General features: G+C 63.6%; 53 protein-coding genes. 33 read left to right on the top strand and 20 right to left on the bottom strand.

All coding sequences use genetic code 11. From position 1 onward, the window contains the following. On the bottom strand, positions 1–365 hold a 365-nt coding region (locus I8N66_RS01675; protein ID WP_291148918.1), incomplete at its 3' end, for an alpha/beta hydrolase. A gap of 153 nt (positions 366–518) precedes the next feature. Between I8N66_RS01675 and I8N66_RS01670 the strand changes: the two genes are divergently transcribed. The 8 genes from I8N66_RS01670 (at position 519) to I8N66_RS01635 (ending at position 7,750) form a co-directional block, all read left to right on the top strand. Further along, positions 519–644 carry a hypothetical protein gene (locus I8N66_RS01670; protein ID WP_291148916.1) on the top strand — a complete coding sequence of 42 codons (126 nt, stop codon included), beginning with the start codon at positions 519–521 and terminating at the stop codon, positions 642–644. Between the two features lie 48 nt (positions 645–692). Continuing rightward, positions 693–2,312, top strand: a complete 1,620-nt coding sequence (locus I8N66_RS01665; RefSeq protein ID WP_291148914.1) for a benzoate-CoA ligase family protein — start codon at positions 693–695, stop codon at positions 2,310–2,312. Between the two features lie 4 nt (positions 2,313–2,316). Continuing rightward, the gene (gene kynA, locus I8N66_RS01660) at positions 2,317–3,153 is read left to right on the top strand and encodes a tryptophan 2,3-dioxygenase (RefSeq protein ID WP_113538473.1); all 837 of its coding nucleotides are present in this window, start codon (positions 2,317–2,319) and stop codon (positions 3,151–3,153) included. 41 nt (positions 3,154–3,194) lie between these two features. Continuing rightward, complete coding sequence (locus I8N66_RS01655; RefSeq protein ID WP_291148911.1) at positions 3,195–4,334, top strand: ABC transporter substrate-binding protein; 1,140 nt, start codon at positions 3,195–3,197, stop codon at positions 4,332–4,334. Between the two features lie 91 nt (positions 4,335–4,425). Next, positions 4,426–5,346 carry a branched-chain amino acid ABC transporter permease gene (locus I8N66_RS01650; protein WP_113538471.1) on the top strand — a complete coding sequence of 307 codons (921 nt, stop codon included), beginning with the start codon at positions 4,426–4,428 and terminating at the stop codon, positions 5,344–5,346. A 7-nt stretch (positions 5,347–5,353) separates the two neighbouring features. Next, positions 5,354–6,325, top strand: coding sequence for a branched-chain amino acid ABC transporter permease (locus I8N66_RS01645; protein WP_291148908.1), 972 nt, complete (start codon positions 5,354–5,356; stop codon positions 6,323–6,325). Then, complete coding sequence (locus I8N66_RS01640) at positions 6,318–7,067, top strand: ABC transporter ATP-binding protein (protein WP_291148906.1); 750 nt, start codon at positions 6,318–6,320, stop codon at positions 7,065–7,067. Before I8N66_RS01645 ends, I8N66_RS01640 begins: the two co-directional genes overlap by 8 nt. Beyond that, on the top strand, positions 7,064–7,750 hold the full coding sequence (locus I8N66_RS01635) for an ABC transporter ATP-binding protein (protein ID WP_291148904.1): 687 nt from the start codon (positions 7,064–7,066) through the stop codon (positions 7,748–7,750). The genes I8N66_RS01640 and I8N66_RS01635 overlap by 4 nt, the downstream gene beginning before the upstream one ends. Before the next feature lie 8 nt (positions 7,751–7,758). Here the strand turns inward: I8N66_RS01635 and I8N66_RS01630 are convergent, their stop codons facing one another. The 5 genes from I8N66_RS01630 to I8N66_RS01610 form a co-directional block, all read right to left on the bottom strand. Then, a complete protein-coding gene (locus I8N66_RS01630) occupies positions 7,759–8,727 on the bottom strand; it encodes a pyridoxal-phosphate dependent enzyme (RefSeq protein WP_291148902.1) in 969 nt (322 codons plus the stop codon). A 141-nt stretch (positions 8,728–8,868) separates the two neighbouring features. After that, complete coding sequence (gene kynU / locus I8N66_RS01625) at positions 8,869–10,116, bottom strand: kynureninase (RefSeq protein WP_291148900.1); 1,248 nt, start codon at positions 10,114–10,116, stop codon at positions 8,869–8,871. A gap of 15 nt (positions 10,117–10,131) precedes the next feature. Then, entirely contained in the window at positions 10,132–11,055 is a 924-nt protein-coding gene (locus tag I8N66_RS01620) for an ABC transporter permease (RefSeq protein WP_291148898.1), read from the bottom strand. A 5-nt stretch (positions 11,056–11,060) separates the two neighbouring features. Then, positions 11,061–11,840: an ABC transporter ATP-binding protein gene (locus I8N66_RS01615; RefSeq protein ID WP_291148896.1), complete on the bottom strand. Its 780-nt coding sequence runs from the start codon at positions 11,838–11,840 to the stop codon at positions 11,061–11,063. A gap of 64 nt (positions 11,841–11,904) precedes the next feature. Continuing rightward, positions 11,905–12,894 (bottom strand): ABC transporter substrate-binding protein, encoded by a 990-nt coding sequence (locus I8N66_RS01610; protein ID WP_291148894.1) that lies wholly within the window; start codon positions 12,892–12,894, stop codon positions 11,905–11,907. 161 nt (positions 12,895–13,055) lie between these two features. On the opposite strand from I8N66_RS01610, the gene I8N66_RS01605 reads away from it, so the two are divergent. The 14 genes from I8N66_RS01605 (at position 13,056) to I8N66_RS01540 (ending at position 29,309) form a co-directional block, all read left to right on the top strand. Beyond that, complete coding sequence (locus I8N66_RS01605; protein WP_291148892.1) at positions 13,056–13,817, top strand: GntR family transcriptional regulator; 762 nt, start codon at positions 13,056–13,058, stop codon at positions 13,815–13,817. Positions 13,818–13,918: 101 nt separating this feature from the next. After that, complete coding sequence (locus I8N66_RS01600; RefSeq protein WP_291148889.1) at positions 13,919–14,443, top strand: MarR family transcriptional regulator; 525 nt, start codon at positions 13,919–13,921, stop codon at positions 14,441–14,443. A gap of 212 nt (positions 14,444–14,655) precedes the next feature. Continuing rightward, the gene (locus I8N66_RS01595; RefSeq protein WP_291148887.1) at positions 14,656–16,977 is read left to right on the top strand and encodes a bifunctional salicylyl-CoA 5-hydroxylase/oxidoreductase; all 2,322 of its coding nucleotides are present in this window, start codon (positions 14,656–14,658) and stop codon (positions 16,975–16,977) included. After that, positions 16,974–17,750, top strand: a complete 777-nt coding sequence (locus I8N66_RS01590; RefSeq protein WP_291148884.1) for an SDR family NAD(P)-dependent oxidoreductase — start codon at positions 16,974–16,976, stop codon at positions 17,748–17,750. The genes I8N66_RS01595 and I8N66_RS01590 overlap by 4 nt, the downstream gene beginning before the upstream one ends. 2 nt (positions 17,751–17,752) lie before the next feature. Next, positions 17,753–18,595 carry an enoyl-CoA hydratase family protein gene (locus I8N66_RS01585; RefSeq protein WP_113538461.1) on the top strand — a complete coding sequence of 281 codons (843 nt, stop codon included), beginning with the start codon at positions 17,753–17,755 and terminating at the stop codon, positions 18,593–18,595. Positions 18,596–18,597: 2 nt separating this feature from the next. Continuing rightward, on the top strand, positions 18,598–19,794 hold the full coding sequence (locus tag I8N66_RS01580) for an acyl-CoA dehydrogenase family protein (protein WP_291148879.1): 1,197 nt from the start codon (positions 18,598–18,600) through the stop codon (positions 19,792–19,794). A 14-nt stretch (positions 19,795–19,808) separates the two neighbouring features. Then, positions 19,809–20,996: an acyl-CoA dehydrogenase gene (locus I8N66_RS01575; RefSeq protein WP_291148876.1), complete on the top strand. Its 1,188-nt coding sequence runs from the start codon at positions 19,809–19,811 to the stop codon at positions 20,994–20,996. Positions 20,997–21,008: 12 nt separating this feature from the next. Continuing rightward, entirely contained in the window at positions 21,009–21,437 is a 429-nt protein-coding gene (locus tag I8N66_RS01570; protein WP_291148874.1) for a thioesterase family protein, read from the top strand. Beyond that, complete coding sequence (locus I8N66_RS01565; RefSeq protein ID WP_043612409.1) at positions 21,415–21,810, top strand: RidA family protein; 396 nt, start codon at positions 21,415–21,417, stop codon at positions 21,808–21,810. Before I8N66_RS01570 ends, I8N66_RS01565 begins: the two co-directional genes overlap by 23 nt. Before the next feature lie 11 nt (positions 21,811–21,821). Then, positions 21,822–23,792 (top strand): 3-hydroxyacyl-CoA dehydrogenase NAD-binding domain-containing protein, encoded by a 1,971-nt coding sequence (locus tag I8N66_RS01560; RefSeq protein ID WP_291148870.1) that lies wholly within the window; start codon positions 21,822–21,824, stop codon positions 23,790–23,792. Between the two features lie 5 nt (positions 23,793–23,797). Then, the gene (gene pcaF, locus I8N66_RS01555) at positions 23,798–25,000 is read left to right on the top strand and encodes a 3-oxoadipyl-CoA thiolase (protein ID WP_291148869.1); all 1,203 of its coding nucleotides are present in this window, start codon (positions 23,798–23,800) and stop codon (positions 24,998–25,000) included. Positions 25,001–25,229: 229 nt separating this feature from the next. Then, the gene (locus I8N66_RS01550; RefSeq protein WP_291148868.1) at positions 25,230–26,669 is read left to right on the top strand and encodes an NAD-dependent succinate-semialdehyde dehydrogenase; all 1,440 of its coding nucleotides are present in this window, start codon (positions 25,230–25,232) and stop codon (positions 26,667–26,669) included. Between the two features lie 141 nt (positions 26,670–26,810). Further along, positions 26,811–26,933 (top strand): hypothetical protein, encoded by a 123-nt coding sequence (locus I8N66_RS01545; RefSeq protein WP_291148867.1) that lies wholly within the window; start codon positions 26,811–26,813, stop codon positions 26,931–26,933. 306 nt (positions 26,934–27,239) lie between these two features. Next, positions 27,240–29,309: an ATP-dependent helicase gene (locus tag I8N66_RS01540; RefSeq protein WP_291148865.1), complete on the top strand. Its 2,070-nt coding sequence runs from the start codon at positions 27,240–27,242 to the stop codon at positions 29,307–29,309. Between the two features lie 41 nt (positions 29,310–29,350). Here I8N66_RS01540 and I8N66_RS01535 read toward each other — a convergent pair whose 3' ends face one another. The 6 genes from I8N66_RS01535 to I8N66_RS01510 form a co-directional block, all read right to left on the bottom strand. Next, positions 29,351–30,049 (bottom strand): FadR/GntR family transcriptional regulator, encoded by a 699-nt coding sequence (locus tag I8N66_RS01535; RefSeq protein WP_291148863.1) that lies wholly within the window; start codon positions 30,047–30,049, stop codon positions 29,351–29,353. 50 nt (positions 30,050–30,099) lie between these two features. Then, a complete protein-coding gene (locus I8N66_RS01530) occupies positions 30,100–31,002 on the bottom strand; it encodes a dihydrodipicolinate synthase family protein (protein WP_291148860.1) in 903 nt (300 codons plus the stop codon). Between the two features lie 10 nt (positions 31,003–31,012). Continuing rightward, complete coding sequence (gene araD / locus I8N66_RS01525) at positions 31,013–32,728, bottom strand: L-arabinonate dehydratase (RefSeq protein ID WP_291148858.1); 1,716 nt, start codon at positions 32,726–32,728, stop codon at positions 31,013–31,015. A gap of 163 nt (positions 32,729–32,891) precedes the next feature. Further along, on the bottom strand, positions 32,892–33,668 hold the full coding sequence (locus I8N66_RS01520; protein WP_291148857.1) for an SDR family oxidoreductase: 777 nt from the start codon (positions 33,666–33,668) through the stop codon (positions 32,892–32,894). Between the two features lie 11 nt (positions 33,669–33,679). Further along, on the bottom strand, positions 33,680–34,828 hold the full coding sequence (gene dgoD, locus I8N66_RS01515; protein ID WP_291148855.1) for a galactonate dehydratase: 1,149 nt from the start codon (positions 34,826–34,828) through the stop codon (positions 33,680–33,682). A gap of 53 nt (positions 34,829–34,881) precedes the next feature. Beyond that, positions 34,882–35,649 carry a FadR/GntR family transcriptional regulator gene (locus I8N66_RS01510; protein WP_291148852.1) on the bottom strand — a complete coding sequence of 256 codons (768 nt, stop codon included), beginning with the start codon at positions 35,647–35,649 and terminating at the stop codon, positions 34,882–34,884. A gap of 182 nt (positions 35,650–35,831) precedes the next feature. Between I8N66_RS01510 and I8N66_RS01505 the strand changes: the two genes are divergently transcribed. The 4 genes from I8N66_RS01505 (at position 35,832) to I8N66_RS01490 (ending at position 40,341) form a co-directional block, all read left to right on the top strand. After that, positions 35,832–36,815, top strand: a complete 984-nt coding sequence (locus I8N66_RS01505) for an arabinose ABC transporter substrate-binding protein (protein ID WP_291148849.1) — start codon at positions 35,832–35,834, stop codon at positions 36,813–36,815. A gap of 175 nt (positions 36,816–36,990) precedes the next feature. Continuing rightward, entirely contained in the window at positions 36,991–38,505 is a 1,515-nt protein-coding gene (araG, locus tag I8N66_RS01500) for an L-arabinose ABC transporter ATP-binding protein AraG (RefSeq protein WP_291148846.1), read from the top strand. Then, positions 38,502–39,452 carry an L-arabinose ABC transporter permease AraH gene (gene araH / locus I8N66_RS01495; protein ID WP_291148843.1) on the top strand — a complete coding sequence of 317 codons (951 nt, stop codon included), beginning with the start codon at positions 38,502–38,504 and terminating at the stop codon, positions 39,450–39,452. The genes araG and araH overlap by 4 nt, the downstream gene beginning before the upstream one ends. A 4-nt stretch (positions 39,453–39,456) precedes the next feature. Further along, complete coding sequence (locus tag I8N66_RS01490) at positions 39,457–40,341, top strand: aldose 1-epimerase (protein WP_291148840.1); 885 nt, start codon at positions 39,457–39,459, stop codon at positions 40,339–40,341. Between the two features lie 95 nt (positions 40,342–40,436). Here I8N66_RS01490 and I8N66_RS01485 read toward each other — a convergent pair whose 3' ends face one another. Both I8N66_RS01485 and I8N66_RS01480 read right to left on the bottom strand, forming a co-directional pair. Beyond that, positions 40,437–41,420, bottom strand: a complete 984-nt coding sequence (locus I8N66_RS01485; protein ID WP_291148837.1) for a TerC family protein — start codon at positions 41,418–41,420, stop codon at positions 40,437–40,439. 187 nt (positions 41,421–41,607) lie between these two features. After that, the gene (locus I8N66_RS01480; protein WP_291148834.1) at positions 41,608–42,804 is read right to left on the bottom strand and encodes an MFS transporter; all 1,197 of its coding nucleotides are present in this window, start codon (positions 42,802–42,804) and stop codon (positions 41,608–41,610) included. Positions 42,805–43,104: 300 nt separating this feature from the next. On the opposite strand from I8N66_RS01480, the gene I8N66_RS01475 reads away from it, so the two are divergent. Continuing rightward, a complete protein-coding gene (locus I8N66_RS01475; protein WP_291148832.1) occupies positions 43,105–43,821 on the top strand; it encodes a DUF6065 family protein in 717 nt (238 codons plus the stop codon). 21 nt (positions 43,822–43,842) lie between these two features. Here the strand turns inward: I8N66_RS01475 and I8N66_RS01470 are convergent, their stop codons facing one another. The 4 genes from I8N66_RS01470 to I8N66_RS01455 all read right to left on the bottom strand — a co-directional run bounded on the left by I8N66_RS01470 (position 43,843) and on the right by I8N66_RS01455 (position 47,002). Continuing rightward, positions 43,843–44,361 (bottom strand): hypothetical protein, encoded by a 519-nt coding sequence (locus tag I8N66_RS01470; protein WP_291148830.1) that lies wholly within the window; start codon positions 44,359–44,361, stop codon positions 43,843–43,845. 98 nt (positions 44,362–44,459) lie between these two features. Beyond that, on the bottom strand, positions 44,460–45,473 hold the full coding sequence (locus I8N66_RS01465) for a 2-dehydropantoate 2-reductase (RefSeq protein ID WP_291148828.1): 1,014 nt from the start codon (positions 45,471–45,473) through the stop codon (positions 44,460–44,462). A 63-nt stretch (positions 45,474–45,536) separates the two neighbouring features. Next, the gene (locus tag I8N66_RS01460) at positions 45,537–46,391 is read right to left on the bottom strand and encodes an EamA family transporter (RefSeq protein WP_291148825.1); all 855 of its coding nucleotides are present in this window, start codon (positions 46,389–46,391) and stop codon (positions 45,537–45,539) included. After that, positions 46,388–47,002 carry a nitroreductase family protein gene (locus I8N66_RS01455; RefSeq protein ID WP_291148822.1) on the bottom strand — a complete coding sequence of 205 codons (615 nt, stop codon included), beginning with the start codon at positions 47,000–47,002 and terminating at the stop codon, positions 46,388–46,390. Before I8N66_RS01455 ends, I8N66_RS01460 begins: the two co-directional genes overlap by 4 nt. Positions 47,003–47,106: 104 nt before the next feature. Here I8N66_RS01455 and I8N66_RS01450 point away from each other — a divergent pair, with 104 nt between their 5' ends. From I8N66_RS01450 to I8N66_RS01440, 3 genes are all read left to right on the top strand, one after another. Continuing rightward, positions 47,107–47,997 carry a LysR family transcriptional regulator gene (locus I8N66_RS01450; RefSeq protein WP_291148819.1) on the top strand — a complete coding sequence of 297 codons (891 nt, stop codon included), beginning with the start codon at positions 47,107–47,109 and terminating at the stop codon, positions 47,995–47,997. 153 nt (positions 47,998–48,150) lie between these two features. Next, the gene (locus I8N66_RS01445) at positions 48,151–49,335 is read left to right on the top strand and encodes a cellulase family glycosylhydrolase (RefSeq protein WP_291148816.1); all 1,185 of its coding nucleotides are present in this window, start codon (positions 48,151–48,153) and stop codon (positions 49,333–49,335) included. A 223-nt stretch (positions 49,336–49,558) separates the two neighbouring features. Then, complete coding sequence (locus tag I8N66_RS01440; RefSeq protein ID WP_291148813.1) at positions 49,559–51,391, top strand: adenylate/guanylate cyclase domain-containing protein; 1,833 nt, start codon at positions 49,559–49,561, stop codon at positions 51,389–51,391. A 43-nt stretch (positions 51,392–51,434) separates the two neighbouring features. Here I8N66_RS01440 and I8N66_RS01435 read toward each other — a convergent pair whose 3' ends face one another. Further along, positions 51,435–52,184 carry a sulfite exporter TauE/SafE family protein gene (locus I8N66_RS01435; RefSeq protein ID WP_291148810.1) on the bottom strand — a complete coding sequence of 250 codons (750 nt, stop codon included), beginning with the start codon at positions 52,182–52,184 and terminating at the stop codon, positions 51,435–51,437. 97 nt (positions 52,185–52,281) lie between these two features. Here I8N66_RS01435 and I8N66_RS01430 point away from each other — a divergent pair, with 97 nt between their 5' ends. The 3 genes from I8N66_RS01430 (at position 52,282) to I8N66_RS01420 (ending at position 55,145) form a co-directional block, all read left to right on the top strand. Next, positions 52,282–53,172 carry a LysR family transcriptional regulator gene (locus I8N66_RS01430; RefSeq protein ID WP_291148807.1) on the top strand — a complete coding sequence of 297 codons (891 nt, stop codon included), beginning with the start codon at positions 52,282–52,284 and terminating at the stop codon, positions 53,170–53,172. 266 nt (positions 53,173–53,438) lie between these two features. Continuing rightward, a complete protein-coding gene (locus I8N66_RS01425; RefSeq protein WP_291148804.1) occupies positions 53,439–54,758 on the top strand; it encodes a tlde1 domain-containing protein in 1,320 nt (439 codons plus the stop codon). Positions 54,759–54,878: 120 nt separating this feature from the next. After that, entirely contained in the window at positions 54,879–55,145 is a 267-nt protein-coding gene (locus I8N66_RS01420; RefSeq protein ID WP_113538434.1) for a DUF2277 domain-containing protein, read from the top strand. A 59-nt stretch (positions 55,146–55,204) separates the two neighbouring features. On the opposite strand, the gene I8N66_RS01415 is transcribed toward I8N66_RS01420, so the two are convergent. Then, positions 55,205–56,788, bottom strand: coding sequence for a Na+/H+ antiporter (locus I8N66_RS01415; protein ID WP_291148798.1), 1,584 nt, complete (start codon positions 56,786–56,788; stop codon positions 55,205–55,207). Between the last annotated feature and the right edge of the window lie 399 nt (positions 56,789–57,187).

The raw sequence follows: 57,187 nt of genomic DNA, 5'->3' as shown, positions 1-57,187 counted from the left end.
TCCTCGACGATCCCGCCGATCCGGATGTTCGGGCAGAGTGTGTAGGACGGCATGGCAACGGCATAGCCATTGGCGACGGCGCCCGCGGCAAGATGCGACCAGAAGCTCTTGTCGAGTTGCAGCCAGAAGCCGCCATGCACGAAGACGACGAGGCCTTCGGCCGGGCCATCGGGGAAGAAGAGGTCCATACGGTTCCTGGACCGCTCGCCATAGGCCACGTCGAGTTTCGCCAGCCCTGACGCGGAAAGCGCATTGCGGAATGCTTCCGATGGCCCAGTCCATGCCTCCGGCCAGCGATCGCCGCGCGCAATGTTCACGCCGTTGGCATAGGCGTCGTTCCAATCGGAAACACGGTGTTCCAGCATCGATGCAATCCTCCCTTGGATGTCTCCCCAAGCATAGAAATCGCCTGCCACACCAAGAAACGCAATGCATCATTCGAAAAAACTTTAGGCTTGAAATAATTTTGGACTGGTGCGATGCTGCCCCATGTTCAGCCGAGAAGTGGAGGTCTCGCTGTGCCTGTCTCGATCCTTGGAACCGTCGCCGCGACGGCACGCCGCATCGGCAGCGATGCGGCGATGGCCGCGACCTGCACGCACGCCAGGGTTTCGCATCACCGCAAGACTTTTATCCGGCTTTGAAAGATGCCTGGGCAACAGGCAGGAACTGAACAAGGGAACAGCCGCCACATGCTTGGACCGACTTCGCACGTCGATACGTTCACACGCGACCACCTGCCGCCACCGGAAGAATGGCCGGAATTCCTTCTCGAAGGCTTCGACTATCCGGACCATCTCAACGCCGCAGTCGAATTGACAGACGCCATGGTCGCCAAGGGTTTTGGCGACCACACCGCGCTGATCGGCAACGGACGCCGGCGAACCTACAAGGAACTGTCCGACTGGACGAACCGGCTCGCCCATGCGCTGGTCGAGAACTACGGCGTGAAGCCCGGGCACCGCGTGCTGATCCGCTCGGCGAACAATCCGGCCATGGTCGCCTGCTGGCTGGCCGCCACCAAGGCCGGCGCCGTCGTCGTCAACACCATGCCGATGCTCCGCGCCGGGGAACTCGCCAAGATCGTCGACAAGGCCGAAGTCAGCCTGGCGCTTTGCGACACGCGGCTGATGGAAGAGATGATCGCCTGTGCCAAGGACAGCCGCTTCCTGAAACAGGTCGTAAGCTTCGACGGGACCGCGAACCACGACGCCGAACTCGACCGCATCGCGCTCGACAAATCAGTGGTGTTCGAGGCGGTGCATACCGGTCGCGACGACGTGGCATTGCTCGGCTTCACTTCGGGCACGACGGGAATCCCGAAGGCAACCATGCACTTCCATCGCGATCTCCTGGCGATCGCCGACGGTTATGCCCGCGAAGTGCTCGGCGTCACGCCTGACGACATCTTCGTCGGCTCGCCGCCGCTCGCCTTCACCTTCGGCCTTGGCGGCCTTGCGATCTTCCCCTTGCGCTTCGGCGCGGCGGCAACGCTGCTCGAGCACGCGACACCCGCGAACATGGTGGAGATCATCGAGAAATACAGGGCGACGATCTCCTTTACCGCGCCGACCGCGTACCGGGCGATGATGAAGGCGATGGACAACGGCGCCGATCTTTCATCACTGCGCGTTGCGATCTCGGCCGGCGAGACCCTGCCCGGCCCGGTCTTCGAGGAATGGACCGCCAAGACCGGCAAGCCGATCCTCGACGGGATCGGCGCGACCGAGATGCTGCACATCTTCATTTCCAACCGTTTCGAGGACCGCAAGGCCGCCTCGACCGGAAAGCCGGTCGGCGGCTACGAGGCGCGGATCGTCAATGACGACATGCAGGAGGTGCCCCGCGGCACGATCGGCAGGCTTGCGGTGCGCGGCCCGACCGGCTGCCGCTACATGGCCGACAGCCGCCAGCGCGACTATGTCCGCGACGGCTGGAACCTGACCGGCGATGCCTTCTACCAGGACGAGGACGGCTTCTTCCATTTCGCCGCCCGCTCCGACGACATGATCATCACCGCCGGCTACAACATCGCCGGCCCCGAGGTCGAGGCGGCGCTGATCGCGCATCCGGAAGTCGCCGAATGCGCCGTCGTCGGTGCGCCCGATGCGGAGCGCGGCCAGATTGTCGAAGCCTATGTCGTTCTGATATCTGGCGTGTCGGCGGACGACGCAACGATCAAGCGCCTGCAGGATCATGTGAAGGCGACGATCGCACCGTACAAATATCCGCGATCGGTAAAGTTCCTGGACAACCTGCCGAAAACAGCCACGGGCAAGATCCAGCGGTTCCGATTGCGGTCGGAGAACTGAAAACATGAGCAAATCATACGACCCTTCAAAAGAAGGCGCCCAGATGTCGTTCAAGGGACGCATGTCCTATAGCGACTACCTGATGCTTGAAAAGGTGCTGGACGCGCAGGAGCCGCTTTCCAAAGCCCATGACGAGATGCTGTTCATCATCCAGCATCAGACGTCCGAGCTCTGGATGAAGCTCGCGCTGCACGAGATCAACGCGGCAGTCCGCTCGATCCGCGACGACCGGCTGGAACCCGCATTCAAGATGCTGACGCGCGTCGCCCGCATTTTCGAGCAGCTGAACAGCGCCTGGGACGTGCTGCGCACGATGACCCCCAGCGAATACACCACGTTCCGCGAATCGCTCGGCCAATCCTCCGGCTTCCAGTCGTGGCAGTACCGGGCGATCGAGTTCCTCGCCGGCAACCGCAATGTCGCGATGCTCGGGCCGCATGCGCACCGCCCCGACATCATGGAAAAGCTGGAAGCGATCCTTGCCGCGCCGTCGCTCTACGACGAGGCGATCCGGCTTCTTTCGCGCAACGGCTTCGATGTCGGCGCCGAAGCAGACAAGACCGATTGGCGCGAGACGCGCACCGAAAGCGACAAGGTCTTTGCTGCCTGGCAGACCGTCTACCGCGATCCGGAGCGCTACTGGATGCTCTATGAGCTCGCCGAGAAGCTGGTCGATTTCGAGGACTATTTCCGCCGCTGGCGCTTCAACCACGTTACGACGGTCGAGCGCATCATCGGCATGAAACGCGGAACCGGGGGAACATCCGGCGCGTCCTATCTGAAAAAGATGCTCGAAGTGGAACTTTTCCCGGAGCTCTGGCACGTGCGCACGGGTCTCTGATAGAACACAACCCAAAAGGGAACCAACACGAGGAGAACAGCATGAACCGCATTCTGGCCGCGAGCCTACTTGGACTTTCGCTTGCGACATCGAGCCTTGCCCATGCCGAACCGGTGAAGATCGGCGTCATCACCACGCTTTCAGGCGGCGGCGCCGGCCTGGGCATCGATATGCGCGACGCGTTCACGCTGGCGATCAAGCAGTCGGGCAACAAGGACGTGGAACTGGTGATCGAGGACGATGCCCAGAAGCCGGAACTTGCGGTACAGATCGCCGAGAAGATGATCCAGGGCGACAAGGTCGACCTGATGACGGGCATCATCTGGTCGAACCTCGCAATGGCCGTCGTGCCGAACACGGTCGCGCAGGATGTGATCTATCTCTCGCCGAACGCGGGTCCGTCAGCGCTTGCCGGTGCGAACTGCAATCCGAACTATTTCAACGTCGCCTACCAGAACGACAATTTCCATGAGGCGATGGGGCAATACGCCAACAAGGACTACAAGAACGCCTTCATCCTGGCGCCCAACTATCCGGCCGGCAAGGACGCGCTGACCGGCTTCAAGCGCTACTACAAGGGTGCGCTTGCCGGCGAGATCTACACGCAGGTCGGCCAGACGGACTATGCCGCCGAGATCGCCCAGATCCGCGCCTCGGGCGCCGACAGCGTCTACTTCTTCCTGCCCGGCGGCATGGGCATCGCCTTCATGAAGCAATATGCCCAGTCGGGCGTGAACATCCCGGTCATGGGCCCCGGCTTCTCCTTCAGCCAGGATGTTCTGCCGGCGATCGGCGATGCAGCGCTTGGCGTCAAGAACTCGGCGACCTGGTCGAAGGACCTCGACAACGAGGCCAACAAGAAGTTCGTCGAAGCCTTCAAGGCCGAGTACAAGCGCCTGCCTTCGATCTACGCGGCACAGAGCTGGGATACGGCCAACCTGATCCTCGCCGCGCTTTCCAAGGCAAGCGTCAAGGACAAGGACGCCTTCCGCGCAGCACTCAAGGCGGCCGACTTCCAGTCGGTGCGCGGCAAGTTCGTCTTCAACAACAACAACCACCCGATCCAGAACATCTACGTTCGCGAGGTGGTGAAGGAAGCCGACGGCGTGCTCACCAACAAGATCATCGCCACCGCCTTCGAAGACCACAAGGACGCCTACGCCGACAAGTGCAGCATGTAGTGCTTGACACCCGTCACCCGGATGCCCGGCTCCGATGCCGGCATCCGGTCGATGATCCATGTCCTCCTGACATCAAGCTTGGACCGGTCTCTTGTTCACCGCACTTCTGATCGAACAACTGCTCAACGGGCTCCAGCTCGGTGTTATGCTGTTTCTGATGGCCGCCGGCCTGACGCTGATCTTCGGCGTCATGGGCCTCATCAACCTGGCGCACGGCTCGCTCTACATGATCGGCGCGTTCGCCTGCGCGACGGTCGCAACCGCCACCGGCTCCTTCTGGATCGGGCTGATCGCGAGCCTTGCGGCCGCCGCCGGCGTCGGCGCGATCATCGAGGTCGCCGTCATCCGCAGGCTCTATGATCGCGATCATCTCGATCAGGTGCTCGCCACCTTCGCGCTGATCCTGATCCTGTCTGAAGGTGCGCGCTGGCTGTTCGGCTCGTTCCCGCTCTATCTCGACATTCCGCCCATGCTGCAGGGCGCGGTGCCGCTTCCGGGCGGCGGCCAGTACCAGCTCTACCGCTTGGCGATCATCGGCGTTGGTATCGCCGTCGCCATCGGCCTCTATCTCCTGATCTCGCGCACCCGGCTCGGCATGCGCATCCGGGCGGGCGAGTCCGATCGCGAGATGATCGGGGCTCTCGGCGTCGACATCGGCACGCTCTATACGGTCGTCTTCGCACTCGGTGCGGCGCTTGCCGGACTTGCCGGCGCACTGGTGGGCGCGTTGCAATCGGTGCAGGTCGGCATGGGCGAACCGGTGCTCATCCTCGCCTTCGTCGTCATCGTCATAGGCGGTATCGGTTCGATCAAAGGAGCGCTGGTCGGCGCCATCATCGTTGGCGTCGTCGACACGATGGGCCGTTTCCTGCTTCCCTCCCTGCTGGCACTCACCATGCCCGCCTCACAGGCAACCACGATCGGTGCTGCTCTCGCCTCGATGCTGATCTATGTCGTCATGGCCCTCATCCTCGCCTTCAGGCCGAGCGGCTTGTTTGCAGCGCAGTCGTGAGGCCAAGATGACCCGCGAAACCACCATCAACCTGCTGCTTGCCCTTCTGCTTCTCGGCACGCCGATCCTCGCCGTAAGTTTGGGCGAACCCTTCTACGTGACGCTCGCAACCCGCATCGCGGTGCTGGCCCTTGCCGCCGTCGGCCTCAATCTGGCGCTCGGGCTCGGTGGGCTGCTCTCCTTCGGCCACGCAGCTTTCTTCGGCCTCGGTGGCTACGTCGCCGGCATACTTGCGACCCACGCTTTCAATGCAGAGCCGCTCTTTGCCGGCATCTCGGCGACGACATCGATGCCGATCATCTGGATTACGGCGATCGCGGTCGCCGGTCTCATCGCGTTGCCCATCGGCGCGATCAGCTTGCGCACGTCGGGCGTCTATTTCATCATGATCACCCTCGCCTTCGCGCAGATGATCTACTATTTCGCGATCTCCTGGCCGGCCTATGGCGGCGAGGACGGCCTGTCGCTGTCGATGCGCAACACCTTTCCCGGCGTCAACACCGCCAAGCCCCTGCCCTATTTCCTGATCTGCTACGCGGCCCTGATGGCGGCGCTGCTTCTGTTTCGCGTGGTCGAGGGTTCACGCTTCGGCAGCGCCCTGCAGGCGGCGAGACAGAACGGCACACGCCTTGCCGCAGTCGGCATCGCACCTTTCAACATCCGGCTCGTCGCCTTTGCCGTCTCGGCGATGATCACCGGCTTTGCCGGCGCGCTCTATGCCGACCTCAACCGCTTTGTCGGCCCCTCGATGCTCTCCTGGCACATGTCGGGCGAACTGATCGTGCTGATCATCCTCGGCGGCAAGGGCCGGCTGTTCGGACCTGTCGCCGGCGCAATGATCTTCGTCTTCTTCGAATATGTGCTCGGCGGCATCACCGAGCGCTGGCAGTTCTTCCTCGGCCTCATCCTGCTCGGCATCGTGCTCTTTGCCCGCGGCGGGCTGCTGGGGCTCCTCTCCGGAAAGCCGCGCCATGTCTGAGCCCGTTCTCGAAATCCGCGACCTCAGAAAATCCTTCGGCGCGCTGAAAGCGACCGACGGCGTCAGCCTTGAGCTTCGCCCCGGCCAGATCCATGCGCTGATCGGCCCGAACGGCGCCGGCAAAAGCACGCTGATCCACCAGATCGCCGGCTCGCTCAAGGCCGACAGCGGCACCATCCGCTTTCTCGGCCAGGATATCGGCGGGCTCGACATGGCCGCCCGCGCAAGGCTCGGCCTTGCCCGCAGCTTCCAGATCTCGTCGCTGGCGCAGGAATTCTCGGCCCTTCGCAACGTCATGCTGGCAGTGCAGGCGCGACAGGGCAGCAGCTTCCACTTCTTCCGCCAGGTCAACAGCGACAAGAACCTGATCGAACCGGCGATGGCGATGCTGGAGCGTGTCGATCTTGCCGCGCGTGCCCATGTGCCGGCCGCAGAACTCTCGCACGGCGAACGCCGGCAACTTGAAATCGCCATCGCGCTGGCGTTGTCGCCGAAGGCCTTTCTGTTCGACGAGCCGATGGCCGGCATGGGACCGGAGGGTTCAAAACGGCTGACTTCGTTCCTCGACGGCCTGCGTTACGAAGCGCCGATGCTCCTGGTGGAGCACGACATGGACGCGGTCTTTGCGCTGGCGGACCGCATCTCGGTGCTGGTCTACGGCCGCATTATCGCGTCAGGCACAGTCGATGAAATCCGCAGCGATCCGGATGTGCGCCGGGCCTATCTGGGAGAAGCCGCGTGAGCCTGCTCGAACTCAAAGGTCTCGAAACCTTCTACGGCGCTTCCCAGGCGCTCTTCGGCGTCAACCTCGATGTACGCGAGGGGGAGGTCGTCGCGCTCATGGGCCGCAACGGCATGGGCAAGACGACGACGATCAATTCGATCCTCGGCCTCGTGCGGCCGCGCTCAGGCGCCATCTCCTTCGCCGGCAAGGCGATCTCCGGCCTGCGGCCGCACCGGATTGCAAGGCTCGGCCTCGGTCTCGTGCCTGAAGGGCGGCGCTGCTTTCCCAATCTGACCGTCATGGAGAACCTCGTTGCCACCGCCCGCGGCAACGAATGGACCTTCGAGAAAGTGACCACACTCTTCCCCCGCCTCGGCGAACGACGTGATCAGTATGCCAACACGCTTTCGGGCGGCGAGCAGCAGATGCTGGCGATCGGCCGGGCCTTGATGACCAATCCCAGCCTGCTCATTCTCGATGAGGCAACGGAAGGGCTGGCGCCGGTCATTCGCCAGGACATTTGGTCGGCGATCCGCACGCTGAAGGCAGCGGGGCAATCGATCCTCGTCGTCGACAAGACGCTTTCGGAACTGCTGCCCGTTGCCGACCGCTGCTTCGTCCTGGAAAAGGGCGCGACCGTCTTTGAGGGCGCTCCAGCCACGCTGACGCCAGAACTTCAGGACCGCTATCTCGGCGTTTGATCTGTCGCTCAAGCCGAGGGAATGCCGCCACCGAGCACGGTGGAATAGGCCGCGGCATCGATGTTGCCGCCCGAGATAACGCAGACGATGTTTCCCTTGAGATCCGGCCGGGCGATTGCGGCAGCGAGCGAGGCAGCCCCGGCTCCCTCAGCGACGACCTTTGCCTTCTTGAAGAGCAGCCGCATCGCGTCGCACACCTCTCCCGGGCTGACGGCAATCGCCCCGTCGATCAGCTCCCGCGCCACCGGCCAAAGCTGCGGCACCAGCGACGGCGCGCCGATGCTCTTGATAAAGGACGGGCGGGTTTCGATCGTTACGATTTGGCCAGCGGCAAGGGCCGCCGAAACCGGGGCTGCGCTGTCATCTTCGACCGCAAAGACACGGCAGCGGTCGGAAGCGGCCTTAAGAGCGCTGGCCACCCCGGTGGTCATGCTGCCGCCGCCATAAGGATTAAGCACGACATCGACGTCAGGCAGATCCTCGATGATCTCCATGCCGATGGAGCCGTTGCCGGCCAGCACCGCCTGATCGATCACCGGATTGATCAACAGCTCCGGCGCATCCGGATGATCGACGTCCGTGATGTAGTCCCACCAAGTCTCGGCACTGACGAAACGTACTTCGCCGCCGAGCGCGCGCACACCGTCGATCTTGGTCTGGGGTGCGCCGCGATACATGTAGGCAACCATGGGCACCCCGACGAGGCGTGCCGCCCAGGCCATGCCGTAGGCCATATTGCCGGAACTGGTGACTGCGACGCCCTTTGCGAGCTCGGCGGGATTACGCGACAGCATGGCGTTCAAGGCGGGGCGAAGCTTGAAGGCGCCAATTGGAGAAAGCGTCTCCAGCTTCAGGAAGATCTGGCGATCCGGAAACCCAAGATCGAGCCTGACCAACGGCGTGCGCGCGAAATGCGGCGCGATGCGTTTACGAGCATCGGCGATTTCGTCCGGGGTCGGGCGGTGTGGCGCGGTCATTGCTTAAATCCCCCGTTAGCCGTCCTCTCGCCACAGGGCACAATGGCTCTGAACAAGCCCGCTGCGGGACGGCGACCTCGGCATGCGTCTGGAGAGGAAGCAGCGGACGAAAGGCCGCCCGCTGCACTTTGGTGCCATCAATCAGGTCACGGCCGCACGGACCGCGAAGCGCGCATCCTGCCATGCACCGGTCTTGAGGATGTCTTCCAGGATTTCGACCGCCTGCCAGACGTCGGCATAGCTGACATAGAGCGGCGTAAAGCCGAAACGCATCGTCGTCGGTGCACGGAAATCGCCGATGACGCCGCGGGCAATGAGCGCCTGCATGATTTCGTAGGCGTTCGGGTGCTTGAACGACACCTGGCTTCCACGCTTCGTCCCATCGCGTGGGCTTTCGAGTTCCAGCCCAAATGCACCGCATTTCGCCTCGACCAGCGCGATGAAGAGATCCGTGAGGCCGATGCTCTTTTCGCGCAGCGCCTTCATGTCGACCTCGTCCCAGACGTCGAGCGCGCCCTTCAGCGCCCGCAGCGACAGGATCGGCTGCGTTCCACAGAGGAAACGTCGAATACCCTCGCCGGCTGCATAGTGCTTCTCGAAGGCGAAGGGACGAGCGTGGCCCCACCAGCCGGTGAGCGGCTGGCGGATATCGCCGTGGTGGCGGGTGGCAGCATAGATGAAGGCGGGGGCGCCGGGGCCACCGTTCAGGTACTTGTAGGTGCAGCCGACGGCGAAATCGACATTTGCGCCATCGAGATCAACCGGCAGTGCGCCGGCCGTATGGCAGAGATCCCAGATGACCAGCGCTCCGTGTTCGTGCGCCTTGCGGGTCAGCGCCGCCATGTCGCGCAGCTCGCCGGACTTGTAGTTGACGTGGTTGACCAGAACCACGGCGACGCTGCCATCGATCAGGTCCTCGATCTCGGGCGCATCGACCCCTTCGAGCCGAAGCGAGGCGCCGGGACGCGTCGAGACCACGCCTTCGGCCATGTAGAGGTCGGTCGGGAAACTGCCGCCTTCGCTGACAATCACCGACCGATCGGGCCGCAAGGCCATCGCCGCATGGAGGGCCTTGTAGATGTTGATCGACGTCGTGTCGCAGACGACGGTCTGGCCGGCGGCCGCCCCGATCAACCGCCCGACCCGGTCGCCGAGGGTCAGCGGCATCTCGAACCAGCCGGCCGTATTCCAGCTGCGGATGAGGTCCTGCCCCCATTCCTCGGTCGCGGCCTTGCGAAGCTCGTCGAAGGCGGCGGTCGAGGCGACGCCGAGCGAGTTGCCGTCGAGATAGATGAGACCCGGCGGCAGGATGAAACGCTCACGCATGGAGCTCAGCACATCGGCCGCATCCATGGCCTTTATCGCGGCAAGACCAGGAACTGCATTCATGAAGTTGGTCCTCATTTATTCGCGAACGGTTTCGCGGGCGGGCGCGGGGCCGCGGCTTCGCTTGAGGCTCGGAAGAGCCAGCATGGCCAGAACGAACAGGCCGGTCGCAAGTTTCAGGTCCGGCGGCGGCATGCCGGCGGCCAAGCAGAAGGAGACGAGCTGGTAGTAGACGATCGCACCAACGAACGGCGCGGCGAGCTGACGCGCCACGCTCTGCTTGCCGACGATCGCCTCGCCGATCATCAGCGCCGCAAGGCCGTTGATCAGGATGCCGAGGCCCATGTTGACGTCGGCAAAGCCCTGCGACTGCACCATCAAAGCACCGCCGGCGGCCGAAAACGCGCCCGCAAGCCCGACGCCGCCAATCGTCGCCATCCAGACATTGATGCCTTGGGCTTCGGCCATATCGGGATTGGCGCCGACGGCGCGAACGGCCGTGCCCTTCTCCGTTCGGAAGAAGTGATAGAGCAGGAAGAAGACGATGAGCGCGATCAGCCCGGCGACGACGATCTTGCTTGCCGGGAAGCCCGGCTGCAGCCCCGGCGCCCAGTCGAACACCGTCGGCGCACCGAAAACGGAGAGGTTCGAGCGGCCCATGATCCTGAGGTTGATCGAATAGAGCATCGTCATCATCAGGATACCGGCAAGCAGCGTGTGGATCCGGAACCGCAGATGGATGAAGGCCGTACAGCAGCCGGCAACGAAGCCAGCGAGAAGCGCGATGGCAATCGCCGCAAGCGGCGACATACCGGCCGCCATCAGCACGCCGCAGACGCAGCCGCCGAGCGGGAACGCGCCTTCGCTGGTCAGGTCCGGAAAGCTCAGCATGCGGAACGGGATCATGATCCCGAGCACGACGAAGGCGAGGATCAGGCTCTGCGCGAGCGTGACGGGAACGAGCGAGATGAAGCTCGCGACGGTGTTTTGAAGAATATCCATGATCGTCAGCTCGCCAGGAACATGCGGTCGGTTTTGACGGAGAAGTGGCCGATCAGATCCGGCACGGTCGTCTGCGCCTTTTCCTTGCCGTCGATTTCGAGGCGGACGCGCCCGGCATCGAGCATGATGACCTTGTGACCGAAGTCGACGGCATGCTGCATGTTGTGCGTCACCATCAGCGTTGTCAGCTTCAGGGCTTCGACCGCACGGATTGTCGCCTGCATGACGATATCGGCTGTACGCGGATCAAGTGCTGCGGTGTGTTCGTCGAGCAGCAGCAGTTCCGGCTCACCGCCGACCGCCATGATCAGGGACAGCGATTGCCGCTGGCCGCCGGAAAGCAGCTCCACGCGCGTGTCGAGGCGGTTCTCGAGGCCTAGCCCCAGGAGCGACAGGCGTTCCCTGTAGGTGGCGAGCCGCGTCGCATTCAGCCCGCGCCGCAGCGTGCGTTTGTTGCTGCGCAGTTCGGCAAGCAACATATTTTCCGCCACCGTCATGCTGGCGGCGGTGCCGCGCATCGGGTCTTGGAAGACGCGAGCAAGCCGCATCGCGCGCTTGTGCACGGGCGTCGCCGTCACGTCGTCGCCATTGATGACGATCTGGCCACTATCGAGCACCAATGCACCAGAGATGGCGTTGAGCATGCTGCTCTTGCCGGCGCCATTCGAGCCGATGACGACGCCGAATTCGCCCGTAGCAAGGCCGAGATTGAGGCCGTCGAGCGCGACCTTTTCGTCCGCCTGCCCCTTGTAGAAGACTTTGCGGGCCGATCTGATTTCCAGCATTGGCTCCCCCTAACCATGGAGTGACGGCGCCCTTGGCGCCGCCACTGTTGAGACCAACTGGAAATCAGTCGACGACGCAGTTGCACTCGCTGGCGAGTGCTGCCGGCACTTCGATGCCGAAGGCGGCCGCAGCCTTCTTCGAGATCAGCGGTGCGTGATCTTCATAGGCCGGGCGCGACGGCGCGATGGTCTTCGGGTCTGCACCCTTCAGGATCTGCGCGGCGATCTTGCCGGCATTGACGCCGACCTGCTCGTAGTTGACGGCAAAGCTTGCCGGCACGACGCCGTCACGCACGGCACCGTCGTCGGAGTTGACGATCGGGATCTGTGCTTGGCGCGCGGCTGCCGAAACGGCGCCGATCGCCGGCTGCAGCAGGTTGGATGCCGGCGTATAAATCACGTCGGCCTTGCCGGCGAAGGAGGCGATGCGCTGCTGGATGTCGTTGACGTTGTCGACGCCGACCTCCACGACCTCGAAGCCTGCAGCAGGGGCTGCTTCCTTGATCTTGTCGAGCAGTGCCTGGTCGTTCGCCTCACCCGGATTATAGGGCACGCCGAAACGCTTGGCGTTCGGCAGCAGCTTGTGCGTGAAGGCCATGACGGCGGTCACGTCCTGAAGGTCGGTCGCACCGGTCATGCCGTCGTCGCCCGCCTCCCAGGACGGAACGAGCTTGGCGGCCACCGGATCGGTGACGGCGGAGAAAACCACCGGAATGCCGGAGCCGGCGAGCGCCTTCTTGGCGATCTGCGAGACGGGCGTGGTGATCGTGTAGACCAGCTTCGGCTGTTCGGCCTGCAGCTTGGCGATCATCTGCGGAACCAGCGAGGCATCGAAATTGGTGTGGCTCTCGGTGTAGACGACATCCTTGCCTTCGACGAAGCCGTTTTCGGCCAGCGCCTTCTTGAAGCCGGCGATCGACGCATTCAATTGCGGATGTTCGCCGAAATTGGCAATGCCGATGCGGATCGGATCGGCGGCAGCCACGCCCAGTCCCCATGCCATTGCGCCGGCGACGACCAATCCCGAAAGCCAAGTGCTCTTAAGCATGCTCATACATCCCTCCCAGAATTTGACGAGCGTTACCGCCCTCCTCGGCGGCGTGCGGGGATGATGGCGAGGGTCGGAGTTCTTGTCAAACAAATATATATATTTTCATCTTCAGCGCGGAACTATATATATTTGTATCGATCCGACGCGGGCGTTAAGGGAACTTGATGCAAGACCACGAACAGTCGACCAAAACCGAATCGGCCTACCGGCTGCTCCGTCGCGACATCCTTGCGACGCGGCTCCAACCTGGTGCGCCGATGAAGCTGAGCGCGCTGCGTGAAAGTTATGGCATCGGCTGGACGCCGCTCCGCGAGGCGCTGTCGCGGCTGGAGGCAGAGGGGCTGGTCACGGCGATCAGTAACCGCGGCTTTGCGGTCGCGCCGGTTTCACGCGACGCGCTCGACGATCTCACCAAGGCGCGACAGGTCGTCGAAATTCCGCTGCTGATCGAGTCGATCGAAAATGGCGACAGCGCCTGGGAGTCCGCCGTCGTCACCGCCCACTATCGTTTGTCCCGCTGCAAGATCGCCGTCGAAAACGTCACCGAAAGCGAGATCGACGAGTGGGACGAGAAACACGCCGCCTTTCACACAGCCCTGATCGGCGCTGCAAGATCGAGCTGGCTTTCCCGCTTCCAGGCGACGATCTCCGACCAGCTCCGCCGCCACCATCGTTTCCTCAGTCTCGCGCCCACGTTGCGTGCTGCCGCCGGGATGAGCGAGGGCTACGAGGAAGCAGTCGCGGCCCTTGAGGACGCAATGGCGATCGAGCACCATACGGAACTGATGGAGGCCGCACTCGACCGCGATGTCGAGCGCGCCCGCAAGCTGATGACCGACCACATCGGCTTTACCGTCAATGTCTACGACCAGTCCGAAGATGGCGGCCGTACCGCACCGCCGTTGCCGCGGCATGCGGCCAAATGACGACGCGTGACAGCCTGTCCAAGAGCCGGAAACCTCTCTAAAAGCAAAGAGACAAGGAAGTGCCTGCCTTCTTGGCGCAGGATAGGAAGCGGACGTTTGCAATGATGGGTGAAGACAAGTTCGATACTTCGCCGGATTGGGTGGATGGCGAGACCAAGGCGCTCGAAGCGCCGGGCGATCACCGCGCCGAGCTCAGGCTATGGCTGCGCCTGCTGACCTGCTCGACCCTGGTCGAGAGCGAGATCCGCCGCCGACTGCGGGAAGAATACGATTCGACCCTGCCGCGCTTCGACCTGATGGCTCAGCTCGAGCGCGCTCCTGACGGCATGGTGCTTGGCGAAGTCTCGAAGCGCATGATGGTTTCGCCAGGCAACATCACGGTTCTGGTGGAACGCCTGACCGAAAGCGGCCACATCAGCCGCACGACGCTTCCGACGGATCGGCGCGTGCAGGTCATCGCGCTAACGCCCTTTGGCCGCGCCGAATTCGAGAAGATGGCGGCAACGCATGCCGACTGGATCTCCGACCTCTTTGCCGGCGTTTCGCCGCAGGACGGTGGCGTGCTGATGGATGAACTGGCCAAACTCAAGCGCTCGATCATCGCCGCACTGGCGCGCAATTCCTGAAGCCCACCCCTTCCCCCTTTTGCCAGGATCTGAAACGGCGCGACGGCCGCGCGCCGTCCTCTGACCGCGCATACACACGTCGCATCCGGTCAAAACAATTTTAAGCTTGAAATTTCTCTGGAACGAGTCCACCTTGTTTCCAGCAGTCCGGGATGACGGCCAACGGCATCTCGACGGCGACACGCGCAGCCGGAGCTCGGGAGGAGAACCATATGCGGATCGTCTGTATCGGTGGCGGGCCCGCGGGCCTCTATTTTGCGCTGCTGATGAAGCGCCAGCACCCGGAGCACCACGTTACCGTGGTCGAGCGGAACCGCGCCTTCGACACTTTCGGCTGGGGCGTCGTCTTCTCCGACGCGACCATGCAATCGATGCGCCAGTGGGATCCGGAGACTGCCGAGGCGATCGAGGTTTCCTTCAACCATTGGGACGATATCGAGCTGGTCTTCAAGGGCCGCAAGATCAGGACGACCGGCCACGGCTTCGTCGGCATCGGCCGCAAGAAGATGCTCAACATCCTCCAGGAGCGCTGCCTAGAGCTCGGCGTCGAACTGCTGTTCGAGCAGGACGTCGAGAGCGACGAGCAGTTCGGCGACGCCGATCTGATCATCGCCTCCGACGGCGTCAACTCAAGGATCCGCAACAAATACGCCGACGTCTTCAAGCCGGACATGGTGATCCGGCCGAACCGCTATGTCTGGCTCGGCACGGACAAGAAGTTCGACGCCTTCACCTTCGATTTCCAGCGCACCGAACATGGCTGGTTCCAGGCGCATATCTACCGCTTCGACGAGAACACCTCGACCTTCATCGTCGAAACGACCGACGACGTCTTCAAGGCCCATGGCCTCGACCAGATGGACCAGGACCAGTCGATCGCGTTCTGCGAGAAGCTGTTCGCCGGGACACTTGACGGCCACAAGCTGATGACCAATGCGCGGCACTTGCGCGGTTCCGCCTGGCTGAACTTCGGCCGGCTGATCTGCGAGAAGTGGAGCCATTTCAATGGCCGCAGCCATGTCGTGCTGATGGGCGACAGCGCCCACACGGCCCATTTCGCCATCGGCTCAGGCACCAAGCTTGCGATCGACGACGCGATCGAACTGACCCGCCAGTTCGACATTCTCGGCCACGACAAGGCGAACATTCCCGCGGTGCTCTCGGCTTATGAGGAGGTGCGCCGCGTCGACGTCGCCCGCATCCAGAACGCGGCCCGCAACGCCATGGAATGGTTCGAAGTGGTCGGCACGCGCTATGCCGACACCCTGGAGCCCGAGCAGTTCATGTATTCGATGCTGACCCGCTCCCAGCGCATCAGCCACGAGAACCTTCGCCTGCGCGACAAGGACTGGCTCGAAGGTTTCGAACGCTGGTTTGCCGAACGCGCTGGTGTCGAGCCGGCGGCGAACGGGGCGGTTCCGCCGCCGATGTTCACGCCGTTCAAGCTTCGCGGCCTGACACTGAAGAACCGCATCGTGGTTTCGCCGATGGCGATGTATTCGGCGACCGACGGCGTGCCGAACGATTTTCATCTCGTCCATCTCGGCGCGCGCGCCATGGGCGGCGCGGCCCTCGTCTTCCCGGAAATGACCTGCGTGTCGGCCGACGCCCGTATTACGCCCGGATGCCTGGGGCTCTGGAACGACGAGCAGGCCCAGGCCTTCAAGCGCATCGTCGACTTCGTGCACCAGCAGACGCCCGCCAAGATCGGCATCCAGCTCGGCCATGCCGGGCGCAAGGGTGCGACGAGGGTCGCCTGGGAGGGGATCGACCAGCCCTTGGCTGAAGGCGGCTGGCCGCTCATCTCCGCATCCGCCCTGCCCTACCTCAAGCATTCGGATACACCGCGTGAAATGACGCGGCAGGATATGGACCGGGTCATCGCCGATTTCGTGCACGCCACCGAACGGGCCCGCGACCTCGGCTTCGATATTCTCGAACTGCACGTGGCGCACGGCTACCTGCTGTCGAGCTTCCTGTCGCCGCTCACCAATCTGCGCACCGACGACTATGGCGGCGATCACGCCGCCCGCGCCCGCTTCCCGCTCGAAGTGTTCAACGCCGTCCGTAAGGTCTGGCCCGAGGACAGACCGATGTCGGTGCGCCTGTCGACCCATGACTGGCACGAGGGCGGCAACACGCCCGAGGACGCGGCAATTTTCGCCCGCCTGTTCAAGGAAGCCGGCGCCGACATGATCGACTGCTCCTCCGGCCAGGTGGTGAAGGAGGAAAAGCCGGTTTATGGCCGGCTGTTCCAGACGCCGTTTTCCGACAAGATCCGCAACGAGATCCAGGTTCCGACCATTGCCGTCGGGGCGATTTCCGAGGCCGACCACGCCAATTCGATCATTGCCGCCGGTCGCGCCGATCTCTGCGCGATTGCCCGTCCGCATCTGGCCGACCCGTCCTTCGTCATGCATGAGGCGGCGAAGATCGGCTACGAGGAGCAGCCCTGGCCGAAACAGTACCATTCGGCACGGGCACAGTACGTGAACAACCTGGCGCGCGCCGCAACGACGGCGGGCAAGCCATGACCAAGAGACACGCCCTCATCACCGGTGCGGGAAGCGGTATCGGCAAGGCGATCGCGCTGGCGCTTGCCGCCGACGGCCATCTCGTCAGCCTCGCCGGCCGGCGCGCAGCACCGCTTGAAGCCGTGCAGAGCGAAATCTTTGCTTCCGGCGGAGAGGCGCTTGTCCGTAACGGCTTCGATGTGACCGACCCCGAGGCGGTCGAGCGTGGTATTTCGGCCGCGATCGCGGAAGCCGGAGACATCGCCGTTCTCGTCAATTGCGCGGGGGAAGCACCCTCGGCACCGTTCGAAAAGACCGACTTCGCGCTATGGCAGCGGGTGCTTTCCATCAACCTCACCGGCGTCTATCTGGTGACGCAGGCAGCGCTTGCTTCCTTGCGGCGGGCCGGCAACGGCCGGATCGTCAACGTCGCGAGCACCGCGGGCCTCACCGGGTATGCCTATGTGTCGGCCTATTGCGCATCGAAGCACGGCGTCGTCGGCCTGACGCGCGCACTGGCGCTTGAGCTTGCCCGCAGCGACGTCACTGTGAACGCCGTCTGCCCCGGCTTCACCGACACGCCGTTGATCGACGGCGCGCTCGACACGATCAGCGAAAAGACCGGCCGCTCGCGCGAGGAAGCCCGCGCCAGCCTTGCCCGTTCCAACCCACAGGGGCGCCTGGTGACGCCGGACGAAGTCGCCCACACGGTCTCCTGGCTGGTGTCGGAAAAGGCGACCGCAATCACCGGCCAGGCGATCGCTGTCGCCGGCGGCGAAGTTCTCGGAGGATAGAGATGACAAACCCGATGCAGGCCAAGAAGCGCGCCTTCAAGGACCACAAGGCCAGGCACTTCCTGTTCGAAACGGATGCCGACGGGCGCGTCGCCACGATCACCCTCAACCGTCCGGAAAAAAAGAACCCGCTGACCTTCGAAAGCTACGAGGAGCTCTGCGATCTTTTCCGCTCGCTTGCCCGCGCCAGCGACGTGCGCGCCGTGGTGCTGGCCGGCGCCGGTGACAACTTTTCTTCCGGCGGCGACGTCTTCGAGATCATCGAGCCGCTGACGCGCATGCCGATGCCCGATCTTCTGGATTTCACCCGCATGACCGGCGAACTGGTGCGTCAGATCCGCGCCTGCCCGCAGCCGGTGATAGCAGCGGTCGACGGCATCTGCGCCGGCGCTGGCGCCATTCTGGCCATGGCCTCGGACTTCCGTGTGGCAACTCCGGAGGCGAAGACAGCCTTTCTCTTTACCCGCGTCGGGCTGGCCGGCGCCGACATGGGCGCGTGCGGCATTCTTCCCCGCATCATCGGCCAAGGCCGCGCTGCCGAGCTGCTCTTCACCGGCCGCGTCATGACCGCAACGGAAGGCAATGCCTGGGGCTTCTACAATGCCCTGCACGAGCGTCCGTCGCTGCTTACCGAAGCCCAGAAATTCGCACGCAATATCGCCGACGGTCCCTGGTTTGCCCATGCGATGACCAAGAAGATGCTCGACCAGGAATGGGCGATGGGCATCGACCAATTGATCGAATCGGAAGCGCAGGCGCAGGCGATCTGCATGGCGACCGGCGACTTCCGCCGCGCCTTCGAGGCCTTTGCCGCCAAGGCGAAGCCGGAATTCAAGGGGAACTGAGCATGGGCTCCCCTGATACCGCCATAGGCGCACCGACCCGCGACCATCTCGACTGGCCGTTCTACGATGACAGCCACCGTGCGCTCGCTACGCAGCTCGATGCCTTCGTGGCCCGTGGCCGCCTCGGGGAAGTCGATCACACCGATGTCGATGCGGCCTGCAGGAAGCTGGTCGCAGCGCTCGGCGCTGCAGGCGTGCTTCGCCACTGCGTGCCAAAGACGTTCGGCGGCGTCAGCGAGGAGATCGACAGCCGGTCGCTGTGCCTCATCCGGGAAACGCTCGCCTACACGGACGGCCTTGCCGACTTCGCCTTTGCCATGCAGGGGCTCGGGACCGGCGCAATCAGCCTGTCCGGCTCCGAGGCGCTGAAGCAGGCCGTCCTGCCTAAGGTCGCCCGTGGCGATTGGATCGCTGCCTTTGCACTGTCTGAGCCTGAGGCCGGCTCGGATGTCGCGGCGATGGCGTGCGGCGCGCGGCGCGACGGCGATCACTTCGTGATCGACGGCGAAAAGACCTGGATTTCGAACGGCGGTATCGCCGACGTCTATACCGTCTTTGCGCGCACTGGCGAAGCACCCGGCACGCGCGGCATTTCGGCCTTCGTGGTCTTTGCCGATACGCCGGGCTTCACGATCGCCGAGCGCATCGAGACGATCGCGCCGCATCCGCTTGCCCGGCTCCGTTTTGACAATTGCCGCATCCCAGCCTCGCAACTTTTGGGCGCGCCTGGCGAAGGCTTCAAGATCGCCATGCGCACACTCGATATTTTCCGCCCTTCGGTGGCTGCCGCCGCGATCGGCTTCGCCCGCCGCGCGCTCGACGAAGCGGTGTCTCACGCGAAGAACCGCAAGATGTTCGGTGCGACCCTTGGCGATCTGCCGACCGCGCAAAGCACGCTCGGCGAGATGGCGACCGCTATTGACGCAGCAGCACTCCTAACCTGCCGCACCGCCTGGCAGCGCGACGTGCAGAAACGACCAACCACGCGGGAAGCAGCCATGGCGAAGATGACGGCGACAGAGAACGCGCAATGGGTGATCGACCAGGCGCTGCAGCTCTTTGGCGGCCGCGGCGTGCGCGTCGGCGAGATCACCGAGCGGCTTTATCGCGAGATCCGCGCGCTCAGGATCTACGAGGGCGCGACCGAGGTTCAAAAGCTGATCATCGGCCGCGAGCTGATGAAGAGCACGGGACGATAAGAGGGATGTCGAACATGCATGGTTCGAAAGCGTCATTCGACTGGCAGGATCCGTTCAACCTGGATGCGCAGTTGACCGAAGAAGAACGCATGGTACGGCACACGGCCCAAGGCTACGCCGAAGACCGGCTGGCCCCGCGCGTCCAGGAGGCCTTCCGCCACGAGAAGACCGACCCGTCGATCTTCGCCGAAATGGGTGAGCTTGGCCTGCTGGGTCCGATGGTGTCGGAGGAATACGGTGGCGCCGGCCTCAACTACGTTTCTTACGGCCTGATCGCCCGCGAGGTCGAGCGCATCGACAGCGGCTACCGCTCGATGATGAGCGTGCAGTCTTCGCTCGTCATCGTGCCGATCTATACCTTCGGCAGCGAAGCGCAGAAGCGCAAATACCTGCCGGGACTGATCGCCGGCAGCAAGATCGGCTGCTTCGGCCTGACCGAGCCCGACCACGGATCCGACCCGGGTTCGATGATCACGAAGGCCGCCAAGGTCGATGGCGGCTATCTGCTGTCGGGTTCCAAGACCTGGATCTCCAATGCGCCGATCGCCGATATCTTCGTCGTCTGGGCGAAGACGTCGGATGGTCTGATCCGCGGCTTCATCCTCGAAAAGGGATGGAAGGGCCTGAGCGCACCGGCGATCCACGGCAAGGTGGGACTTCGCGCCTCGATCACCGGCCAGATCGTCATGGACGAGGTCTTCGTGCCGGACGAAAACATGCTGCCTGAGGTGACCGGCCTCAAGGGCCCCTTCACCTGCCTCAACTCCGCGCGCTTCGGCATCGCCTGGGGCGCGCTCGGTGCAGCGGAATCCTGCTACGAGACGGCGCGGCAATACGTGATCGACCGCAAGCAGTTCGGCCGGCCGCTCGCCGCCAACCAGCTGATCCAGAAGAAGCTCGCGGACATGGTAACCGAGATCGCCCTTGGCCTGCAGGGCTGCCTGCGCCTCGGACGCATGAAGGATGAAGGCAATCCGCCGGTCGAGCTGACCTCGATCCTCAAGCGCAATTCCTGTGGCAAGGCACTGGAGATCGCCCGAACGGCGCGCGACATGCTCGGCGGCAACGGCATTTCCGACGAATTTCCGGTCGCCCGTCATCTCGTCAACCTCGAAGTGGTCAACACCTATGAGGGCACGCACGACATCCATGCGCTGATCCTTGGCCGTGCCATTACCGGCATCGCCGCCTTTGCCAACTGAGGTCCGGCATCGATGTTCAGGACCAAAAGACCGCTGCGCTTTGGAGACTGCGACCCCTCGGGGATCGCCTATTTCCCGTCCTACCTCAACATTCTCGTCGGGGTGACGGAGGACTTCTTTGCGTCTCTCGGTTTTCCCTGGAAGGCCATGAACGACGAGCGTCGGATCGGCGTGCCGACGGTACGGCTCGATCTCACTTTCTCTCGTCCGGGCTTTCAGGGCGACGAACTGGATTTCGCGCTGGCGGTGCGCGGCATTGGCCGATCGTCGCTCGACATGGAGCACACGGTCTCCGCGAGAGGCACCGTGCTCTGGACCGCGAAACAGCGGGTCGTTGCCACCTCGCTCGACACTCACGCTTCTTTTGCCTGGCCGGACGATATCCGCGCCGCGCTGACACAACATCTGGAGACCACCGATGCACACCATCCTGCAACCTGAAGGCTGGGCAAAGCCCATCGGCTATTCCAACGGCGTTTCGGCCAAGGGCCGCACCGTCTTCGTCGGGGGCCAGATCGGCTGGAATGCGCAGTCCGAGTTCGAAACCGACGATTTCGTCGAGCAGGTGCGCCAGACCCTGAAGAACGTCGTTGCCGTGCTTGCAGCCGGCGGCGCCGAACCGCAGCACATCACCACCATGACCTGGTACTTCACCGACAAGCAGGAATATGTCGGCAATCTGCGCGGAATCGGCCAGGCCTATCGCGAGACCATCGGCCGGCATTTCCCGGCGATGGCGGCGATGCAGGTGGTGTCGCTCGTCGAGGACCGCGCCAAGATCGAGATCCAGGCCACCGCCGTCGTCCCCGATTGAGGTTTGGCAGCATGGCCGAGATCCGATTTTCCGAGAGCGTGTCCGCCCGACTTCAGGATGGCGTTCTCGTCGCTACCATCGACAACCCGCCCGTCAACGCGCTCTCCGCGCATGTCCGGTCCGGCCTGACGGCGGCGCTCGATCATGTTGCCGAGCACCCGGCGATTGCGGGTCTCGTCATCACCGGTGCCGGCAACACCTTCATCGGCGGCGCGGATATCAGGGAGTTCGGCAAGCCGCCGATCGAACCGATCCTTCCCGAGGTGATCGAGCGCATCGAGACCTTCGGCAAGCCTGTCATCGCCGCCGCCAACGGCGCCGCCCTTGGCGGTGGCTGCGAGGTAGCGCTTGCTTGCCACGGCCGCATCGCCGGCGAGAAGGCATCGTTCGGCCTGCCCGAAGTCAAGCTCGGCCTGGTTCCGGGTGCCGGCGGCACGCAGCGTCTACCGCGCCTGATCGGCATGATCTCAGCGATCGATCTCATCGGAACCGGACGTGCCGTCAAGGCCGCCGAAGCCGTGACGCTTGGACTTGTCGACAGCCTTGCCGCCGATCCCGTCGCTGCTGCGCTGGCTTTCGTTCAAGAGCACGCTGGCAAGCCGCTCCGTCGGACCGGCATGACCGCAGTTCCGCCAGGGGGCGCCGAAGCCGTCGGCGCGGCGGAAGCGAAGGTTCTGGCGAAGGCCCGCGGCCAGGCGGCCCCCGCCGAGGCAATCCGTCTCGTCAAGGTAGCCGGCGAATTCGACCTCAAACAGGGACTGGCTGAGGAACGCGCGACCTTCTTGAGGCTTCGCGATTCCATGGAGTCCGCTGCCCTCAGGCATGTGTTCTTTGCCGAGCGCGCCGCCGGCAAGGTCAAGGGGCTCGATAAAGTTTCGCCTCGGCCGGTCGTCACCGTCGGCGTGGTCGGCACCGGGTTGATGGGGTCCGGCATCGCCGTCTCCGCCTTGACCTCCGGCTACCGCGTGGTCGCCTTGGAGCAGACGGAGGAAGCCGCAGCCGGTGGACGGGCGCGCATCACCGAGACGCTGGAGAAGACCGTGCGGGCCGGACGGCTGACCGCTAATGGGCGCGAAGAATGCCTGGCGCGGCTTCAGACGACGGCTGACGCCGCGGAGCTGGCGAAGGCTGAACTCGTCATCGAAGCGGTGTTCGACGACCTCACGGTCAAGACGGAGCTGTTTCAGAAGCTCGACGGCATTGTCGCCCCCGGCGCCATCCTCGCGACCAATACCAGTTATCTCGATCCCGATGCGATCGCGGCGGCTACCGGCGATCCCTCGCGCGTCGTGGGCCTGCATTTCTTTTCGCCCGCCAACGTGATGCGGCTCGTCGAAGTCGTGGATTGTGCCGAGACGGCGCCTGACGTGTTGGCAACGGCACTTACCTTCGTCAAACGCCTCGGCAAGCTGCCGGTCGTAACCGGCGTCACCGAAGGCTTCATCGGCAACCGCATCTTCTCAGCCTATCGCCGCGAAGCGGAGTTCATGCTGGAGGATGGAGCACTCCCGCACGAGATCGACGCCGCGCTCGAGGCCTATGGTTTTCCGATGGGAATCTTCGCCGTCAACGACATGGCCGGGCTCGATATCGCCTGGGCACGGCGCAAGCGACAGGCCGCGACCCGCGATCCTGCCGCACGCTATGTCGAAATTGCCGACAGGCTCTGCGAGGCCGGCCGTCTCGGCCGCAAGAGTGGCCGCGGCTGGTACGCCTATCCCGAGGGAGAGCGGACCGTCGACCCTGATGTCACGGCGGTGATCGAGGCGGCGCGCGCAGCCAAGGGCATCACGCCGCGCGCCTTCGCGGCAGGAGAGATCGTGCGCCGCCTGCTGAGCGCCATGGACGATGAAGGCAGGGCACTCCTGGCAGAAGGCATCGCGGCACGCCCCGGCGACATCGATCTGGTGATGATCAACGGCTACGGATTTCCCGCGCACAAGGGCGGGCCAATGTTCGCCGCCGGGCAAAGCAAAGGATAGATCTCATGGCTGAAGCCTACATTGTCGGCGGCGTGCGCACGCCCATCGGCCGCTACGGCGGCGCGCTGTCGAGCGCCCGTCCGGACGATCTGGCGGCCCATGTGATCCGCGCGGCGCTGGCGCGTGTCGCGTCCGTTCCGGCCGAGGCGATCAACGAGGTCGTGCTTGGCTGTGCCAACCAGGCGGGCGAGGACAATCGCAACGTCGCCCGCATGGCGGCATTGCTCGCTGGATTGCCGGAGGCCGTTGCCGGAACGACGATCAACCGCCTCTGTGGTTCCGGTCTGGACGCGGTCGGCTATGCCGCCCGGGCGATCCGGCTGGGCGAAGCCGAGATCATGGTCGCCGGTGGCGTCGAAAGCATGTCGCGCGCACCCTTCGTCATGCCGAAGGCGGAAGGCCCGTTCCAGCGCAGCACCGAGATCCACGACACAACGATCGGCTGGCGCTTCGTCAACCCGGTCATGAAACAACAATACGGCATCGACTCGATGCCGGAGACCGCCGAAAACGTCGCCGCCGAATTTTCCATCTCCCGCGAGGACCAGGACGGCTTTGCGCTGCGCAGCCAGGCGCGCGCAGCGGCAGCGCAAAAGGGCGGGCGTTTCGCCCGCGAGATCGCCCCCTATGCGATCAAGGGACGCAAGGGTGAAACGAGCCTCGTCGAACACGACGAACATCCGCGCGAGACGACGATCGAAAAGCTTGCGAGCCTACCGACGCCGTTCCGCGCCAATGGCACGGTGACCGCCGGCAATGCTTCCGGCGTCAACGATGGCGCCGCCGCACTCGTTCTCGCTTCGGCTGGTGCAGTCGAGCGTTACGGGCTTCAGCCCCTGGCCCGTGTCGACGGCATGGCAACGGTGGGTGTCGCGCCGCGCATCATGGGCATCGGCCCCGTCTTTTCCACGCGAAAGCTGCTGGAACGTTTTGGCCTTGGCATCGGCGACATCGATGTCGTCGAACTCAACGAAGCCTTCGCCGCACAGGCGCTCGCCTGCATGCGGCAGCTCGGCCTTGCCGACGATGCGCCTCATGTCAATCCGAACGGCGGCGCCATCGCGCTTGGTCATCCGCTCGGCATGTCCGGTGCACGCCTTGCGTTGACCGCCGCATTGGAGCTCGAAGCGCAGGGCGCGAGGCGTGCGATCGCCACCATGTGCATCGGCGTCGGACAGGGCATCTCCATGCTGCTGTCGCGGCCGTGACGCCGACCTCCCGAGAGCCTCCATTTCCAACGTCCGCCGGAGATGATCTTCGATGAGATCGAACGCCTGACAGCATCGGGCGGCGGATCCGATGGGTGTGCCCCTGACAAATCGCGTCTTGATATTGTCGGCGGAAGCGCCCAACTGATCCGCATCGCGCGCCTTTCGACTTTCTCCAGCGGCGCGTCCTCATTCGAAGCGATAGACGTCAATCTCCAAAGGTTCCCCCATGACCCAGTATCCGGATATCCTCCTTCACATCGACGGCACTTGGCGGCCGGCACGCGCGGGCAAGACCATTCCCGTCATCGACCCTGCCACCGAGGAGGCCATCGGCCATGTGGCGTGGGCGGAAATCGCGGATCTGGACGAAGCGCTGAGTGCTGCCCAGAAAGGCTTCCAGGTCTGGCGGTCGACCTCGGCATTCGACCGGGCAAAAGTCATGCGGACGGCAGCCGGTCTGCTTCGCGAGCGCGCCGGCGACATCGCCTGGCTGATGACGCGGGAACAGGGCAAGCCGCTTTCCCAGTCCAAGGGCGAAATCCTCAGCGCCGCCGAGATCATCGAATGGTTCGCCGAGGAAGGAAAGCGCGCCTATGGCCAGATCATCCCGCCGCGTGCGCCTGATGTCACCCAGATGACGGTCAAGCTGCCGGTCGGCCCGGTCGCTGCCTTCACACCCTGGAATTTCCCGATCAATCAGGTGGTGCGCAAGCTGTCCGCCGCGCTGACGACCGGCTGCTCGATCATCGTCAAGGCGCCCGAGGAAACGCCGGCCTCGCCGGCCGAACTGATCCGCTGCTTCGTCGATGCCGGCATTCCCGCTGGCGTCGTCAACCTGGTCTACGGCGTGCCGGCAGTGATCTCGGAGTATCTGATCTCCCATCCGGTGATCCGCAAGATGTCCTTCACCGGCTCGACACCGGTCGGCAAGATACTGGCATCCCTCGCCGGCCAGCACATGAAGCGCGCGACGATGGAACTCGGCGGCCATGCCCCGGTCATCGTCACCGAAGACGCCGACATTGAGCAGGCGGTCGCGATCATGTCCGGCAGCAAGTATCGCAATGCCGGGCAGGTGTGCGTGTCGCCGACCCGCTTCCTGGTGCAGGAACGGGTGGCGGACCAGTTCCTCGAAGGCTTCGTTGCCGCATCGAAAAAGATCAAGGTCGGCAATGGCCTGGAAGCCGGCATCGACATGGGACCGCTTGCCAATGAGCGGCGCATCCCGGCGATCGAAAGCCTGGTCGCCGATGCCGTCGAGCATGGCGGCCGGCTGGCAACCGGTGGCCATCGCATCGGCAATCGCGGCTATTTCTTCGAGCCGACGGTTCTTGCCGACGTGCCGCTCAGCGCCCGCATCATGAACGACGAACCCTTCGGCCCCGTTTCCATCATCAACCGCTTCGGCACTTTGGACGACGCGATCAACGAGGCCAACCGCCTGCCGTTCGGACTTGCGGCCTATGCCTTCACCGGTTCGGAAAGAAGCGCCCATCGCCTCGCCACCGAGGTCGAGAGCGGAATGATCTCGATCAACCATCTTGGCCTGGCGCTGCCAGAAGTCCCCTTCGGCGGCATCAAGGATTCCGGCTACGGCACCGAAGGCGGCTCCGAGGCGATCGAAGCCTATCTGGAAACCCGCTTCGTCACGCGCAAGAGCCTGTAATCGTTGCTTCTATGCCTCCCGTTCGCGCCTGATTGCACGGGCGGGAGGCAAGGCCCGCATAAGTAGCAACCGCAAGTTTACGTCCTCGTTACCAAATATGGCCACCATCCCCGCCAGGCATGATGCCGAGGGAGAGCAATGATGGGCTATGATTGGGATGGCGCGCGTGGCCGCCGCATGAAAATCGCGCGATTTGGCACGGCCGTTGCCCTGGCCGCCCTGCTGGTATCGGTCGCGGCACAGGTCGTGGCCCGGGCGATCTGAACGCGCCCTATCGATCTCTCCGCGTCGTCTCCGGAGGGATGTCTGCACATCGGTATGAAGCGGCGACCGGCGAAGGTCCGAAACCCGTTCCTGAGATTGCATTCTTGCGTTGCCCATCGGCCAGCGACCTGGTGATAGCCGGTGTGCCGGGTTTCCAGCGGCGATCGAAGCTGATACGTTCCATTTTTGTTCCGAGTCATCTGCCGAAAGCGATGGATCAGATCTCCGTGAACCGGAATCCGTGAAGTCTTTCAAAGACATGGACGGGAACAATTCGGAAATCTTGCTGAGAACGCCTGGACACGAATGAGCGCCGCCTATCTCGAAAAACTGAATGACCGCCAGCGCGAGGCGGTGGTGCATGGTGTGGGATTGCCGCATGGCGAGGCCGGTGGCCCTCTGCTGATCATCGCCGGCGCCGGGTCTGGCAAGACGAACACGCTTGCGCATCGGGTCGCGCATCTGATCGTCAACGGCGCGGACCCACGCCGCATTCTGCTGATGACCTTTTCGCGCCGCGCCGCCGCGGAGATGACGCGCCGGGTCGGGCGTATCTGTCGCCAAGTGCTCGGCGACAATGCCGCGGTCATGACCGACGCGCTTTCCTGGGCCGGCACATTCCACGGGATCGGCTCGCGGATCCTGAGGATCTATGCCGAGCAGATCGGCCTTGGCGCGGATTTTACCATCCATGATCGCGAAGACAGCGCCGATCTCATGAACCTTGTCCGCCATGAACTCGGCTTCTCCAAGATGGAAAGCCGCTTTCCGACCAAAGGCACATGCCTTGCGATCTACTCGCGCGTCGTGAATTCCGAGAGCGCGATCATCGATGTCCTGAAGACCGCGTATCCCTGGGCCGTGAGCTGGGAACAGCAACTGAAGGAACTGTTTGCCGGCTATGTGGAGGCCAAGCAGACGCAGAACGTGCTCGATTACGATGATCTCCTTCTCTACTGGGCGCAGATGGTGTCCGACGCAGAACTGGCACAGGATATCAGCGGCCGTTTCGATCACATCCTGGTCGACGAATATCAGGATACGAACCGCCTTCAGTCTTCGATCCTGCTGTCGCTCAAGCCCGAAGGCCATGGCCTGACGGTGGTTGGAGACGACGCCCAGTCGATCTACTCCTTTCGGGCAGCCACGGTTCGCAACATCCTCGATTTTCCGAACGCGTTTTCGCCTGAGCCTGCCGACGTCATCACGCTCGATCAAAACTACCGCTCGACCCAGCCGATCCTCGCCGCCGCCAACGGCGTGATCGGGCTGGCACGGGAGCGGTTCACCAAGAACCTCTGGACGGACAGGCAGTCCGAACAGCGCCCGCAGCTTGTCACCGTCAAGGACGAGACGGAACAGGCGGCCTATATCGTCGAGCAGGTTCTCGCCAACCGAGAAGTCGGCATGACCCTGAAGCAGCAGGCGGTGCTGTTTCGCTCCGCCAACCACAGCGGCACGCTCGAAGTCGAGCTCACCCGCCGCAACATTCCCTTCGTGAAGTTCGGTGGCCTCAAATTCCTCGATAGCGCCCACGTCAAGGATCTGTTGGCAACCTTGCGTTTTGCACAGAACCCGCGTGACCGCGTCGCCGGCTTCCGCCTGCTCCAGATGCTGCCGGGGATCGGTCCGCAGACGGCCGGCAAGATCCTCGACGCCATCGCCGCCGATCCGGAACCTTTGGCGGCACTCGCGGAAATCCCTGCACCGCCGAAGAGCGGGGCGGATTGGACGAGTTTCGTCGAGCTTGTTTCCGCTCTGCGGAAGGCCGAAACAGGTTGGCCGGGAGAAATCGCGACGGCGCGCGCCTGGTACGAACCCCACCTCGACCGCGTCCACGAGGACGCCGAGACGCGCAAGGCCGATCTCGTGCAGCTCGAGCAGATTGCCGGCGGCTACCAGAACCGCGAGCGTTTTCTGACCGAGCTGACGCTCGATCCGCCGGATGCTACCAGCGATCAGGCAGGCGTGCCCCTGCTCGACGAGGACTATCTGATCCTTTCGACCATCCATTCGGCCAAAGGGCAGGAATGGCGCTCGGTCTTCATGCTCAATGTCGTCGACGGCTGCATCCCGTCCGACCTCGGCGTCGGCACGACCGCCGAACTCGAAGAGGAGCGGCGGCTGCTCTATGTCGGCATGACGCGGGCGCGCGATCATCTCCAGCTGGTGCTGCCGCAGAGGTTCTTTACCTACGGTCAGAACAGCCAGGGCGACCGGCACGTCTACGCCTCGCGGACCCGCTTCATTCCGGCGACGCTGCTGCAGTTTTTCGAGACGACGAGCTGGCCGAAGGTATCGGCGGCCGCCGGCGAGCGCAGTGCCAAACAGATCCGCATAGACGTCGGTGCCCGGATGCGATCCATGTGGAAATGAGGGTGGCGGGAGCAGTGCTCCAGCCCTGAACCGCCGGGTGCCTAGCCGAAATTGCGCTTGTACGTCGCCGCAATCAGCGTCTCGGTCGCGGACGCTGCCGCCTCGCCGTCGCGAGCTTCGATCGCTGACAGGATCGCCTCATGCTGCGCCAGAGACTGGCCGAACCCGCCCGAAGCCGCCATGGTCTTCGGGATGCTAATCGACAGCGCTGCCCGAATGACGGATGCGACGGGCAGCAGAAAGCGGTTGTGCGCCGCCTGGAAGATCTGCAGGTGGAAGGCGATATCGGCCTCGATCGCCTCTTCGACACGCACGCCCCCCTCTGCCATGCGCAGAAAGGCGGCGCGTATGTCGGCGTGTTCGGCAGCGGAGCCGCGCTTTGCCGCAAGCCGCGCCGCAAGCGGCTCGATCGAAAGGCGGATTTCGAACAACTCCTCGGCGAGCGCCTCCTGGTCCTCGGCGTCGCCCTGCCAGGAAAGCACGACGGGATCAAGCGTGTTCCAGTGTTCCGCGGGCCGCACCCGCGTTCCGAGGCGAGGCTTCGCCTCGATGAAGCCCTTGGTCGAGAGGATCTTCAGCGCTTCGCGCAGCGTCGTGCGGCTGACGCCGAGCGTCGCCAGCATGTCGGCTTCCTTCGGCAGGGTGTCACCGACCTTCAGCTCGCCGAGCGTGATGCGCCGGCCGATGTCGCCTGCGATGCGGGCCGGCAGGCCGCGATCCTCCCGAGCGATTGCCTTCATGCCCACACTCTCCCTTGCATCTCCGCCCCGTTCATAGCCGGTCGCCCCGATCAGGAAAAGCCACCCATCGCGGCCGCATAGCGGCGGGTCATCTCGATGCCAATCACGGTCGGCCGCATGGCCGGCGCACGGTCGTGGATCGTTATGCCCGCCCGCTCGCCGAAGAGGCGCTTGCCGTAACAAAGCAGCGTCTCAATGCCCTGCATGGTGAAGACCACACCGGGCAGCATCTGCCGATAGGCCTCCTCGGCGTGCTCGTCCCAGCCGTCTGAAAAGAACTCATAGGCGCGCACGGCGTAATCGATCGAGTCAGGCGCAAGGATCAGGCCGTGGCAACCGATGCGCAGGTTCTCGAGCAGCTCGAGGCCCGCACGGCCGTTGAACACCGGCAACCGGCCCTCCGTAACCTCGATGAGATGGGCGATATCGACGACAGGCCCCTCGCCCTTCACCAGCCGGATATTTGGATGCTGGCGTACGAGCTCGCGGATATCGGCGGCCGTCAGCCCGCGGCCCATCAAGGCCGGGGCATTCTGGATGGCAAGCGGCAGATCGGTCTGATCGGCGACGCGGCCGAAGAAGCGAATATATTCGGCGGCCGAGAACTGGCCGACCATCGGCGGCTGCAGGATCAGCCAGTCGGCGCCGGCCCGTGCCGCATGCCGCGCCTGGCGCACCTGCTCCTCGACCGACGCGCCAAAGATCGTCAGGGCGATCGGTACACGGCCGCCCGTGTCCTCGACCAGCCACTCCATGATCGCCATGCGCTCGGCCTCGTCGAGCTTTGAGGCTTCGGTCGCCAAGCCAAGCCCGGCCATGCCGTGCACGCCGCTTTCCAGGCAGATCTCCGTCTGAAGTCGCATGGCGGCGCGGTCGAGCTTTTCGTCTGCGTCGAACAACGCGTAGAGGATCGCGTGGATGCCGTGAAGGTTTTCGATGCGGAAGTCGTCCACCGTTGCCTCCTCAGTGGCTTTCGCGCGGAACCGCATGGCCGCGGCCGCCGACGAGGAAATCGAGATCAGCACCGGTGTCGGCCTGCATCACGCGCTCGACATAGAGGCCTTGGTAACCACCGGCCATTTCCGGGATCGGTGCGGTCCAGACGGCCTTTCGGCGCGCCAGTTCCTCTTCGCTCACGTCGAGATAGAGGCGGCGGCCGGCAACGTCGAGTTCGATCCAGTCGCCGTCTTGCACCAGTGCCAGCGTGCCACCGACAGCGGCTTCCGGCGCCGTATGGAGAACGACAGTGCCAAAGGCGGTGCCCGACATACGCGCATCCGAAATCCTGACCATGTCGCGCACGCCCTTTTTCAGGAGCTTCTGCGGGAGAGCCATGTTGCCGACCTCGGCCATGCCCGGATACCCCTTCGGGCCGCAGTTCTTCAGCACCATGATCGAGGTTTCGTCGATATCGAGATCCGGGTCATCGATCCGCGCCTTGTAGTGGTCGATGGTTTCGAACACGACGGCACGGCCGCGGTGCTGCATCAGCGTCGGCGTCGCTGCGGAAGGCTTGATGATCGCGCCATCAGGCGCAAGGTTGCCACGCAGGACGGCAATCCCGCCGCTTGCGGTGAGAGCCCGATCGAGCGGCAGGATGACATCATCGTTGTGGTTCTCGACGCCTTCGATGTTGGCGCCGACGCTCTGTCCCGTCACCGTCAACGCGCCGAGATCCAGGAGGTCGGCGATCTCCTTCATGACGGCAGGCAGCCCGCCGGCATAGTGGAAATCCTCCATCAGGTAGCGACCCGAAGGCATGAGGTTGAGGATGGTCGGGACATCGCGGCCGAGCCGATCCCAGTCGTCGAGCGAGAGTTTCGTGCCGATCCGCCCGGCGATTGCCAGGAGATGCACGACGGCATTGGTGGAACCGCCGATCGCGCCGTTGATGCGGATGGCGTTGGCGAAGGCGTCACGGGTCAGGATCTTCGACAGGCGCAAATCCTCTGCCACCATTTCGACGATCCGCCGCCCGGTCAGCCGCGCCAGCCGGGCACGGCCGGCGTCAACGGCCGGAAAGGTGGCATTGCCGGGCAGCGCCAGCCCGAGCGCTTCAACCATGGACGCCATGGTCGAGGCTGTGCCCATCGTCATGCAATGCCCCGGCGAGCGCGACATGGCGTTTTCGGCGGCCATGAAATCCTGTTGCGACATGACACCGGCGCGCACGTCTTCTGAAAACTTCCAGACATCCGTCCCCGAGCCGATCGTCCGGCCCTTGAAGCGGCCGTTCAGCATCGGTCCGCCGGAGATGACAATCGAGGGCAGGTCGCAGGACGCGGCCCCCATCACCAGCGACGGCGTGGTCTTGTCGCATCCCGCCATCAGCACGACGCCGTCGATGGGATTGCCGCGGATCGCCTCCTCGACGTCCATCGAGGCGAGATTGCGGAAGAGCATGGCGGTTGGCCGCAGATTGGACTCGCCGCAGGAAAACACCGGAAACTCCAGCGGCAGCCCACCTGCCTCGAGCACGCCCGCCTTGATGTGCTCCACCAGTCCGCGGAAATGCGCGTTGCAAGGCGTCAGCTCGGAGAAGGTGTTGCAGATGCCGATCACCGGCCGACCGTCGAAGACATCGTCAGGCAAACCGTTGTTCTTCATCCAGCTGCGGTGAATGAAGGCGTCCTTGTCCAGTCCGCCAAACCAATTCTGTGATCTCAATTTTCTGGACATGTGCCCTCCCCGACGACGTTGAGCGCCTCCGCTCATTTATTTCTCATATAATCGGAGTTATTTTCCGTCAAGCGCCGAACCCGCGACCGTAAGGCAAAGAAAAACCTCCGGCGGGAGACACCGGAGGCCGCAAAAAGTCGAGGGAAGCTGTCGAAGTGGTCGTTCAGGGATGATGCAGCACACTCATGCCACCATCCACGGTCAGGCAAGTGGCGTTCATGAAAGGGCACTCGTCCGAAATCATGAAGAGTGCGGCCTTGGCGATCTCCTCCGGGCTGGCAATACGGCCGCCGGGATGAAGCTTCATCGTGTCCGCCTCGGCGGCGACCGGATCGGGAAACGAATTCCAGTATTCCACGGCCTTTTGCGTGCGGACATAGCCCGGCGCCAGCGCATTCACACGCACGCCCTGCCCGGCATATTCGAGGCCGAGCGCCTTGGTCATGCCGAGAAGCGCATGTTTGGCGACGGGATAGGGGAAGGTGTGCGGGATGATGGTGAAGGCGTGGGTCGAGGCGATATTGAGGATGACGCCGCCGCCCGCCGCAATCATGCCCGGCAGCACGGCCTTGCTGCAATTCCACGCACCCTTGAGATTGATGTCGAAGCAACGCTGCCAATCGGCATCCGAGAGTTTCAACGGCTCGAAGAAGACGTTGACACCGGCATTGTTGACGAGCGCATTCGGCTGGCCGATCTCACGGGCGGCGGCAGAAACGGCCTGCTCGATGGCATCGGCATCGGTAATATCGGCCGTGGTATTGCCGACCTTCCCGCCCGCAGCACGCAGCCGCCCGGCTTCGCTCGCCAACAGGTCGCCATCACGGTCGATGAGGAAGACGCGCGCCCCCTCGCCAAGGAAGCTTTCAGCGATCGCAAGGCCGATCCCCTGTGCGGCGCCGGTGACGACGACGCGTTTTCCGTCAAGGCGACCCACCATATCCGCGCTCCTTACCACTCGGCGACGCTGCCGTCGGCGTGGCGCCAGATCGGGTTGCGCCAGCGATGGCCTTCCTTCGCCCGTTCGATCACATATTGCTCATCCACCTCGATGCCGAGGCCCGGTCCTTGCGGGATCGACACGAAGCCATCCGCGTAGTGGAAGACTTCCTTGTTGGAGATGTAGTCGAGAATGTCGTTACCCGTATTGTAGTGGATTCCGAGGCTCTGCTCCTGGATGAAGGCGTTGTAGCTGACGGCATCGACCTGGAGGCAGGCGGCAAGCGCGATCGGTCCCAGCGGGCAATGCGGCGCCAGCGCCACGTCATAGGCTTCCGCCATAGCAGCAATCTTGCGGCATTCGGTGATGCCGCCGGCATGTGACAGGTCCGGCTGCAGGATATCGACATAGCCGTCGGACAGCACCGACTTGAAGTCCCAGCGCGAATAGAGCCGCTCCCCGAGCGCGATCGGCGTCGAGCAATGGTTGGCGATCTCCTTCAGCGCTTCGCGGTTTTCCGAAAGCACCGGCTCTTCGATGAACATAAGGTTGAAGGGCTGAAGCTCCTTCGCCAGGACCTTCGCCATCGGCCGGTGCACGCGGCCGTGGAAATCGACGCCAATGCCGATATGCGGGCCGATCGCCTCGCGGATCGTCGCGATGGTTTCGACCGCTTTCTCCACCTTTTCCCAGGTGTCGACGATCTGCATTTCCTCGCAACCATTAAGCTTGATCGCCTTGAAGCCGCGGGCGACCACGTCGCGCGCATTGTTGGCGACGTCGGACGGACGGTCGCCGCCGATCCAGGAATAGACCTTGATACGGTCACGCACCTGGCCGCCAAGCAGCGCATGCACCGGCTGGCCGTATGCCTTGCCCTTGATGTCCCAGAGCGCCTGGTCGATGCCGGCAATCGCCGACATGTGGACCGCACCGCCGCGGTAGAAGCCGCCGCGATACATGACCTGCCAATGATCCTCGATCAGCAGCGGATCCTTGCCGATCAGATAGTCCGAGAGCTCGTTGACGGCAGCCTCGACCGTCAGGGCACGCCCTTCGACAACCGGCTCACCCCAGCCGACGATGCCCTCGTCGGTTTCGATCTTCAGAAACAGCCAGCGCGGCGGAACGATGTAGGTGGTGAGCTTGGTGATCTTCATGGTGCGATATCCGCTGGTGAAACAAGGCGGCGAAGGCCGCCCGGGAAAGGGTTTCAGCGCGCCGAAGGGGCGGGCCGGTGACGTTCGACGGCAAGCTTGAGGTCGCGTGCTGCCAGATCCAGCATGCGGGTGGAACAGTCACGCGCCCGAGCCTTGTCGCGCAGGCGCAGCGCCTCGACCAGTTCACCATGAATGTCGATTGCCTCGTCACGGCGCTCGGCGACTTCGTTGGAGGCGTGCAGCGAGAACTTCAGCGCCGCCTGGATGATGCCGACGAGCTGCAGGAAGACCTGGTTGTGGCTGGCTTTGAGCAGGCACGTATGAAAGGCGACGTCGGCATCGGTGAAGCCGACGACATCGCGCTCGCCGTCACGCATCGCCTGCCAGGCGCGCTCGAGATCGGCGATTTCCTGGACGGTGGCGCGCTCTGCCGCAAATTCCGCTGCTGCCGGCTCGATCGCCCGGCGCGCCTCCAGAACGCAGTTCAAGAGGTCGAACTCGAAGATGCGCTCGCCGATCCATTCGAGCACCTGGGAATCCAGAATGTTCCACTCGTCCTTGTTGCAGACGATCGTGCCCACCCGGGATCGGCCGCGGACCATGCCCTTCGATTCCAGCACCTTCAAGGTTTCGCGGATGACGGTGCGGCTGACGCCGTAGCGTTCGCACAGGTCGTTTTCGCGCGGCAGGAAGGAGCCGACCGGAAAGACGTCGGCGCAGATATCCGAGGCGATGGCGCGCGTCACATTCTTCTGAACGCGAGGGCGACGCAGGCCGCGCTCCTCCACGCCGTTGCTGTAATCCTGCTCTTCCACCGCCATTTTCCTCCCGCTTCCGTCTCCCTGTCGCTCCATAGCGCAGACGCTTGAAGGCGACAACGCAGCGAAGCACATTATCGTTATACATCACTATCGCATTCATCATACAAAGGCAATTGACGAATATGATGATTCATCATACACAAATGCTCACTGCAGGAGGCAGTTCACCAGGGAGAGACATCATGCGCTTTATCAAGGCAGCCATTCTGGCTGGTACCGTCGCCGTGTTCGCGGCAACCTCGGCGTTTGCTGCCGACGTCAAGATTGGCTTTATCGTCAAGCAGCCGGAAGAGCCGTGGTTCCAGGACGAATGGAAGTTCGCCGACGTCGCCGCCAAGGAAAAGGGCTTCACGCTCGTCAAGATCGGCGCCGAAGACGGCGAGAAGGTTCAGTCGGCAATCGACAATCTCGGCGCCCAGGGTGCGCAGGGCTTCATCGTCTGCACCCCTGACGTCAAGCTCGGCCCCGGCATCGTCGCCAAGGCGGCCGCCAACGACCTCAAGCTGATGACGGTCGACGACCGTTTGGTCAACGCAGACGGCAGCCCGATCGAAGACGTGCCCCATATGGGCATTTCGGCGACGAAAATCGGCGAAGCCGTCGGTCAGGCCCTGGTCGACGAAATCAAGAAGCGCGGCTGGGACATGAAGGACGTCGGCGCGATCCGCGTTTCCTACGACCAGCTGCCGACCGCGGTCGACCGCGTCGAGGGCGCGCTTTCGGTGCTGAAGGCCAACGGCTTCCCGGATGCCAACATCTTCGATGCACCGCAGGCCAAGACCGACACGGAAGCAGCACTCAACGCCTCGACGATCGTGCTCAACAAAAACGCCGGCATCAAGAAGTGGGTCGCGATCGGCCTCAACGACGAAGCCGTGCTCGGCGCCGTGCGCGCGACCGAAACGGTCGGCATTCCCGCCGACAGCATGATCGGCGTCGGCATCGGCGGCGCGGATTCGGCGATCAACGAGTTCAAGAAGCCTGCAGCCACCGGTTTCTTCGGCACCGTCATCATCTCGCCGAAGCGCCACGGCTACGAGACAGCACTCAACATGTATGAGTGGATCGCCAACGGCAAGGAACCGGAAAAGCTGACCCTGACGGCCGGCCAGCTTGCGCTTCGCGACAACTACGAAGCCGTGCGCAAGGATCTCGGCATCGAGTAATCGCTGCTTGCGACACGAGATCACGAGTGTTTGGGTCTGACCGACCCAGGCAATTATCGTGATCGATTCTGGTAGTTTAGAGCGGGATGCGGGCGGAAAACCGCGCACACTTTTCCCCATCCCGCTCTATCGGCTTGGCGGCTCGGACGCCGGGCATTCCGCTTCGGAGCCGCACATGCAAGATTTTCTCGAATTCCGATCCATCTCCAAGGGGTACCCCGGCGTCCAGGCGCTCTCGGGTGTCTCGTTTTCCGTGCGCAAGGGTGCCGTCCATGGCCTCATGGGCGAGAACGGCGCCGGCAAGTCGACACTCATCCGCCTGCTCTCGGGCGACCAGTCCGCTGACGAGGGAGATATCCGCATCGACGGCGAGACGCAGAGCTATCGCTCCGTGCGCGATGCCTTCCGCGCCGGCGTCATCGTCATCCATCAGGAACTGCAGCTCGTTCCGGAACTGACGGTCGCCGAAAACCTCTGGCTTGGCCACTTCCCCGGCAAGGGCGGCGTCATCGATCGCCGCCAGTTGCTTCGCGTCGTCGGCGAGAAGCTTGCGGAAATCGGCATCGACGTCGATCCGTCCGCCAAGATCGCCTCGCTCTCAATCGGTGAGCGCCAAATGGTCGAGATCGCCAAAGCGGTGATGCTCGATGCGCGCGTCATTGCGCTCGACGAGCCGACCTCGTCGCTGTCGTCCCGCGAGAGCGAAATCCTCTTTGCCCTGATCGATCGCCTGCGTTCGAACGGCACTGTGATCCTCTACGTGTCCCACCGGCTCGATGAGATCTTCCGGCTTTGTGACAGCCTGACCGTGCTTCGCGACGGCAAGCTTGCCGCCCATCATCCCGACATTTCCAAGGTCACGCGCGATCAGATCATCGCCGAGATGGTCGGACGCGAGATCTCCAATATCTGGGGCTGGCGCGACCGCGATCTCGGTGCTGAACGTCTGCGCGTCGAAGCGATCTGCGGGCCGAAACTGAAGACACCCTTGAGCTTCTCGGTCCGGCGCGGCGAGATCCTTGGCTTTTTCGGCCTGATCGGCGCTGGCCGTAGCGAGATGACCCGGCTGGTCTATGGCGCAGACAGACGCCACCAGGGAACCGTGACGATCGACGGCGCGATCGTTACGGCAGATAGCCCGCCGCAATCGATCCGCGCCGGCATGGTGCTGTGCCCGGAGGACCGCAAGTTCGACGGCATCGTGCAGGGACGCAGCATCGAGGAGAATATGGCGATTTCGTCGCGCCGGCACTTCTCGCCCTTCGGCATCCTCGATCTCAAGAAGGAAGCGGAGCTTGCCGAGCGTTTCATCGCCAAGCTTCGGGTGCGCACGCCCTCGCGCAAGCAGGACATCATCAATCTCTCCGGTGGCAACCAGCAGAAGGTCATCCTCGGCCGTTGGCTTTCCGAACAAGGCGTGAAAGTCCTCGTCATCGACGAGCCGACGCGCGGCATCGATGTCGGCGCCAAATCGGAGATCTACGAAATCCTCTACGAACTGGCCGGTCAGGGCATGGCGATCGTCGTCATCTCCAGCGAGTTGCCCGAGGTGATGGGCATCACCGACCGCATCCTCGTCATGTGCCAGGGCCGCATCGCGGCCGATATCGCGCGCGCCGATTTCGACGAACGCCGCATCCTCGCCGCCGCCCTTCCCGATGTTCCAACCGAGCAGGTTCAGCCGTCATGACTTCTCTAAAAAAACTTCTTCTCGGCGAACAGGGTCTGGTCGTCATCTTCGCCGTCGCCTTCGCCATCGTGGCGCTGACGGTTCCGAACTTCCTGACCGAGCGCAACATGCTCGGCCTGCTGCAGTCGGTCGTGACCATCGGCATCGTCGCCTGCACGATGATGTTCTGCCTCGCCTCGCGCGACTTCGACCTCTCGGTCGGCTCGACCGTCGCCTTCTCGGGCATGGCCGCCGTCATGGCCTCCAACGCCTCCGGCTCGATCCTCGTCGGCTTGATTGCGGCACTCCTGTGCGGCAGCTTCGTCGGGCTCGTCAACGGCGTGGTGATTGCGCATTTCCGCATCAACGCGCTGATCACGACGCTTGCCACCATGCAGATCGTGCGCGGCTTCGCACTGATTGCCTCCGACGGCCGCGCCGTCGGCATCAACGACCCGAGCTTCTACCAGCTGGCGCTGTCGAAGTTCCTGGGCATCCCGACGCCGATCTGGGTGATGGGCTTCTTCTTCCTCGTCTTCGGCTTCGTCTTGAACCGCACCGTCTTCGGCAAAAACACGCTCGCGATCGGCGGCAACCCGGAGGCTTCGCGCCTTGCCGGCGTCAACGTCTCAAACATGCGCATCTGGATCTTCGCCCTGCAGGGCCTCGTTTGCGCCGTTGCCGGTGTGCTGCTCGCCTCGCGTATCACCTCGGGCCAGCCGAATGCCGCGACCGGCCTCGAGCTCTCGGTCATCTCGGCCTGCGTGCTCGGCGGCGTCTCGCTAGCCGGCGGCCGTGCGGCCATGACCGGCGTAATCGTCGGCGTTCTCATCATGGGCATTGCCGAAAACGTCATGAACCTCCTCAACATCCAGGCCTTCTACCAGTACGTGGTACGTGGTCTGATCCTTCTGCTCGCGGTGCTGCTCGACAATCTGCGCTCAGCTGCCGCCGGTCGTCGCAGCTAGGGGCATGACGGACGACACCGTCCTCCTCGAAAACGAAGAAGGGCTCACCGTCGAGGTGAGCCCGCTTGGCGGCGCGATCCTCACAGCCCGCTGGCGCGGGGCGCCGGTGCTCGTGCCGACGCCGACACCGGGCCTCGCCTCGCAGGTGCTCGGCGCCGAAGCCTGCTTTCCGCTCGTACCCTTCGGCAACCGCATCGAAGGCAACGGCTTCCGCTACGAAGGACGAGACTACACGCTGGCGCCCAACACGGCCGATCCGCTCGTTCTGCATGGTGAGGGCTGGCTTCGGCGTTGGTCGATCTTGCGCCAGGACCGTCATTCGGTTGCGCTGCACGACCGGCAGGCGGCAAGCGCCGCCACGCCCTTCGCCTATGAGACGGTGCAGACGATCACGATCGACGGCGCGAGCTTGACGCTTTCGCTCACCGTCGCCAACCACTCAGCAGACGCGCTCCCCTACGGCCTGGGCCTCCATCCCTATTTTCCGCGCACGCCGGACACACGCCTTTTTGCCCATGCCAGCCGCCACTGGACCGAGCGGGAGGGTCACCTGCCGGGTGCGGCACAGCCTGTACCGCGCGATAGGGACTTCACCTCCGGCGCCCCGCTGCCGCCGGGCTGGCTGAACAATGCCTTCGATGGCTGGGATGGAAAGATGCGCGTCGAGTGGCCCGAAACCGGCCTCGCACTTTCGCTGGATGCGGACGAGAGCTTTGGTGTCTTCGTGCTTTACTCTCCCTCCACCGAAGCCGAATTCTTCTGCTTCGAGCCGATGAGCCACCGGCCGAACGCCCATCGCCGGCCCGAGGGCGGCGGTCTCGTCAGGCTGGCACAGGGCGAAACTCTGGAAGGCACCGTCACGCTGCGGATCCATGCGCTCGGGCCGTGAACGACACTGACGCACCTCTCTCCGCCAATCCCAAAGAAGAAGGCGGCGCCCCTTTCGGAGTGCCGCCTTTTTTCCTTGTATCTGCCGAAGCAGCGTTATGCGGGCTGCTGATCTTCGCGCGTCTTCACGAGGCTCCAGACCACGCCCATGGCGATGATCGCGAAGGTGACGCCGAGCGACAGCGCGGCCGGGAACTTCTCGAGCCCCAGGAGATCGGCGACGAAGATCTTCGAACCGATAAAGATCAGGACGACGGCCAGCGCCGGCTTCAGGTAGCGGAAGCGATGGATCATCGCAGCAAGAGCAAAGTATAGCGCGCGCAGGCCAAGGATAGCGAAGATGTTCGACGTGTAGACGATGAACGGGTCCGTGGTGATCGCGAAGATCGCGGGAACCGAGTCGACGGCGAAGATCACGTCCGCCACCTCGACCATGACCAGCGCCATGAAGAGGGGCGTGATGAACCACGTCATCTTGCCGGTCTTGGGATTTACAAGCTTCACGAAGAAGCGCTCGCCATGGTGCTCTTCGGTGACGTTGAAGCGGCTACGCATGAAGCGGACCAGCATGTTGTCCGAAACGTCGGGCTCGGCCTCCTTCATGACCAGCATCTTGATGCCGGTGAAGACGAGGAACGCCGCGAAGATATAGAGAACCCAGGAGAATTCAGCGACGAGTGTCGCACCGACGCCGATCATGATCGCGCGCAGCACGATAACGCCGAGGATCCCCCAGAAGAGCACGCGGTGCTGGTAGATGCGCGGGACGGCGAAGAAGGAGAAGATCAGGGCGATGACGAAGACGTTGTCGAGCGCCAGGGTCTTTTCGACCACGAAGCCGGTCATATAGGCAAGGCCGGACTCGGCACCGAGATACCACCAGACGAAGCCGCCGAAGCTCAGGCCGAGGGCGATATAGAAGGCGGAAAGCTTGACGCTTTCGGCAACGTTGATCTCCTTGTTCTCCTTATGGAGAATACCAAGGTCGAACGACAGGATAGCGATCACCAGGGCGAAAAAGCTCGCCCACAGCCACAGTGGCGTTCCCAGCCACATTACAGACATGAAGGAAAAGTCCACAGACGGGTCCCCAATCGGCACATGTTGTCGGAATAAGGTCCGACATCGCAAGAGTGCCGAAGCTCTCGCCAGAGGGGCCCGGACCAGCGGGTTGGGCGAGAGATGGGTTGCCGAATTTCGCCGTTCAAGAGCGCAACCCCATTTTTTTGAAGAATTTCGAAAAGCGCAGTCGGCTCCCCGATCCGGCTCACAAACCTGACCCTGTTTGCTCGGAACAAGACGGGGCGTAGCGGCCGCCATGCCTCGCGCTCCGGCTTCGCCGCACCGCCAGCAAGCTCACCGCCACCGCCGCGCCGGCCACCATGGCTGCCACCGGCGGCAGGGCCTGCGGCGACAGGGACTCCAGAGTGAGCCCGCCGACGGCCGTGCCGAGCGCGACGCCCACATGCATCGCCGAGAGATTGAGACCAACCCCCGCCTCCGCCGTATCGGGACCGGTCGCCATCAGGAAACTCTGCACCACCGGCGAGATCATCCAGCTGATGCACCCCCACACCATCATGACGGCAATGAAGGCCCAAGGGGTCGATGATGCCAGCGGGATGACGAGCAAGGCCAGCAGATATGCGAAAGGCGCAACGACGATCGCGCGGCGCGGCGTTGCGGCATCCGCAAGCCAGCCGCCGAGATAACCGCCGCTGACCCCCGCCACGCCGAAGGCGACGAAGGCCAGCACGAATTCCGCCCGGCCGAGACCGACACGGTCGGTGATGTAGGGAGCGAGATAAGCGAAGAGGACAAAATGACCGCCGATCATCAATATCGAAACTAGCTGCCCGGCCAGGAGCGGCAGGGACCTGAGATGCTGCCAATAGCCAGACGCACCTTGCGGCCGCCGGCCTGAAGGCTTGAGGCTGACGTAGCAGACGACGAAGATCAGCAGGACAAACAGGGCGAGCGCCACGAATACGCTGCGCCAACCAAAGAGGCCGGAGACGACCATGCCGACCGGAACGCCCAGCACCATCGAGCCGCTGATGCCCATGAAGATGACGCCGATGGCGCGGCCGCGCATGCCAGGCCCCGCCAGCTCCGTCGCGAGCATGGTTGCGACCAGACAGACGGTCGCGCTGGCCATCGCCATCGCAATGCGGGCGATAAACAGCACCGCGAAATTCGGGCTCAGCGCTGCGGCAATGTTGCTTGCTACGAACAGCGCAAGCGCAGACAAAAAGATCGTCCTGCGCTCCAGACGCACCGTCAGCAATTGCGCCGCTGGGGCGCTCAGCGCAAACGCGACTGAAAAGACCGCCGTCAACTGACCGGCAAGGCCGACCGAGACGGAAAGTCCTTTGGCGACATCGGGGAGGATGCCGATGACGATGTTCTCGGCGGTCCCGGTTGCGAAGGTCGCCAGAGCCAGAAGAAATAGACGCGGGTTCATGCCACCATCCCCATGCATTGCCGCCTTGCGCGGAAGGACGGTGATCCTTCGCGGTCTTGCGGCGAGTTGCGTTATGGGGTTTCGGGGCGCGAGCTTCGGTTATCCCTCACCGGATTGGTATCACGTCACCTGACGGTCGAAAAGATGGATCGGTATCAGGACTTGAGTGCGGTCTCGGTCCCAGAAGTCGGTTGCCCTTCCGCCCACCTGCTGGCGCGCGCCGCCACCATTTTTCGCAAACGCCGGGAATAATTTCTCCTCTTCGCCGTTCTTCCCGCATCTGTCATGAGGAGAACAGCGATGGCACTCGCCCTTCTGAAGAAACCGCAGCCCCGGCTGACCTTTCTCTGCCGCGGGCAAGACGAAGGTGTGATTCCGGCGCCTGTCCGCGCCAAGACTGCGCTACCCGATTGGTTCCGAAAGCTGCCGGCCATCGATGAAAACCATGTCTCGCCGACGAGCAGCGGCATCACGGTCAAGCGCTGCATGCCCTTCCTGGATGCCATGGCAGCCGGCTGGGTCATCGGGCTTGCGGCCACCGTGCGCATGGAGATTTCAGAGGGCGGCCGGCAGGTCGATTGCGGCTGGGATTTCGACCGGACGATGGTGAGCAACCATGCCAGCCATCAGGTCGCGGGCAATCCGCGCGCGCCGTTGCCGCCCTGCAAGTTCCACAACTACTGGACCATCCGTACGCCGCCCGGCTGGAGTTGCCTCTTCGTGCCGCCGCTCAACCGGCCGAACGGCGTGTTCGAGATCGTCGCTGGGGTCGTCGATACGGACACTTACCAATCGGAAATCCACTTCCCGTTCTTCGCCACCGGTGCGGACGGGTTGCATGTACTGGAGCGTGGCACACCCATCGCTCAGCTCATCCCCTTCCACCGAGAAACATCCGATCTCGACGCGGACATTCGCGGCGAAAGTGAAACGGAGGGGACGGTCCGCAAGACGATCCTCCGCAAGACGCTTGCTTCCGACGGCTGGTACAGAAAGTTCGCCCGCGCGCAGCGCTAAGCCGAGCCTGCCGAAGACGGTTCAGCGACGCCGCACCCGGCGACGGCGGCGGTGCTTCCATGCCGAATATAGACCACCTATATCATTGAAAAAACTTCTGTTTTCCTGGGAATAAGCATGTTCGGCCGACGTTCCTCCCTTGCAGTCAACGAGGCTGTCCCCACGAAGGAGAAACGTGATGAAAAAGGTCCTCGCAGTTCTGAGTGCATTCCTGGTGGTTGGCGCGGCAGGCCCCGCACCTGCCGTCGCCGACGACGACCCGGTTACCCGCTTCCTGCAAAAGGCGACCGGCAACGGCAAGAGCCATGCGCGCTCCAGCCGGGACGACGGCGGAAGCTGGAGCTCCAACCGCAGTGCCAACAGCTCATCGAACTCTTCGCGGAACTCAAGCTCGAATTCGAGTTCGAACTCAAGCTCGAATAGCAGCTCCAATTCGTCGAGCAACTCAAGCTCGAACAGCTCGAGCAACTCCTCGTCGAACTCGTCCTCCAATTCCTCGTCGAACTCATCGTCCGACGACGATTGAGACGCCGCTTTCAAGAATCAGACAACAGTGCGGAGAATATTGTCCCTCGCGTCGATTGGCGTGGGGGATAATTCGTTGCGGCGACTACCGATCCAGCAGGGGCAATGTACCCTTAGTGCACGCCCTGCCTGAGCTCGGCAAGTAGCGCGTCTGCCTCCCACGTCTTGCGCCCAGTGGTCGCCGCTTCCTTGACCAGCCCACAAAGCCGTTCATTGACCGGCGCCCGCCGGCCGAGCTTGGCGGCGAGCGCGACGACCGCACCGTTGATCCAATCCACTTCGGGAAAACGGCCGGCTTCAAGGTCGTCGGCCATCGAAGAGCGCGCCGTCGCGTCGATCTTCAGCATGCGACCGGCCATCGCGCGAAACAGGGCGTCCGACAGGCTCAGGACGAGGGGTAACCAGTTCGGCGGGAGCGGTGTCAGCCGCGCCGGACGGATGCGCCCCTCCGCGGCCAGCAGCCCCAATGCCTCGCGTTGGGCGAGCGCCAGGCAGAGGCGAAAGTCCCGCGTCTGCAGCTGCTCGCGCAGGGGCAGACCGGAGAGCGCATTAATTGCGTTGTTGAGGTTCATCAGCAGCTTTGCCCACTGCACCGCCTCCATGTCGCGACGCAGCTCGAGAGCCAGCCCCGCGGCCTTGAAGAACGGCACTGCCGCTGCCATCAGCGGGTCGTCCTCGACGGCAATATTGCCCTCCGTCGCACGATGCAGATGCGCCGGCCCGGGTGCCGTTACGTTGAAGGGAACCATGCCGCGCAGGATCCGTGCAGACGGCAACAAGGTCTGCAGCGTGGTGCTGTTGCCGACACCGTTCTGCAGGCTGAGAACCGGAACGCCGGTGCGCAGCACCGGTGAGAGTTCCGCCGCCGCCTGGACCGTCTGCCCCGATTTGACCGTCAGGAGGACGAGGCCGCAGCCCGCCAGGGAGGAAGCTGCATCGGAGTAGACGATCCGCTCAGGCGCGACGAAATCGTCACGCCCATCCAGATCGGTCAGACGCAATCCATCTCCTTGCCAGGCAGCACCGCGCGCCGTCCGGCCGACGAAAATCACCTCTGCCCCGCCAGCCAGAAGGCACCCGCCGATAAAACCGCCGACCGCACCGGCACCGAACACTCCAATTTTCACGACGCCCGCCCCCTCCGCATGCCAGGGAGTATAGGCCGGGATCGTCGATTTCCAACTCGATGTCTATGATCGAGCGGGAGCCCGTTGACCAAGCCAGATGCTGCCGACGACCAAAAGGACGCCGACACTCTGAGGCGCGCTCAAGGACTGGTCCAGGAACACCCATCCGAGCAGCACAGCCGTCAGCGGGCTAAGGAAGAGAAGCGCTGACACTGCTGCGGACTCCAGTCGCCCGATGCCCCGAAACCAGAGAACATAGGTGAGCGCCGCGCCGATCAGGCTCAGCCAGGCGAGAGCCAGCAGGTTGGGAACGGTCGGGAACGGCACCGGCGGCTCGAAGGCAAGGGCGATGGGGATGAGGAGCAAGCCACCGGCGGTCAACTGCCACGCCGTCGATGTAAGCAGCGATTCCGTCGACTTCCACTTTCGCGCCAGGACATTGCCAAAGGCCATGGATAGCGCGCCGGCAAGGCCCGCGGCAATGCCGATCTCGTCCAGCGCGGCTTGCGGCGTCAGGACCAGAAGCCCGACGCCGACAATGCCGACAATAGCCGCAACGAGGGACACCGGACGGATCGGCGCCTTAAGAAGGAGCGCTGCAATGAAAACGACGATCAGCGGCTGGACCGCCGCGACGGTTGCCGCGACGCCACCCGGCAGGCGGTAGGCCGCGACGAACAGCATGCTCAGGAAGATCGAGATGTTGAGAGCGCCGAGCACGAAGGCGCGAATCCACCAGATGCCGCGCGGCAGCCGCCGGACGATCAGGAGGAGCAGCAAGCCCGCCGGCAAAGCCCGCAACAGCGCGACCGTCAGCGGAGAAAAGCCCTGTATGAACTGGGTGGCAACAATATAGGTGCTGCCCCAGATGACGGGGGCGATTGCCGTGATGGCGATATCGGAAACGTCTGTTTTCATGAGAACTGAAGGACCTCGCCAAGCGGCCTGCGGGGCTTTTGCGGCCAATTTCCGGGAACGGCGCGGCCGACCGCGAGAAGCATTGTGGGCAGTTCGCTGGGCGTCAGGTTGAACTCGCGGGCGACGCCTTCGGCATCGAACCCGCCCATTGGACCGGTAGACAATCCCAACGCTTCGGCTGCAAAGATCAGGGTCGTGGCACCCAGACTGGCCGACCGCATGGCCTCATCGCGGGCAACCTTTGCGTCGGCATATTGGGCCCGGACAGCCTCCTGCCAACCGGAGGCCATTTCGGTCGGCATGTAACCGGTATCGACGAAGGGGCGCAGTCGTGCGGGCAGCGTCTCGTGATCGGGCAGCAGGCCGCAGATGATGAAGGTCACGGCAGCGTCCGAGACCTTGGCTTGCCCGTGCGCCACATTGCGCAGCCTGGCTTTTCCTTCCGGCGTGCGCACGGCGATGAACCGCCAGTTCTGCAGATTGTAGGCCGTTGGCGCGCGGGTCGCGAGACGGACCAGTTGCTCGATTTCCGCGTCCGCCAATGTATGGGTCGAATCGAACCGATTGGCGGAGACGCGCTGTTCGATAAGGGCGATCATGGGATGTGTCATTCTTTCAGTCCGATCGAATATCTGTCGGACCGACCGTATTGAATTCACCATTCATTGATAATATGGCCATTTCAAAAGACATCATTCACCAATGGAAAATTATTGTGGATCGCTACACCGCCCTCCAGGTCTTCCGCCATGTGGCCGAACTCAGCAGTTTCGCGGAGGCTGGGCGCAAGCTCGGCCTGTCGCCGGCCGCGATCAGCAAGAACGTTGCCGAGCTCGAAGCCAGCGTCGGCACGCGGCTCATCAACCGGACCACACGGCGCATGGCGCTGACGGACGAGGGGAAGCTCTATCTCGAACACGTCGCGCGCGGGCTGGATGCGCTGAAGGATGCCGACGCCGCACTCTCGCCCGTCCGCCAGGCGCCGGGCGGGACGCTGCGTGTTGCCGCTCCGATGACGGTAACACTCATGCGCCTTTCCTCCGTCATCCCAGAGTTCCTGTCCCGCTACCCGGACCTCAGGCTCGACCTGCACCTTGACGACAGGCGCGTCGATATCGTGCAGGAGGGGTTCGATCTGGCCATCCGCGGCAGCGACAAGCTGGAGGATTCAAGCCTGATCGCCAGGAAACTCGCGGTCATGCCACATGTCCTCTGTTCGGCACCGGCTTACTTCGAAGCCCACGGAGAACCGACGGATCCCGCTGACCTGAAATCGCACAACTGTATCCGTTTCAGCCTCTCCGGCCATGCGGACTTGTGGGAGTTTCGCAAGGGCAGCCGAACGGAGAAGGTGGCCGTGAAGCCGCGCTATTCGGTAACATCAAGCCTTGCCGTGCGCGATGCGCTGCGCGCCGGCTTCGGGGTCAGCCTGATACCCCGTCCCTATGTCGAGGACGATCTGAAAAGCGGTCGACTGCAGCGCGTGCTTTCCGACTGGGATACGGTCGAAACCACGCTCTACGCCATCTATCCCTCCCGGCAGCACGTTGCGCCGAAGATCCGCGCGTTTCTCGATTTTCTCGCCGAAACATTCAGCCGCCCGTAATCGCGCACCCCGCCGATGGTGCATGGCACGACGCGTATGGGATCCAACCGGCTCCGATCGACAGAACTTGCACTGTTCCCTGGGGAACATCGGCCATGCGATGCATCGGTAGGTTACCGGCGCATCTCAACCAGAGCCAGAAGGACCGACCTCATGCGCCTGATTGCCGCCACCCTCTTCGCTTTCAGCCTCGCCGGCTCGGCCACTGCCGCCGATCTCATGACCTTCTGGGACAAGCCACAGCACGGCGGCAACAGCTTCAATCGCCTCCCGCCGGACCAAGCCTATTTCAAGGCGCTGGCGGGTTACGGCGCCACCTGGGTGCGCCTCTCCTACGACAAATGGAAACCGGCAAAGCGCGACTACCTGATCGGCGACGCGGACCAATATACGGGCATTCCTGCCGCTGATCTCGAAACGCTCAAGGAGACGCTCGACCGCGCCGACAAGGCGGGCCTCAAAGTGGTCATCGCGCCGCTGTCGCTGCCAGGCATGCGCTGGGCCCAGAACAACGGCAACAAGTTCGACGGTCGGCTCTGGCGAGACAAGATCTGGTGGGACCAGGCGGCGAACTTCTGGCGGGATCTGGCGCGGGAGCTGAAGGACCACCCGGCCGTTGCCGCCTACAATATCGTCAACGAGCCGGCGCCGGAAAAGAACAACGGACTTGCCGAGCACGCCGACCCGCAGGCGATGCAGGCCTGGTACGACGGAAAGCAAGGCAGCGCCGCGGATCTCAGGGCCTTCTATGAGACCGTCATCGCCGCCATTCGCGAGGTCGACCCCGCGACCCCTGTGATGGCGGATGCGGGCTGGTATGCGGCGGCGGATGCGTTTTCCTATTGGCCATCGGCTCTCACGGACCAGAAGATTCTCTACAGCTTTCACATGTACGAGCCCTATGCGGCCACGAGCGCCCCCAACATCAAGCGCGACAAGCCCTATGCCTATCCGGGCTCAGTGCCCTTTGGCGAAGGTGAAGAGACCTGGGACAAGGCGCGACTGGCCGGCTATCTGGCAAAGCCGGTGCAATGGGCCAAGGACAAGGACGTGCCGCTCAACCGTCTCGTCGCCGGCGAGTTTGGCTGCATGCGCCGGTGGGCTGGCTGCAGGACCTATCTCGAGGATGTGTTGACCGCGCTCGACAAGGACGATCTGCACTGGGCCTTCTACAGTTTCCGCGAGGATGCCTGGGATGGCATGGACTACGAGCTCGGCTCGAAGACCGTCGGCTGGAAATACTGGCAGCAGATGGAAGCCAACGAGCGCGACACGACGCCGCGCAAGGCGACGCCGGAGTTCGCGCCGATCAGCCAGCGGCTCGCCGCGGATCGCTGATCGCCTTCCGCCGAAACGCCCTTGAACCAGGGCGTGGCGGGCGGCCGAGCGTGGCGGCAATCCGTGTCGGCGTCACAAAAGCGCTCCATTGCGATGCACATCAGGTCGCAGCCTTCGCCCTTCCGACCAGACGCGGTCTGCTTGGAAAAAGGGCAAGAATCGTTAGAACAACTTTATCCCTGCGAGCACCACGTCAGCCGTGGTGCCGTTTGCAACTTGAGGCATGTCTGTGGACACGACCGGAGCGGCCGTCGCCGACACACGAAAGCGAACCATCTCCCTGTCGCGCACGCTGGCGATAGTGATGGCGGCGCTGGTGGCCCTGACCGCCGCGGTCATTCTCTCGGTCGTCTGGTACATGTCGGCCGGCGCGACGCGGGAATTGCTCGCCCAATCGGCCCATCTCGGCCTCGACGCCGTCCAGACGAAGATCGGCAGCCGGTTTGCGCCGGTTGAAGACCAACTGGCCTTCCTGGCAAAGGAGGTCGCGGCCGGACGCCTCGATCCCGCCGATCCGCTGGCACTGGAGCGGGTGATGACGGGCGCGCTTGCGGCAACCCCGCAAGTTCGCGTGCTCTCCTTCGTCAAACCGAATGGCGAAATCTTTGGCGTGACCCAGGGTCCCAAGGGCGTCTTTTCTTTCGCCGACACGATCAGGACCGACAACGAGCGTGCGGAGGTGGACGAGGCGCGCCGCAGCGGCAAGGCCCAATGGGGGCCGGTCTACTTCGTTCCGGATCCGGCCATACGCACCTCGGTCACGAACCGGCAGCAACCGGCGAGCGTCGGGGATCAGTTTGCCGGCGTCTTCCGCGCAACGATCACGGTTGATGCGATTTCGGACTTTCTGCGTCAGATCGCCGTCTCGAACCCAGGGACGACGCCCTTCGTCCTTTATGGCCGCGATCAGGTGCTCGCCCATCCGATGATGGCAGCGGGCCATCCGCTCCTGTCGGCGGAGCACCGGCTGCCGAAGCTTGGCGAACTCGGCGATCCGTTCCTTGCCACACTGTGGGCGGAGGAGCCTCAGACCTTCCATGATTCCGCGCTGGAAGCGCGCTTCGTGGAGGTCGGCGACAAGGATCGCGTCATTCTCACCCGCGAGATCAAAGGTTATGCACCGGCCCCTCTCGTCGTCGGCGTCGAGATACCGATCGAATCCCTGGAGAAGCCGATATGGGACCTCCTGCGCGCCGGCGTAGCCGATCTCGTGGTTATGCTCGCGGCGATCATCATCGCATGGGTCGTCAGCCGCCTCATCGTTCGCCCGGTCACCAGCATGGCGCATGAAGTCCGCGCCGTCGGCATGCTCGACTTCGCAGCGCTTCATCCTCTGCCGGGAAGCCTCTTCACCGAACTGAACGAGCAGGCGCGGGCCTACAATACAATGCTGACCGGACTGCGCTGGCTGGAAACCTACGTTCCAAAGAAACTGGTGCGCCATCTGCTGGGAAGCGGAAACCTCGCCTCGACGCAGCGAACGGTGACCATCATGTTTACCGACGTGGTCGATTTCACCGCCACCGCAGAAAAGACCAGCGCTGCCGAAGTCGCCGCACTGCTGAACAGGCATTTCGACCTGCTCGGCCAGTGCATCGAGGATGAAGGCGGCACAATCGACAAGTTCATCGGCGATTGCGTGATGGCGTTCTGGGGTGCCCCCGACGATCAGCAGGATCATGCCGATCGCGCCATTCGCGCCGCGCGCGCCATTGCCCTCGCCGTCGCAGCCGATAATGCTGACCGGCTCAAGAAAGGCCTGTCGCCGCTGCGCGTGCGCATCGGCGTCCATTCCGGTCCGGTCGTCTCGGGCAATATCGGCATGAGCGGACGCTCGGCCTACACCATCGTCGGCGACGCGGTAAACGTCAGCAACCGTCTGGAGCAGCTCGGCAAGTCGGTGGCGCCGAACGAAGAGATCGTCGTACTTCTGAGCGGACAGACATTCGAGTTCCTTACCGAAGACCGTTCGGATCTCACGCCGCTTGGCAAACACTGCCTTTCCGGGCGGACGGAACAGACCGAGATCTACCGGTTGCCGACCAAAGGGGAATAGGCGAAACGAAGCGAGCCATCGCTTTTCCAACGATGCCTTCGTATCAAAACACCGGCCTCAAAGCCATCTCCATGCCCAGAAGGAACAGGCAGGCCAGGAAGCCGCGACGGAAGCCCTGAGCGCTCACCCGGCTGCGGAGCCGTTGGCCGGCCCACATTCCAGCAAGGGCCGGAACGACGGCGACCCCGGAAAGCGCAAGGGTTTCGGCACGGAAGGTGCCCTGGGCGCCAAGCCCGACCGCCAGTGCGATGGTCGAAACCGTGAAGGAAAGCCCCAAAGCCTGCACGAGGTCATCCTTCGCAAGGCCGAGGGCTTGCAGATAGGGCACGGCCGGAATGACGAAGACCCCGGTGCAGCCGGTCACCAGGCCGGTCAGCATTCCGACAATCGGCGCCAGCCACCGTTCCTGCCGTCCAGAGATGCGGAACGGCGGAGCGAGCAGCGCGCAGCCGGAATAGATGACGAGTGCTGCCCCGAGCGCCGCGGTGGTCAGCCGCGTGTCGCCGCCGACCAGCCATGCGGAACCGAAGAGTGTGCCCGCAACGATCGCCAGCATCATCGGCCAGAACCGGCGCGCGAGCGGCAGGATGGCGGATCCTGCCAGAAGCTGCCAGACATTGGTCACGAAGGACGGAACGACCAGCAGGCTTGCCGCCGCGACCGGAGAAATCAGGGCGCCCAGAGCGCCCATCGCCACCGTTGGCAGACCCATTCCGGTTACGCCCTTGACGAGGCCGGCGACGAAAAACGTCGCGGCAACGGCCAGCAGGAAAGAAAACGACACGTCGAACATGAGACCGGCATATCCGGTTCGTCGGCATAGACAATGCGGAAGTGCCGATGTCAGACTTCGGCTGGTCCGAAGTCTGATTGTCGATTATCCTTGCCGCATGCCCTTCGACCTCAACGATCTTCGCCTGTTTCTCGCCGTCGTGGACGCCGGCAGTATCACCCATGGGGCGCAGGAGGTCGGGCTTTCCCTACCGGCGGCGAGCGAGCGGCTGCGCGCCATGGAGGCCGCGGGCGACGTAACCCTGCTGACGAGAGGGCGACGCGGTGTCAGCCCAACGGAGGCGGGCGAAGCGCTCGTCCACCATGCGCGCATGATCATCCGCCAGACGGTGCAGATGCGCAGCGAACTGGGAGCCCATGCCAGGGGCGTGCGCGCCACCGTTCGTGTTCTTGCCAATACGGCCGCGATGACCGAGTACATTCCCGAAAGGCTTGCGGCCTGGATGGCAGCCAACCCGCAGATCGACATCGAGCTGAAAGAACGGCAAAGCGTCGAGATCGCCAGGAGCGTCGCTGCCGGCTTCACCGAGATCGGCATTCTATCGGATGCGGTGGAGGCGAGCGGTCTGACGCTGCACCCCTTCGCGACTGACCGTCTGGTCGTGGTGGCCGGGCGTGACCATCCGATCATCGAGAGAACGCAGGTCCGCTTTGCCGATTTGCTCGATGAACGATTCATCGGACTGGCGGGCGGCGCATTGCAGGATCACATCGACAGTCAGGCGGCCAAGCTCGGAGCGAAGCTCAAGATGCGCGTGAAGCTCCGCACCTTCGATGACATCTGCCGGATGGCGGGCGCAGGCGTGGGGGTCGGCATCGTGCCGGAAAAGGCGGCCCGCCGATGCCGTCGAGCGGCCCGGATCTCTGTCATTCACCTGCAGGAAACATGGGCGGTGCGCAGGCTGTCAGTCTGCATCCGCAGTGACGGGCAATTGACGCCGCCGGCACTCAGCCTGTTCGGCCATCTCACAGGCAATAGACAATCCTGAGGCGCATTTACCAGCAGGGAACGCGCGGCGCGCGCAGGTTTGCGCAAAATTTTAGATTGCTGCTGATAAAAATGCTGCTTTTCGCCGCCTGGAAAGCAAAATTTAACCATACTTCTCCATCTTTTGTCCATCAGTCGTCAAGAAGGGGACAATCCGGAAGTCGCGCAGCGGTGGTCGCTCGCCGGCCTGAGGGCCTTTTGCGTGAATTTCTGGCTTGATTTGCGTTGTTGAGTAAGATCATTCGCCCACAGTCTTTGAATCGTCTGTTGCGTCCATTGCTGATCACTTGCTGCGGCACCGCTCTTGTCGGCGCGGCTGCGTGGTCGCTTGTCAGCATGGCCGCGATGGGCAACTCCTTCGCGCATGGTTCGGGCCGCCTGTTGCCCAAGCCGCAGCTCCATTTGGCCGAGAAGACCAAAGAGCGCGCCTGGGACAAACATGCCAGGATCAACCAGGCGACACGGCTCGTCGCGGCCGCCGCGGCACAGCCGGTCGTGGTCGCCAGCCTGGCCCCCAGCGAAGCGCGGTTTGCGCACGATCCAGAATTCCCGAGAGATGCCGAAATGCTCGGCAAGAGCGCGCGCATCGCAGCGGCCGTGAAACAAGCGGTCTTGGCATCCGAAAAGCTCGCAAGCAATTCCGCCCCTGCCGCTTCCGCACAGTCGCACCACCAGAGCCCGACGGTGAGCCTGCCCGCACCGGAACGCTTCGCTCCAATGAGCACCGGTTCCACCGACAAGCCCGCGGTGCAGCTTGCCTATGCCACCCCCTCCCAGAGCCACGTGGACGACAACGCGTTTTCCGCCGTGCTGACCGCACCTGTCGAGGACGATGTCGCAGAGCAGCCGGAACCGGACACGGCTGATGACACGGCCGCACTGCCGAGCCCCGAGGACACGCCATCTGTCGGGCCCATGCCCCAATTCCGCCCGCGCAACGAACAGGCCCAGAAGCCGGCGCCTGAACCCGCGAAGCCCGCAGGCAAGCAGGCCGAAGTCGAGGCCGCGATCAAGGCCGAGGAGACCGGGAAGCCTGACGAACGCGAAGTGCCGGCAAAGCCGAAGGTCGCCTACACCCGACCGGAAGATCCGACGGAGAACACTTCCGGCACCGGCTTCGGCCAGGCGCTGCGAAACATTTTCGGCAGCAGTGCGAAGGCCGGAAACGGCGTTGCCGTCTACGACATCACCGCCGCCAAGGTTTACATGCCCGACGGCAGTGTGCTCGAGGCCCATTCCGGCATCGGCAAGATGGCCGACAATCCGCGCTACGTGGACGTCAAGATGACCGGGCCGACCCCGCCGCACACCTATAACCTCAAGATGCGCGAGACGCGCTTCCATGGGGTCGAGGCGATCCGCATGCTGCCGATCGACGGAAAGAACAAGCACGGCCGCGACGGCTTCCTGACCCACAGCTACCTGCTGCGCGGCAAGCGCGCCGAATCCCATGGGTGCGTCGCCTTCGCCGACTATCAGCGCTTCCTGACGGCCTTCAAACAGGGCAAGGTCAAGCAGATCGTCGTGGTGCCGAGCGGCGGACGTGCGGCCGGCATGCGCCTGGCACAGAACGGCAGAAGCTCCTGACAGAGGCGCCCGACAGCCGGACCGCCGGAGAAGGGCGCTAAAGGTCTTCCGCCAATGAGGAACGGACATTAAGATCCGGGCCTCACCAGGAGCGAGACCGCAGAGGACCGGGAGCCCGTCATGTGCCGAAACATCAAACCCCTGTTCAATTTCGAGCCGCCAGCCACGGACGCGGAGATCCATGACGCCGCGTTGCAGTTCGTGCGCAAACTGAGCGGAACGACCAAGCCGGCCAAGCGCAACGAGGCGGCCTTCGAGCACGCGGTCAACGCGATCGCCGCCTGCGCCCAGGAATTGCTCAGTTCGCTTGAAACATCGCAGCCGCCGCGCAACCGCGAGGAAGAAGCGGCCAAGGCACGCGCCAGAAACGCGATCCGGTTCGCCTGAAACAAAACGGCGTCCGCGACTGCTGGCGCCCGTTCACCGCAACCGCTTGGAAGCGCGCCTCATGCCTTGGCGGCGAGCGCGCTCAGTTCTTCAAGATCGAGGTCGCGCTCCAATTCATGCAATGTCTCGTCGTCGATCTCGCCGGTGCGATGGAGCCGGATGAGTTCGCGCCGCCCGGTTGCGACCGCTTCGAGCACGACATCGAAATGGGCATGCAGGATGGGCGTGTAGTGCTCCGTGCGTTCGGCATAATCGACGATCGACACCGCCCGGCGCTGGTACCGGTCGAGCAGTTGCGGGTGGATGAGATTGCCGCCGTCGTCATAGGCCCGGCTCTGAATGGTCACGAGTTGCGCCTGCGCCATGGCCGCCTCGGCCTGGCTCATGCTGAGGCGCGCCTTTTCCGATGGCGGCTCGACGAGCCCGGCCCATGCGATCACCTGCCCGAGTGTCATGCCCTGGACGAGCACCGTCCCCAGGATGACGGCAAAGGACGTGACCAGGATGAAGTCGCGACCGGGAAAGCCCTCGGGAATGCTGAGGGCGAGAGCCAGCGTGACGACGCCGCGGACACCCGCCCAGGAGACCACCGTTGCGGCGCGCGCGCCGAGCGGCCGATAGCGCTCAATGCCCAGGGCATTGCCGAGGCGGATGAAGAGGTCCGAGCCAAACACCCAGGCAAAGCGCGCGACGGAAAGCGCCACGAGAATGACGAGGATCGGCCACCACATGGTGGCGGCAACGATATCGAAGCCGCCTCCCCGCTCGACGACACCGCGTAGCGACAGGCCGATCAGGATGAAGACGGCCGCCTCCATCAGGAAGACGATGACGGTCCAGAACGATGTGCCGCGCATGCGTGTTGCCGCCGAGAGCACGGTATGCTGATGCCAGCTTGCGATCAGTCCGGTGGTGACCGTGGCGATGACGCCTGAGACATGCAGGTACTCGCCGAGCAGGTAGGACGTCCAGGAAAGCAAGGCCGTGGCAGCGATGATCAGATATTCGTCGCCGAGGCGACGCGCCACCAGGACCCAGGCCGTGCCGATGGCGGTACCGATGAGGGCGCCGCCGATCGCCAGCACGAAGAAGCTGCCGACCGCCTCGCTCGCGCTGAAGGCGCCGGTGACGCCGGCGGCAATCGCGAAGCGGAAGAGCACCAGGCCGCTCGCGTCGTTGAGCAGGCTTTCCCCTTCCAGCAGGATTTGCAGCCGCCGCGGCAGCCGCACCCGCTGCAGCACGGCGCGCGCCGAGACCGCGTCGGGTGGCGACACGATCGCCCCGAGTGCTGCGCAGGCGGCCCACGGGAGCGAGGGGAAAAGCAGGTGCGTGACCATGGCGACGACGGCGCAGGTGAAGAACACCGCGCCGATCGCCAGCGAGGCGATGCCGATCAGATGCCGGCGCAGCCGGCCGACGGCGATCGTCCATGCGCCGTCGAGCAGCAGCGGCGGCAGGAAGATGACGAGCACCAGTTCGGGATCGACTTCGATCGCCGGCAGGCCCGGCACGAAGGCGAGCAGCGCGCCGCCGGCAAGCAGCGCCACAGACGGCGGCAAACCGAACCTGTGGGCGACATAGTGCAGCGCGATGATCGCCACGAACATGCCAATCACCAGTTCAAACAGATGTGTCGGTTCCACGCGCTCTGCCTCCACCCACCAGGACGAGGGCATTACAGAACGCGTCTTGCGCAAACGCAATTGGCACGGCACATCGGCGGCGCGGTTTGAGCGGAAAAGAAGAACGACCAGAAAAGAAAAAAGGGCCGACGGAAAACCGCGGCCCATAAAGGTGTGAAGGTCAATAAACCTCCAGAGGGGAACAGCTGCTGCGGCGGCATTGGGAGGAGAACCGCCATGTGCATCAGCTATGTGCTCTATGCCTGATTTTTGACCACCTGGAAAACAATTATTGTGCAATGCAGCTATGCGTGCACTGCACATGAGCAGGCCCGCGCCTAATGTTGCAAGGCCGCGTTCATCGCGTTTGATCATGTCGGGTGAACGGAGCGCGGCGCGCCGCGGCGCCCGCGACCAAAG

It is taken from the genome of Ensifer sp. SSB1 (assembly GCF_016652895.1).
Lineage (GTDB): Bacteria > Pseudomonadota > Alphaproteobacteria > Rhizobiales > Rhizobiaceae > Ensifer.
Note: the sequence above shows the minus strand (reverse complement) of the source record. Positions and strands in the feature narration are given on the sequence as shown.

Excerpts from the sequence above, each read along its gene's own strand:
- I8N66_RS01520 (WP_291148857.1), bottom strand. The coding sequence starts at position 33,668 with ATGGTGGGTCGCCTTGACGGAAAACGCGTCGTCGTCACCGGCGCCGCA.
- araH (WP_291148843.1), top strand. The coding sequence starts at position 38,502 with ATGACTTCTCTAAAAAAACTTCTTCTCGGCGAACAGGGTCTGGTCGTC.
- I8N66_RS01600 (WP_291148889.1), top strand. The coding sequence starts at position 13,919 with ATGATGGGTGAAGACAAGTTCGATACTTCGCCGGATTGGGTGGATGGC.
- I8N66_RS01490 (WP_291148840.1), top strand. The coding sequence starts at position 39,457 with ATGACGGACGACACCGTCCTCCTCGAAAACGAAGAAGGGCTCACCGTC.
- pcaF (WP_291148869.1), top strand. The coding sequence starts at position 23,798 with ATGGCTGAAGCCTACATTGTCGGCGGCGTGCGCACGCCCATCGGCCGC.
- I8N66_RS01595 (WP_291148887.1), top strand. The coding sequence starts at position 14,656 with ATGCGGATCGTCTGTATCGGTGGCGGGCCCGCGGGCCTCTATTTTGCG.
- I8N66_RS01420 (WP_113538434.1), top strand. The coding sequence starts at position 54,879 with ATGTGCCGAAACATCAAACCCCTGTTCAATTTCGAGCCGCCAGCCACG.
- I8N66_RS01655 (WP_291148911.1), top strand. The coding sequence starts at position 3,195 with ATGAACCGCATTCTGGCCGCGAGCCTACTTGGACTTTCGCTTGCGACA.
- I8N66_RS01435 (WP_291148810.1), bottom strand. The coding sequence starts at position 52,184 with ATGTTCGACGTGTCGTTTTCTTTCCTGCTGGCCGTTGCCGCGACGTTT.
- I8N66_RS01610 (WP_291148894.1), bottom strand. The coding sequence starts at position 12,894 with ATGAGCATGCTTAAGAGCACTTGGCTTTCGGGATTGGTCGTCGCCGGC.
- dgoD (WP_291148855.1), bottom strand. The coding sequence starts at position 34,828 with ATGAAGATCACCAAGCTCACCACCTACATCGTTCCGCCGCGCTGGCTG.
- araG (WP_291148846.1), top strand. The coding sequence starts at position 36,991 with ATGCAAGATTTTCTCGAATTCCGATCCATCTCCAAGGGGTACCCCGGC.
- I8N66_RS01460 (WP_291148825.1), bottom strand. The coding sequence starts at position 46,391 with ATGAAAACAGACGTTTCCGATATCGCCATCACGGCAATCGCCCCCGTC.
- I8N66_RS01505 (WP_291148849.1), top strand. The coding sequence starts at position 35,832 with ATGCGCTTTATCAAGGCAGCCATTCTGGCTGGTACCGTCGCCGTGTTC.
- I8N66_RS01510 (WP_291148852.1), bottom strand. The coding sequence starts at position 35,649 with ATGGCGGTGGAAGAGCAGGATTACAGCAACGGCGTGGAGGAGCGCGGC.
- I8N66_RS01665 (WP_291148914.1), top strand. The coding sequence starts at position 693 with ATGCTTGGACCGACTTCGCACGTCGATACGTTCACACGCGACCACCTG.
- I8N66_RS01615 (WP_291148896.1), bottom strand. The coding sequence starts at position 11,840 with ATGCTGGAAATCAGATCGGCCCGCAAAGTCTTCTACAAGGGGCAGGCG.
- araD (WP_291148858.1), bottom strand. The coding sequence starts at position 32,728 with ATGTCCAGAAAATTGAGATCACAGAATTGGTTTGGCGGACTGGACAAG.
- I8N66_RS01645 (WP_291148908.1), top strand. The coding sequence starts at position 5,354 with ATGACCCGCGAAACCACCATCAACCTGCTGCTTGCCCTTCTGCTTCTC.
- I8N66_RS01605 (WP_291148892.1), top strand. The coding sequence starts at position 13,056 with ATGCAAGACCACGAACAGTCGACCAAAACCGAATCGGCCTACCGGCTG.
- I8N66_RS01630 (WP_291148902.1), bottom strand. The coding sequence starts at position 8,727 with ATGACCGCGCCACACCGCCCGACCCCGGACGAAATCGCCGATGCTCGT.
- I8N66_RS01565 (WP_043612409.1), top strand. The coding sequence starts at position 21,415 with ATGCACACCATCCTGCAACCTGAAGGCTGGGCAAAGCCCATCGGCTAT.
- I8N66_RS01585 (WP_113538461.1), top strand. The coding sequence starts at position 17,753 with ATGACAAACCCGATGCAGGCCAAGAAGCGCGCCTTCAAGGACCACAAG.
- I8N66_RS01480 (WP_291148834.1), bottom strand. The coding sequence starts at position 42,804 with ATGAACCCGCGTCTATTTCTTCTGGCTCTGGCGACCTTCGCAACCGGG.
- I8N66_RS01580 (WP_291148879.1), top strand. The coding sequence starts at position 18,598 with ATGGGCTCCCCTGATACCGCCATAGGCGCACCGACCCGCGACCATCTC.
- I8N66_RS01440 (WP_291148813.1), top strand. The coding sequence starts at position 49,559 with ATGTCTGTGGACACGACCGGAGCGGCCGTCGCCGACACACGAAAGCGA.
- I8N66_RS01445 (WP_291148816.1), top strand. The coding sequence starts at position 48,151 with ATGCGCCTGATTGCCGCCACCCTCTTCGCTTTCAGCCTCGCCGGCTCG.
- I8N66_RS01540 (WP_291148865.1), top strand. The coding sequence starts at position 27,240 with ATGAGCGCCGCCTATCTCGAAAAACTGAATGACCGCCAGCGCGAGGCG.
- I8N66_RS01640 (WP_291148906.1), top strand. The coding sequence starts at position 6,318 with ATGTCTGAGCCCGTTCTCGAAATCCGCGACCTCAGAAAATCCTTCGGC.
- I8N66_RS01575 (WP_291148876.1), top strand. The coding sequence starts at position 19,809 with ATGCATGGTTCGAAAGCGTCATTCGACTGGCAGGATCCGTTCAACCTG.
- I8N66_RS01430 (WP_291148807.1), top strand. The coding sequence starts at position 52,282 with ATGCCCTTCGACCTCAACGATCTTCGCCTGTTTCTCGCCGTCGTGGAC.
- I8N66_RS01455 (WP_291148822.1), bottom strand. The coding sequence starts at position 47,002 with ATGACACATCCCATGATCGCCCTTATCGAACAGCGCGTCTCCGCCAAT.
- I8N66_RS01550 (WP_291148868.1), top strand. The coding sequence starts at position 25,230 with ATGACCCAGTATCCGGATATCCTCCTTCACATCGACGGCACTTGGCGG.
- I8N66_RS01545 (WP_291148867.1), top strand. The coding sequence starts at position 26,811 with ATGGGCTATGATTGGGATGGCGCGCGTGGCCGCCGCATGAAAATCGCG.
- kynA (WP_113538473.1), top strand. The coding sequence starts at position 2,317 with ATGAGCAAATCATACGACCCTTCAAAAGAAGGCGCCCAGATGTCGTTC.
- I8N66_RS01570 (WP_291148874.1), top strand. The coding sequence starts at position 21,009 with ATGTTCAGGACCAAAAGACCGCTGCGCTTTGGAGACTGCGACCCCTCG.
- I8N66_RS01590 (WP_291148884.1), top strand. The coding sequence starts at position 16,974 with ATGACCAAGAGACACGCCCTCATCACCGGTGCGGGAAGCGGTATCGGC.
- kynU (WP_291148900.1), bottom strand. The coding sequence starts at position 10,116 with ATGAATGCAGTTCCTGGTCTTGCCGCGATAAAGGCCATGGATGCGGCC.
- I8N66_RS01620 (WP_291148898.1), bottom strand. The coding sequence starts at position 11,055 with ATGGATATTCTTCAAAACACCGTCGCGAGCTTCATCTCGCTCGTTCCC.
- I8N66_RS01560 (WP_291148870.1), top strand. The coding sequence starts at position 21,822 with ATGGCCGAGATCCGATTTTCCGAGAGCGTGTCCGCCCGACTTCAGGAT.
- I8N66_RS01475 (WP_291148832.1), top strand. The coding sequence starts at position 43,105 with ATGGCACTCGCCCTTCTGAAGAAACCGCAGCCCCGGCTGACCTTTCTC.
- I8N66_RS01535 (WP_291148863.1), bottom strand. The coding sequence starts at position 30,049 with ATGAAGGCAATCGCTCGGGAGGATCGCGGCCTGCCGGCCCGCATCGCA.